Annotated in this window: 53 protein-coding genes; 31 read left to right on the top strand and 22 right to left on the bottom strand. The window is 70.1% G+C overall.

The window, feature by feature from the left end:
- The first annotated feature begins 500 nt into the window (after positions 1-500).
- The 3 genes from FV242_RS10805 (at position 501) to FV242_RS10795 (ending at position 5,047) form a co-directional block, all read left to right on the top strand.
- Positions 501-2,072, top strand: coding sequence for a porin (locus FV242_RS10805; RefSeq protein ID WP_246692666.1), 1,572 nt, complete (start codon positions 501-503; stop codon positions 2,070-2,072).
- 272 nt (positions 2,073-2,344) lie between these two features.
- A complete protein-coding gene (locus FV242_RS10800; RefSeq protein ID WP_147938917.1) occupies positions 2,345-3,715 on the top strand; it encodes a 2-hydroxycarboxylate transporter family protein in 1,371 nt (456 codons plus the stop codon).
- Positions 3,716-3,739: 24 nt separating this feature from the next.
- Complete coding sequence (locus FV242_RS10795; RefSeq protein ID WP_147910102.1) at positions 3,740-5,047, top strand: MFS transporter; 1,308 nt, start codon at positions 3,740-3,742, stop codon at positions 5,045-5,047.
- 10 nt (positions 5,048-5,057) lie between these two features.
- On the opposite strand, the gene FV242_RS10790 is transcribed toward FV242_RS10795, so the two are convergent.
- Positions 5,058-5,711, bottom strand: coding sequence for a GntR family transcriptional regulator (locus tag FV242_RS10790; protein ID WP_147910101.1), 654 nt, complete (start codon positions 5,709-5,711; stop codon positions 5,058-5,060).
- Between the two features lie 118 nt (positions 5,712-5,829).
- Between FV242_RS10790 and tcuA the strand changes: the two genes are divergently transcribed.
- The 3 genes from tcuA (at position 5,830) to FV242_RS10775 (ending at position 11,433) form a co-directional block, all read left to right on the top strand.
- The gene (tcuA, locus tag FV242_RS10785) at positions 5,830-7,326 is read left to right on the top strand and encodes an FAD-dependent tricarballylate dehydrogenase TcuA (RefSeq protein ID WP_147938916.1); all 1,497 of its coding nucleotides are present in this window, start codon (positions 5,830-5,832) and stop codon (positions 7,324-7,326) included.
- Between the two features lie 262 nt (positions 7,327-7,588).
- Positions 7,589-10,840: a double-strand break repair protein AddB gene (addB, locus tag FV242_RS10780; RefSeq protein ID WP_147938915.1), complete on the top strand. Its 3,252-nt coding sequence runs from the start codon at positions 7,589-7,591 to the stop codon at positions 10,838-10,840.
- Positions 10,841-11,046: 206 nt separating this feature from the next.
- Positions 11,047-11,433 carry a VOC family protein gene (locus FV242_RS10775; protein ID WP_306440296.1) on the top strand — a complete coding sequence of 129 codons (387 nt, stop codon included), beginning with the start codon at positions 11,047-11,049 and terminating at the stop codon, positions 11,431-11,433.
- A gap of 234 nt (positions 11,434-11,667) precedes the next feature.
- On the opposite strand, the gene FV242_RS10770 is transcribed toward FV242_RS10775, so the two are convergent.
- The 4 genes from FV242_RS10770 to FV242_RS10755 all read right to left on the bottom strand — a co-directional run bounded on the left by FV242_RS10770 (position 11,668) and on the right by FV242_RS10755 (position 15,806).
- Positions 11,668-12,897 (bottom strand): acyl-CoA dehydrogenase, encoded by a 1,230-nt coding sequence (locus FV242_RS10770; RefSeq protein WP_147909706.1) that lies wholly within the window; start codon positions 12,895-12,897, stop codon positions 11,668-11,670.
- Between the two features lie 109 nt (positions 12,898-13,006).
- The gene (locus FV242_RS10765) at positions 13,007-13,936 is read right to left on the bottom strand and encodes an AEC family transporter (RefSeq protein WP_147938913.1); all 930 of its coding nucleotides are present in this window, start codon (positions 13,934-13,936) and stop codon (positions 13,007-13,009) included.
- 96 nt (positions 13,937-14,032) lie between these two features.
- Positions 14,033-14,524 carry a hypothetical protein gene (locus FV242_RS10760; protein ID WP_147909708.1) on the bottom strand — a complete coding sequence of 164 codons (492 nt, stop codon included), beginning with the start codon at positions 14,522-14,524 and terminating at the stop codon, positions 14,033-14,035.
- Positions 14,525-14,603: 79 nt separating this feature from the next.
- Complete coding sequence (locus FV242_RS10755; RefSeq protein WP_147938912.1) at positions 14,604-15,806, bottom strand: PLP-dependent aspartate aminotransferase family protein; 1,203 nt, start codon at positions 15,804-15,806, stop codon at positions 14,604-14,606.
- A gap of 137 nt (positions 15,807-15,943) precedes the next feature.
- On the opposite strand from FV242_RS10755, the gene FV242_RS10750 reads away from it, so the two are divergent.
- A complete protein-coding gene (locus FV242_RS10750) occupies positions 15,944-16,462 on the top strand; it encodes a TspO/MBR family protein (RefSeq protein WP_147938911.1) in 519 nt (172 codons plus the stop codon).
- A gap of 6 nt (positions 16,463-16,468) precedes the next feature.
- Here FV242_RS10750 and FV242_RS10745 read toward each other — a convergent pair whose 3' ends face one another.
- The 4 genes from FV242_RS10745 to FV242_RS10730 all read right to left on the bottom strand — a co-directional run bounded on the left by FV242_RS10745 (position 16,469) and on the right by FV242_RS10730 (position 22,181).
- Complete coding sequence (locus tag FV242_RS10745; RefSeq protein ID WP_147938910.1) at positions 16,469-17,002, bottom strand: phosphate-starvation-inducible PsiE family protein; 534 nt, start codon at positions 17,000-17,002, stop codon at positions 16,469-16,471.
- 119 nt (positions 17,003-17,121) lie between these two features.
- Positions 17,122-17,679 carry a DUF4337 domain-containing protein gene (locus tag FV242_RS10740; RefSeq protein ID WP_147909712.1) on the bottom strand — a complete coding sequence of 186 codons (558 nt, stop codon included), beginning with the start codon at positions 17,677-17,679 and terminating at the stop codon, positions 17,122-17,124.
- An 85-nt stretch (positions 17,680-17,764) separates the two neighbouring features.
- Positions 17,765-20,905: an efflux RND transporter permease subunit gene (locus tag FV242_RS10735; RefSeq protein WP_147938909.1), complete on the bottom strand. Its 3,141-nt coding sequence runs from the start codon at positions 20,903-20,905 to the stop codon at positions 17,765-17,767.
- 10 nt (positions 20,906-20,915) lie between these two features.
- The gene (locus tag FV242_RS10730; protein WP_147938908.1) at positions 20,916-22,181 is read right to left on the bottom strand and encodes an efflux RND transporter periplasmic adaptor subunit; all 1,266 of its coding nucleotides are present in this window, start codon (positions 22,179-22,181) and stop codon (positions 20,916-20,918) included.
- A 256-nt stretch (positions 22,182-22,437) separates the two neighbouring features.
- On the opposite strand from FV242_RS10730, the gene FV242_RS10725 reads away from it, so the two are divergent.
- Positions 22,438-22,620: a hypothetical protein gene (locus FV242_RS10725; RefSeq protein ID WP_147909714.1), complete on the top strand. Its 183-nt coding sequence runs from the start codon at positions 22,438-22,440 to the stop codon at positions 22,618-22,620.
- A gap of 214 nt (positions 22,621-22,834) precedes the next feature.
- Here the strand turns inward: FV242_RS10725 and FV242_RS10720 are convergent, their stop codons facing one another.
- From FV242_RS10720 to FV242_RS10705, 3 genes are all read right to left on the bottom strand, one after another.
- Positions 22,835-23,938, bottom strand: a complete 1,104-nt coding sequence (locus FV242_RS10720) for a glycosyltransferase (RefSeq protein ID WP_147938907.1) — start codon at positions 23,936-23,938, stop codon at positions 22,835-22,837.
- Positions 23,935-25,029 (bottom strand): glycosyltransferase family 2 protein, encoded by a 1,095-nt coding sequence (locus FV242_RS10715; protein WP_147938906.1) that lies wholly within the window; start codon positions 25,027-25,029, stop codon positions 23,935-23,937. Before FV242_RS10715 ends, FV242_RS10720 begins: the two co-directional genes overlap by 4 nt.
- A 457-nt stretch (positions 25,030-25,486) precedes the next feature.
- Positions 25,487-26,581, bottom strand: coding sequence for a glycosyltransferase family 4 protein (locus tag FV242_RS10705; protein ID WP_147909717.1), 1,095 nt, complete (start codon positions 26,579-26,581; stop codon positions 25,487-25,489).
- Positions 26,582-26,766: 185 nt separating this feature from the next.
- On the opposite strand from FV242_RS10705, the gene FV242_RS10700 reads away from it, so the two are divergent.
- The 6 genes from FV242_RS10700 to FV242_RS10675 all read left to right on the top strand — a co-directional run bounded on the left by FV242_RS10700 (position 26,767) and on the right by FV242_RS10675 (position 31,879).
- Entirely contained in the window at positions 26,767-27,465 is a 699-nt protein-coding gene (locus FV242_RS10700) for a cytochrome b/b6 domain-containing protein (protein WP_147938905.1), read from the top strand.
- Positions 27,462-28,202 carry a molybdopterin-dependent oxidoreductase gene (locus tag FV242_RS10695; protein WP_147938904.1) on the top strand — a complete coding sequence of 247 codons (741 nt, stop codon included), beginning with the start codon at positions 27,462-27,464 and terminating at the stop codon, positions 28,200-28,202. Before FV242_RS10700 ends, FV242_RS10695 begins: the two co-directional genes overlap by 4 nt.
- Before the next feature lie 37 nt (positions 28,203-28,239).
- Positions 28,240-29,229 carry an SPFH domain-containing protein gene (locus FV242_RS10690; protein ID WP_147938903.1) on the top strand — a complete coding sequence of 330 codons (990 nt, stop codon included), beginning with the start codon at positions 28,240-28,242 and terminating at the stop codon, positions 29,227-29,229.
- Positions 29,226-29,672 carry an NfeD family protein gene (locus FV242_RS10685; RefSeq protein WP_147909721.1) on the top strand — a complete coding sequence of 149 codons (447 nt, stop codon included), beginning with the start codon at positions 29,226-29,228 and terminating at the stop codon, positions 29,670-29,672. Before FV242_RS10690 ends, FV242_RS10685 begins: the two co-directional genes overlap by 4 nt.
- Before the next feature lie 460 nt (positions 29,673-30,132).
- Positions 30,133-30,996 carry a flagellar motor stator protein MotA gene (gene motA / locus FV242_RS10680; RefSeq protein ID WP_147909722.1) on the top strand — a complete coding sequence of 288 codons (864 nt, stop codon included), beginning with the start codon at positions 30,133-30,135 and terminating at the stop codon, positions 30,994-30,996.
- Positions 30,997-31,018: 22 nt separating this feature from the next.
- Entirely contained in the window at positions 31,019-31,879 is an 861-nt protein-coding gene (locus tag FV242_RS10675; protein WP_147909723.1) for a flagellar motor protein MotB, read from the top strand.
- 121 nt (positions 31,880-32,000) lie between these two features.
- Here the strand turns inward: FV242_RS10675 and FV242_RS10670 are convergent, their stop codons facing one another.
- Positions 32,001-34,877: a phosphoenolpyruvate carboxylase gene (locus tag FV242_RS10670; protein WP_147938902.1), complete on the bottom strand. Its 2,877-nt coding sequence runs from the start codon at positions 34,875-34,877 to the stop codon at positions 32,001-32,003.
- Positions 34,878-35,025: 148 nt separating this feature from the next.
- Here FV242_RS10670 and FV242_RS10665 point away from each other — a divergent pair, with 148 nt between their 5' ends.
- From FV242_RS10665 to FV242_RS10655, 3 genes are all read left to right on the top strand, one after another.
- The gene (locus tag FV242_RS10665) at positions 35,026-35,361 is read left to right on the top strand and encodes a four-helix bundle copper-binding protein (protein WP_147938901.1); all 336 of its coding nucleotides are present in this window, start codon (positions 35,026-35,028) and stop codon (positions 35,359-35,361) included.
- 119 nt (positions 35,362-35,480) lie between these two features.
- Complete coding sequence (locus FV242_RS10660) at positions 35,481-35,813, top strand: hypothetical protein (protein WP_147909726.1); 333 nt, start codon at positions 35,481-35,483, stop codon at positions 35,811-35,813.
- The gene (locus FV242_RS10655) at positions 35,810-36,493 is read left to right on the top strand and encodes a hypothetical protein (protein WP_147938900.1); all 684 of its coding nucleotides are present in this window, start codon (positions 35,810-35,812) and stop codon (positions 36,491-36,493) included. The genes FV242_RS10660 and FV242_RS10655 overlap by 4 nt, the downstream gene beginning before the upstream one ends.
- A 4-nt stretch (positions 36,494-36,497) precedes the next feature.
- Here FV242_RS10655 and FV242_RS10650 read toward each other — a convergent pair whose 3' ends face one another.
- The gene (locus tag FV242_RS10650) at positions 36,498-36,857 is read right to left on the bottom strand and encodes a helix-hairpin-helix domain-containing protein (protein ID WP_147910023.1); all 360 of its coding nucleotides are present in this window, start codon (positions 36,855-36,857) and stop codon (positions 36,498-36,500) included.
- A 226-nt stretch (positions 36,858-37,083) separates the two neighbouring features.
- Here FV242_RS10650 and rpmF point away from each other — a divergent pair, with 226 nt between their 5' ends.
- The gene (gene rpmF / locus FV242_RS10645; protein WP_147910024.1) at positions 37,084-37,272 is read left to right on the top strand and encodes a 50S ribosomal protein L32; all 189 of its coding nucleotides are present in this window, start codon (positions 37,084-37,086) and stop codon (positions 37,270-37,272) included.
- A gap of 673 nt (positions 37,273-37,945) precedes the next feature.
- Here rpmF and phaR read toward each other — a convergent pair.
- Positions 37,946-38,560, bottom strand: a complete 615-nt coding sequence (gene phaR, locus FV242_RS10635) for a polyhydroxyalkanoate synthesis repressor PhaR (RefSeq protein ID WP_147938899.1) — start codon at positions 38,558-38,560, stop codon at positions 37,946-37,948.
- Between the two features lie 329 nt (positions 38,561-38,889).
- On the opposite strand from phaR, the gene FV242_RS10630 reads away from it, so the two are divergent.
- The 4 genes from FV242_RS10630 (at position 38,890) to FV242_RS10615 (ending at position 42,276) form a co-directional block, all read left to right on the top strand.
- Positions 38,890-40,074 (top strand): acetyl-CoA C-acetyltransferase, encoded by a 1,185-nt coding sequence (locus FV242_RS10630; RefSeq protein WP_147854948.1) that lies wholly within the window; start codon positions 38,890-38,892, stop codon positions 40,072-40,074.
- A 116-nt stretch (positions 40,075-40,190) separates the two neighbouring features.
- On the top strand, positions 40,191-40,919 hold the full coding sequence (gene phbB / locus FV242_RS10625; protein WP_147938898.1) for an acetoacetyl-CoA reductase: 729 nt from the start codon (positions 40,191-40,193) through the stop codon (positions 40,917-40,919).
- Between the two features lie 592 nt (positions 40,920-41,511).
- Positions 41,512-41,961, top strand: coding sequence for a hypothetical protein (locus tag FV242_RS10620; RefSeq protein WP_147910028.1), 450 nt, complete (start codon positions 41,512-41,514; stop codon positions 41,959-41,961).
- 21 nt (positions 41,962-41,982) lie between these two features.
- Positions 41,983-42,276, top strand: coding sequence for a hypothetical protein (locus FV242_RS10615; RefSeq protein ID WP_246692665.1), 294 nt, complete (start codon positions 41,983-41,985; stop codon positions 42,274-42,276).
- A 306-nt stretch (positions 42,277-42,582) separates the two neighbouring features.
- On the opposite strand, the gene FV242_RS10610 is transcribed toward FV242_RS10615, so the two are convergent.
- Positions 42,583-43,809: a glycerophosphodiester phosphodiesterase family protein gene (locus tag FV242_RS10610; protein ID WP_147938897.1), complete on the bottom strand. Its 1,227-nt coding sequence runs from the start codon at positions 43,807-43,809 to the stop codon at positions 42,583-42,585.
- A 98-nt stretch (positions 43,810-43,907) separates the two neighbouring features.
- On the opposite strand from FV242_RS10610, the gene FV242_RS10605 reads away from it, so the two are divergent.
- The 5 genes from FV242_RS10605 to FV242_RS10585 all read left to right on the top strand — a co-directional run bounded on the left by FV242_RS10605 (position 43,908) and on the right by FV242_RS10585 (position 47,581).
- Positions 43,908-44,822, top strand: a complete 915-nt coding sequence (locus tag FV242_RS10605; RefSeq protein WP_187278393.1) for a DMT family transporter — start codon at positions 43,908-43,910, stop codon at positions 44,820-44,822.
- Positions 44,823-44,948: 126 nt separating this feature from the next.
- Positions 44,949-45,272: an XdhC family protein gene (locus FV242_RS10600; protein WP_147938896.1), complete on the top strand. Its 324-nt coding sequence runs from the start codon at positions 44,949-44,951 to the stop codon at positions 45,270-45,272.
- On the top strand, positions 45,272-45,973 hold the full coding sequence (locus tag FV242_RS10595) for an XdhC family protein (protein WP_147938895.1): 702 nt from the start codon (positions 45,272-45,274) through the stop codon (positions 45,971-45,973). Before FV242_RS10600 ends, FV242_RS10595 begins: the two co-directional genes overlap by 1 nt.
- Complete coding sequence (locus FV242_RS10590) at positions 45,970-46,995, top strand: molybdopterin-binding protein (RefSeq protein WP_147938894.1); 1,026 nt, start codon at positions 45,970-45,972, stop codon at positions 46,993-46,995. Before FV242_RS10595 ends, FV242_RS10590 begins: the two co-directional genes overlap by 4 nt.
- Positions 46,982-47,581, top strand: a complete 600-nt coding sequence (locus FV242_RS10585) for an NTP transferase domain-containing protein (RefSeq protein ID WP_147938893.1) — start codon at positions 46,982-46,984, stop codon at positions 47,579-47,581. Before FV242_RS10590 ends, FV242_RS10585 begins: the two co-directional genes overlap by 14 nt.
- A gap of 3 nt (positions 47,582-47,584) precedes the next feature.
- Here the strand turns inward: FV242_RS10585 and FV242_RS10580 are convergent, their stop codons facing one another.
- Entirely contained in the window at positions 47,585-47,758 is a 174-nt protein-coding gene (locus FV242_RS10580; RefSeq protein ID WP_187193536.1) for a DUF2256 domain-containing protein, read from the bottom strand.
- 105 nt (positions 47,759-47,863) lie between these two features.
- Here FV242_RS10580 and FV242_RS34480 point away from each other — a divergent pair, with 105 nt between their 5' ends.
- Complete coding sequence (locus tag FV242_RS34480) at positions 47,864-48,022, top strand: hypothetical protein (RefSeq protein ID WP_187278133.1); 159 nt, start codon at positions 47,864-47,866, stop codon at positions 48,020-48,022.
- Here FV242_RS34480 and FV242_RS10575 read toward each other — a convergent pair.
- Positions 48,003-49,190, bottom strand: coding sequence for an OpgC family protein (locus FV242_RS10575; RefSeq protein ID WP_246692664.1), 1,188 nt, complete (start codon positions 49,188-49,190; stop codon positions 48,003-48,005). The two genes, FV242_RS34480 and FV242_RS10575, sit on opposite strands and share 20 nt — an antisense overlap.
- Before the next feature lie 280 nt (positions 49,191-49,470).
- On the opposite strand from FV242_RS10575, the gene FV242_RS10570 reads away from it, so the two are divergent.
- Together FV242_RS10570 and FV242_RS10565 are read left to right on the top strand one after the other, a co-directional pair.
- Positions 49,471-50,103: a trans-aconitate 2-methyltransferase gene (locus FV242_RS10570; RefSeq protein ID WP_187278392.1), complete on the top strand. Its 633-nt coding sequence runs from the start codon at positions 49,471-49,473 to the stop codon at positions 50,101-50,103.
- 192 nt (positions 50,104-50,295) lie between these two features.
- Positions 50,296-51,243, top strand: coding sequence for an NAD(P)-dependent oxidoreductase (locus FV242_RS10565; RefSeq protein WP_147938891.1), 948 nt, complete (start codon positions 50,296-50,298; stop codon positions 51,241-51,243).
- Positions 51,244-51,851: 608 nt separating this feature from the next.
- On the opposite strand, the gene ettA is transcribed toward FV242_RS10565, so the two are convergent.
- From ettA to FV242_RS10545, 4 genes are all read right to left on the bottom strand, one after another.
- The gene (gene ettA, locus FV242_RS10560) at positions 51,852-53,504 is read right to left on the bottom strand and encodes an energy-dependent translational throttle protein EttA (RefSeq protein WP_147938890.1); all 1,653 of its coding nucleotides are present in this window, start codon (positions 53,502-53,504) and stop codon (positions 51,852-51,854) included.
- 175 nt (positions 53,505-53,679) lie between these two features.
- Positions 53,680-53,973 (bottom strand): hypothetical protein, encoded by a 294-nt coding sequence (locus FV242_RS10555; RefSeq protein WP_147910036.1) that lies wholly within the window; start codon positions 53,971-53,973, stop codon positions 53,680-53,682.
- Positions 53,974-53,981: 8 nt separating this feature from the next.
- Complete coding sequence (locus FV242_RS10550; RefSeq protein ID WP_147938889.1) at positions 53,982-54,872, bottom strand: DNA/RNA non-specific endonuclease; 891 nt, start codon at positions 54,870-54,872, stop codon at positions 53,982-53,984.
- Positions 54,863-55,099 carry a hypothetical protein gene (locus tag FV242_RS10545; protein ID WP_147853937.1) on the bottom strand — a complete coding sequence of 79 codons (237 nt, stop codon included), beginning with the start codon at positions 55,097-55,099 and terminating at the stop codon, positions 54,863-54,865. Before FV242_RS10545 ends, FV242_RS10550 begins: the two co-directional genes overlap by 10 nt.
- Before the next feature lie 250 nt (positions 55,100-55,349).
- Between FV242_RS10545 and FV242_RS10540 the strand changes: the two genes are divergently transcribed.
- Positions 55,350-55,590, top strand: a 241-nt coding sequence (locus tag FV242_RS10540; RefSeq protein ID WP_281407055.1) for a 1-deoxy-D-xylulose-5-phosphate synthase N-terminal domain-containing protein, incomplete at its 3' end; no start/stop codon positions are given.

The following is a 55,590-nucleotide window of genomic DNA, read 5'->3' as shown; positions in this document are numbered from 1 at the left end:
ATGAGGACCGGCGCGCCGGTCCTCGGTCAGGATGGCGGCTCGATCGCCGCCGATCACGACGCGGTTGGCGCAAGCGCGCCACCTGTGTGGGCCGGTGCACCGCCCCTTCGGCAAGACGGCCGCATCGCCAAGCCATTCGTCATGATCAATGATCGATCGCATCTTGCTCGACCAAATGAATTGACAGCACAGCCAGTTGGTTTGACTGCCAATATCTTCCAATCAATATTGATATCATAGTATATTGAAAAGTTGTTCGCATTGAGTTGCAGATAAGCAACAAGATCATAAATGCTATGACGACGCATTGAATCGCTGTTGATTGATAAAGATCGGGATCCCAGTCTCGTCCGAGACAGAAGTGATGCGCGAAAAACCGTGCGTCACTCTTCCACAAATAAAAAAATCTCAGAAAAATCTGCGTTCTGCAGAAAACGGGAAGCGTTGCCGTCTTCGGCTTCAAACTTCTGGGGGTCTTGATGACTTTATTGAACCATTTCTTGCTCGGATCCGCGACCGCGTTCGTCGCAGTCGGTTCCGCCCACGCTGCCGACCTTCCGATCAAGAAGGCGGCGCCGATCGAGTACGTTCGCGTCTGCTCCGCCTTCGGGGCCGGCTTCTTCTACATCCCCGGCACCGACACCTGCCTGCGCATCTCGGGCCGCGCCCGGTTCGAGGGTGCGTACCAGACCTCGTCCAGCCGCCAGCCGGGCGCTGTCGGCGAGACGTCGGGCTATCGCGGGTTGGCGCGCTTCAACCTGGATGCCCGCACCCAGACGGCCTACGGCGCCCTGCGCGCCTTCGTGCGCCTGGATGCCGCCTCCCGTACGGGCGTCATCCATTCCGGCACCATGCTGCGCATCGGCCAGGCCTACGGCGCCACCGGTGTCGACGAGCGGGGCCAGGCGCAGCAATACGTGAACGTCGACAAGGCGTTCATCCAGTTCGCCGGCCTCACCGCCGGTCGCGCGTCGTCGTTCTACGACTTCTACGCCCACGATTTCGAGATGTACGGCGCGACGTCCGGCTCCGACAATTCCTCGACCAACCTGCTCGCCTACACGGCCACCTTGAGCAACGGCGTCACGGCGACCCTGTCGGTGGAAGACCCGGTCTTCACCCGCTCTCCGGTCTTCTCACCGACTGCGACCGCGGTCGCCCCCGTCTTCGTCGGCTACACCGGCGGCCGGCCGTCGCGCTACGGCAACGTCGACGCCGTCCAGCGCTCGCGGCTGCCCGACTTCGTCGGCGCCCTGCGGGTCGATCAGGCCTGGGGCTCCGCCCAGATCTCGGCCGCCACGCACGAGATCAACGTCGGCAACCTCAGCACCAACCCGGCCGCGGGAGCGGGCGGCGTTCTCACCGGGATCCGGCATGCCAATTCGGTCCAGGGTTGGGGCGTGCAGGGCGGCGTGAAGATCAACCTGCCGGCGATCGCCCCGGGGGATACCCTCTACCTGCAGGGGGCCTACGCCAACGGCGCACAGAGCTATGCCGGCTATTGCATGGTCGCCGGCTGCTACGCGCAGTCCAACACCGGCTTCGATACGCAGAAGTTCGAGCAGTACTTCGCCGACGCGTCGGTCAACCCGTTCACCGGCCAGCTCCAGACTTCGACCAGCTTCTCGGCGGTGGCGTCGTACCTGCACTACTGGTCGCCGGAATGGCGCTCGGCCCTCTTCGGCTCCTACGGCGAGCAGGATTTCTCGGCCAGTGCCCGCCTGGCCCAGGGCGCCCTGTTCAGCCTGGTGAACCCGAGCGGCAACAGCTTCGGGACCAATGGCGTCGGCGTCCCCGGCACCCGGTTCTACCAGCTGAGCCAAGCCCTGCGGGACACTTACCAGTACGTGGTCGGCGGCAGCCTGATCTGGTCGCCGGTGCTCGATCTCGATATCGGTGTCGAGGCCTTCTACACCCAGATGGGTGTCAGGAACGGCCGCGTGATCGACCTCGACAAGGGCCCGGGTGCCTACGCGAACGTCGCCGCCATCAACGCCGGCACGTTCGTGCCGCGCACCGCGACGCAGGATTCGATGACGCACGTCCGCTTCCGCGTGCAGCGCGACTTCTGATCCGATCAGCCGGCGCCGGGCATCCAACCCCGGCGCCGTTCACGATCGTCTGTCCATGCGACGACTGAAGGTGCCGGCTTAATCCCTGACTCCAATACAGGCAGCGCGCTTTGTCCCGCGGTTCGCGTTGCCGCCCTGTGCGGGCGCTGATACGCCGGATCCGACTTTATCTCCGCCGACCGGGCGGCCCAGGTCGCGACCGTCGGGGCGATCGGGGCCGCACGGCGAAGGCCGGAAGGGCCCGCGCGTGGTCGGAAGTCCGGAGGAAGCCGATGACCAGTAGCGCCTCGACGAGTCCCGTGCCGACGCCGCTCAACGAGCGCCGCGCAGCACGGTTCTGGCCCGAGGGCTGGTGGCGCCTGGTCGACATGAAGATCGGCATCATTCCACTGCCGCTCTACGTCATCGTGGCGATCCTGCTGGTGGTCCTGGTCCAGGAGGGCGAGGTCAAGCCGGACGGGCCGACCATGATCGCCGTCCTGGTGATGGGCGGCTTCACCTGCGCCGAGATCGGCAAGCGCATCCCCATCCTGCGCAACATCGGCGCGGGCGCGATCTTCGCGACCTTCATCCCGTCGGCGCTCGTCTACTACAAGCTGGTGCCGCCCCAGATGGAGAAGGCGATCTTCGATTTCACGAAGTTCACCAACTTCCTCTACATCTACATCGCCACGATCATCGTCGGCTCGATCCTGGGCATGGATCGCGACGTCCTGATCAAGGGCTTCCTCAAGATCTTCGCACCCCTCGCGGTGGGCTCGGTGGCGGCCGCCATCGTCGGCACCCTGGTCGGCACCGCGCTCGGGCTCGGCCCCTACAAGACCTTCTTCTTCATCGTCGTGCCGATCATGGCCGGCGGCGTCGGCGAGGGCGCGATCCCGCTCTCCATCGGCTACGCGGCGATCCTGGGCCAGCAGCAGGGCGTCGTGTTCGCCCAGGTGCTGCCGCCGGTGATGCTCGGCTCGCTCACCGCGATCATCTTCGCCGGCACCCTCAATTATGTCGGCAAGCGCTATCCCCACCTCACCGGGGAGGGCCGGCTCCAGCCGGGCGCGGAGGGCATGGAATCGAGCGACGCCCAGGCCCGCTCCGAGGCGGCCCGCGGCCAGATCGACGCCGCCACGATCGGCGCGGCCGGGCTCACGGCCATCACCCTCTACCTGCTCGGGGTCGTAGCCCACCACCTCGTCGGCCTGCCGGCGCCGGTGGCAATGCTGTTCCTGGCGGTGTTCGCCAAGCTCGGCAGCGCCGTGTCGCCCCATCTCCAGGCTGGCGGCTTCGTGGTGTACAAGTTCGTGCAGGTCTCGATGACCTACCCGCTGCTCTTCGCCATCGGGGTGGCGCTGACCCCGTGGAACGAGCTGATGGCGGCGTTCACCCTGGTGAACCTGATCACCATCGTGTCGACGGTGTCCACGCTGATGGTCACCGGCTTCTTCGTCGGCCGGGCGCTCGGGATGTACCCGATCGAGACCGCGATCGTGAACGCCTGCCACAGCGGCCAGGGCGGCACCGGCGACGTGGCGATCCTCACGGCGGCCAACCGCATGGCGCTGATGCCGTTCGCCCAGATCGCCACCCGGATCGGCGGCGCCCTGACCGTCACCGGGACGATCATCGCGCTGAAATGGATCGGCGCGTGAAACGAGATCGGGGAGCGTTGCGTCATGGCCGGTGATCCGGGCGCCGTCGGGGCGAGCCTGCAATCCAGGATCGGGGCGATCCTCCGCTCGACGAGCGGCAACTTCCTGGAGATGTTCGATTTCTTCCTGTTCGGGTTCTACGCCAGCTCCATCGCGCGGGCGTTCTTCCCCTCGGGCAACGAGACCACCGAGCTGCTCCTGACCTTCGGGACCTTCTGGCTCGGCGCGCTGATGCGGCCCCTCGGGGCGATCGTGCTCGGCGCCTATATCGACCGGATCGGGCGCCGGAAGGGCCTGATCGTCACCCTGGCGATCATGGCGAGCGGCACGGTGCTGATCGCCTTCTGCCCGAGCTACGGCACCATCGGCATCGCCGCGCCCCTGATCGTGCTGGCCGGCCGCCTGCTGCAGGGCTTCTCGGCCGGCGTCGAGATCGGCGGCGTCTCGATCTACCTGTTCGAGATCGCCACGCCCGGGCGGAAGGGCTTCTACACGTCGTTCCAGTCGGCGAGCCAGCAGGTGGCGATCATGTTCGCGGCCGTGATCGGCTACGGGCTGAACGCCTACCTGACCAAGCAGCAGATCGGCGATTTCGGCTGGCGCATCCCGTTCTTCATCGGCTGCCTGATCGTGCCGTTCATCTTCTTCATCCGGCGCTCCCTGCAGGAGACCCAGGAATTCGCCCAGCGGACCCACCATCCGAGCACGCGCGAGATCCTCACCACGGTCGCCGCCAACTGGCGGATCGTGCTGCTCGGCATGATGCTCTCCACCATGACCACGGTGACCTTCTACATGATCACCGTGTACACGCCGACCTTCGGCAAGACCGTCCTCAAGCTCACCGAGACCGACAGCCTCACCGTCACCCTGTGCGTGGCGATCACCAATTTCATCTGGCTGCCGGTGGGCGGCGCGCTGTCGGACGCGATCGGGCGTAAGCCCGTGCTGCTCACCATCTCGGTCCTGTCGCTGCTGACCACCTATCCGGCGCTGCACTGGCTGGTGGCCGATCCGACCTTCGCCAAGATGCTCGGCGTCGAATTGTGGTTCTCGTTCTTCTTCGGCGTCTACAACGGCGCGATGATCGTCTCGCTGTCCGAGGTCGTGCCGGCGCATGTGCGGGCCAGCGGCTTCTCCCTGGCCTACAGCCTCGCCACGGCCCTGTTCGGCACCGCCACCCCGATGGTCTCGACCTACCTGATCGAGCAGACCGGCGATCGGGCGGCCCCGAGCTATTGGCTGATGGCGGCGGCCGCCTGCGGGATCGTCGCCACGCTCAGCCTGTTCCGGGGCGGCAAGCGGGAAGCCAGGATCCCCGCCCACGCCTGACGCGGTGGGATCAGGTCGCCTGCCAGATCCGGATCCGCGTCTTGAAGGCGGCGCGGATATGGGCCCGCGCCGCCGCCTCGGCGCCGTCGCCGTCATGGGCGCGGATCGCCGCGACGATCGCGGCGTGCTCGTCGAGCGATTCGAGCGCGCGTTCCGGGGCGGCGAGCGTCGTCGCGCCCGGCAGCAGCACCAGCGACAGGCGCATCGTCTCCAGGGTGTGCTGCAGGAAGCGGTTGCGCGCGGCGGCGTGGATCTGTCGATGGAACAGCCGGTTGGTGCGCGCCAGCGCCGCCCCGTCGCCGGCCAGCGCCCGGTCCCGGGCAATCATCTCTTCCAGAAGCTCGGTCTCGACCGCGCTGGCATGGATCGCGGCGAGCCGGGCCGCGGTTCCCTCCAGCACCTCGCGCATGTCGTAGAGTTCGCTGACCTGCCCGTAATCGAGCTGCGCCACGCTGGCACCGCGGTGCGGCTCGTGGGCGACGAGGCCCTGCGCTTCCAGCCGGCCCAACGCCTCGCGCACCGGCGTGCGGCTGATCGCGAAACGCTCCGCCAGCTCGGCCTCGCGCAGGCGGCTGCCGGGGGCGAGCTCGCCCTCCTCGATCGCCTGCAGCAGCCGCTCGTAGGCGGCGGCGCCGTTGGAGCGCTCAGACTCGCTCGCCTTCATGGCCGGACTCTCCTCCGCCGTGGCCATAGCGTGAAACGATGGCCGCAGGAACGCTTGCTCCGCATTGCATGCAAGCGTATACAATAATTGAAGCGCGGTTCGGATGACGGAGGCGGCGATGCAGGATCGGCAGGCGGGACCCTTTGATATCGTGGTGGTTGGCTCCGGCAACGCCGCCATGAGCGCGGGCCTCGCCGCCCTGGAGCGCGGCGCCTCGGTGCTGATGATCGAGAAGGCGGAGCCGGATCTGGCCGGCGGCAACACCGCCTACACCGCCGGCGCCATGCGGTTCGTCTACCAGGGCAACGACGACCTGATCCCGCTGCTCGCCGACCCGGACGACCAGCGCCTGCCGCGGACCGATTTCGGCGCCTACACGGCGCAGACCTTCGAGACCGACCTCCTCGGCTTCAACGACGGCAGGCCGCTGTCGCGCGAGCAGCGCATCCTGATCGACGAGAGCGGCGCGGCCCTGCGCTGGCTCTCGACGCAAGGCGTGAAGTTCGAGCCGATCTACGCCCGGCAATCCTTCGAGAAGGACGGCCGCTTCGTGTTCTGGGGCGGCCTGACGCTCGCGACCCACGACGAGGGGTTCGGTCTCGCCCGTGCGGAGCTTGAGGCCTTCACGAAGGCCGGCGGCGAGATCCGCTACGGTTGCCCGGCCACCGGGCTGATCGTCGAGGCGGGCCGCGTCGTCGGCGTGGAGACGCCGCAGGGCGCGTTCCGGGCGGGGGCGGTGATCCTGGCCTGCGGCGGCTTCGAATCGAACCCCGCGCTGCGGACCCGGTTCATCGGCGCGGGCTGGGACAAGGCCCGGGTGCGCGGCACGCCGCACAACCGCGGCGACGGGCTGGAGATGGCGCTCGCGCTCGGCGCCAAGCCGCACGGCTTCTACGGCGGCTGCCACGCCACCCCGATGGACCTACACACGCCCGATTACGGCAACCTCGACCTGCCGCACGGCGAGCGCAAGCACTACCGCAAGATCTGCTACTTCCTGGGCCTCATGCTGAATGCCGCCGGGCAGCGGTTCGTCGACGAGGGCAAGAACTTCCGCAACTACACCTACGCCCAGTTCGGCCGCTCGATCATGGAGCAGCCCGGGCACGTCGCCTGGCAGATCTTCGACGCCAAGGTCGATCACCTGCTCTACAGCGAGTACCGGTTCCACGACGCCCACTTCGTCGAGGCCGACACGCTCGACGGGCTGCTCGACAAGCTCGACGGCATCGACCGGGCTGCGGCCCGGCGCACCATCGCGGACTTCAACGCCGCCGTGGACGACGCCGTGCCGTTCGACCCCACCGTGAAGGACGGCCGCGGCACCAAGGATCTGCCCCTGCCGAAGTCGAACTGGGCGCAGGCGATCGAGACCGGGCCGTTCAAGGCCTACCCGGTCACGGGCGGCATCACCTTCACGTATGGCGGCGTCGAGGTCGGGGAGGGTGGCGGCGTCCGGCGCGAGGACGGCAGCGAGATCCCCGGTCTCTACGCCTGCGGCGAGATGGTCGGCGGCGTGTTCTTCAACGGCTATCCCGGCGGCTCGGGCCTGACCTCCGGCGTGGTCTTCGGGCGGCGGGCCGGCTACGGCGCCGCGGCGGCCGTGCGGGATTAGAAGGTATCGTGGTTTCTCGGACCCCTTCTTCAATCGCGGATCCCAAGGTCGCAGGATGAACCACCTTGCCATTCCAGGGCGCCGCAGGCGGCCCCGGGATGACAAGGAGGGTGATGGAACGACCCGGGAATTCTGACGCGTCTGAAAGACATCGTATTCCGGGGTGACTTCGCGCCATCGGCGGGCGGGATACGGGACGGCGCGCGTTCGCCATCGTCGCAAGCACCTGTCCCCATCGAACGCGCGCGCGTAAAAGGCGCTCATGTCAGACAGGCAGGCCGTCTTCACCATCACCCGGGGCGTTCCGTTCCTGCCGGCGCTGGCCGAGGCGCTGCTGTCCGGCCGGCTGGTCGGGCCCGTGGCGGACGATCCGCTGGCGCTCGCATCAGTCACCATCTACCTGCCGACCCGCCGGGCCGCGCGGGCGCTGGGCGCGATCCTGGCCGAGCGGCTCGGCCGGCGGGCCCACGAGCGAGGCGCGCCCGGCTACGCGGCCCTGCTGCCCCGGATGATCCCCCTGGGCGAGGCCGACGAGGCGGAACTCGACCTCGCCTCCGAGCCGCTGCTCGAGGACAACGATCCCCTCAGCACGCCGATGCCGCCGCTGGAGCGTCGGTTGATCCTCGCCCGCCTGGTCCAGGCCTGGGCGAAATCCGTGGACCGGACCCTGCTGCCGCTGGACGCCGAGGTTCCGTTCCTGGTGCCGTCCTCCCCTGCCGACGCGGTCGGGCTCGCCGGCGATCTCGAACGGTTGATGGATGCGCTCACCGTCGAGGGGCTGCCCTGGTCGGAGATCGGCGCCGCCGTGGAGGCCGAGTATTCGCGCTATTTCGGCCTGACGCTGGATTTCGTGAAGATCGCCGCCGAGAACTGGCCGAAGCTCCTGGCCGAGCGCGGCCTGTCCGATCCCGTCGCCCGCGCCCGCGGCCTCGTCCTCGCCGAGGGACAGCGCCTCGCGCGGACCGCGCCGACGGATCCCGTGGTCGTCGCCGGATCGCTGGGCTCCGTGCCCGCCACCGCCCGGCTGATCGCGGCGGTGGCGAAGCTGCCCCGGGGCGCCGTGGTCCTGCCCGGGCTCGATCTCGACCTCGACGCCGCCGGCTGGTCCGGCATCGACACCGGCGAGGGGTTTTCCCGGGTGATCGCCCACGGGCACCCCCAGGCGGTGCTGCACCGGCTGCTCGGGCCGGACAACCTCGCCCTTCCGCGCGCGGACGTCGTCGCGCTGGGGGCTCCGGATCCCGGGCAGGCGGCCCGGGCAGCGCTGCTGTCGCAGGCCCTGCGCCCGGCCGACACCACCGACGCCTGGGCCGACCTCGACCCGGAACAGCGCGACGCGATCGCCCAGAACGGCCTCGCGGGGCTTGCGCTCACGGAGGCCGCCGACGAGCGGGAGGAGGCGCTGGTCGCCGCGCTGGCCCTGCGTGAGACGCTTCAGGTCCCGGGCGCCACCGCGGCCCTGGTCACGCCCGATCGCGGTCTCGCCGGACGGGTCGCGGTGGAACTCCTGCGCTGGGGCATCGTCGCCGAGGATTCGGCCGGGCTGGCGCTGGCCGGGAGCCCGGCGGGCCGGCTCGCCCGGTTGACCGCGGAACTGGCCGCCGACCTCGCCCGCAACCAGGCCGACGCGATCCCGGCCCGGCTGATCGCGCTGCTGTCGCACCCGATGGTCCGCCTCGGCCTGCCCCGGTCCGACGTGGTGCGCGGCGCCGCCGCCCTGGAGATCGGGCTGCTGCGCGGTCCCGTCCCGGCCCCGGGCTTTCCGGGGTTGCGCAATGCCCTCGCCGCCGAGCGGGTTGGGCCTCCGGAGCGCCGCCCGAGGGCCAAGCGCCGCCTGAAGGACATCGACTGGGATCTCGCCGCCGACCTGCTCGCCCGGCTGGAGCAGGTCTTCGCCGCGTTCCCCGGTCCGGGCGGCGCCGTCGACTGCGATCTCGTCGCCACCGCGGCCCTGCACCGCGCCGCCTGCGACTGGCTGATCGCCGGCCCGGAGGACGGGGCGCAAGAGGCACCGCGAGAGGCACAGCAAGACGCCTCAGGGGACGTCCCGCAAGACGCCTCGCGAGATGCCGCTGAACAGGCTGCGGACGGCTCCCTGTCCTGCCTCGATGCCCTGTTCGACGACCTGGAGATGGCCGAGCCCGGCCTGATGCCGGGGCGGTTCGACGATTACGCGACCTTCTTCACATCGCTCGCCCGGGAGCGCCTGGTCGGCTGCTCGGGCGAGGCGCCGCATCCGCGCCTTCGCATCCTCGGCCTGCTGGAGGCGCGGCTGCTGTCGGTGGACCGGGTGGTGCTCGGCGGGCTCGACGAGGGCGTCTGGCCGGTGCGGACCCTGACCGACGCGTTCCTCAACCGGCCGATGCGCGAGCGGGTCGGTCTCAACCCGCCCGAGCGGCGGATCGGCCAGATGGCGCACGACTTCGTGCAGGCGCTGGGCTGCCGCGACGCGGTGATCACCCGGGCGCTCAAGCGCGAGGGCTCGCCGACCGTGCCGTCGCGCCTGATCCAGCGCCTGCGTGCGCTGGCCGGCGACGCGCGCTGGGAGGCGGTGCTGGAGGCCGGCCGGCGCTTCACCGCCCTCGCGGCCCGCCTCGACGCGGCCCCACCCGAGAAGCGGCTGAAGCGCCCGGCTCCGAAGCCCGACCCGGCCCTGTTCCCGCGCTCGCTCAGCGTCACCGAGATCGAGACGCTGGTGCGCGACCCCTATAGCATCTTCGCCCGCCACGTGCTCGGGCTCGACCCCCTGGAGCCGCTGGCCGCGGTGCCGAGCGTGGCGACCCGCGGCTCCCTCGTGCACGACATCTTCTCGGAGTTCGCCAGCGCCCATCCACAGGGCCTGCCCGGGCAGCCGGAGGAGCGCCTGCTCGCCATCGCGGCCAACGCGTTCGGCGAGATCGCCGACACCTATCCGGAACTCTACGCCGAGTGGTGGCCGCGCTACGAGCGCATGGCCGCCGCCTACCTCGCCTGGGAGGCGCAGCGGCGGCCGGCCCTGCGCCGCATCCACCCGGAGGTATCCGGGCGCTGGGTGATCCCCATGGGCCGCGAGAGCTTCACCCTGCGGGCCCGGGCCGACCGGATCGAGCTGCGCCCGGACGGCACCGCCTGCATCGTCGACTACAAGACCGGCACGCCGCCCTCGGCCAAGATGATCTTTACCGGGTTCTCGCCGCAGCTCACCCTGGAGGCGGCGATGCTGATGCACGGCGCCTTCGACGGAGTGCCGCCGGTCAAGGCCACGCCGGACCTGCTCTACGTCCACGCCTCGGGCGGCCGGAAGCCGTTCGTCCCGATTCCTGTGAAGCCGCCCCGCGGCGAGGAGCGCAGCGTCGACGCGATCGTGGCCGAGCACGCCACCCGCCTGAAGGGCCTGGTCGCCCGGTTCATGACCGGCGAGGCGGCCTACACGGCCCGGCCCTACCCGCAATATGCCAGCCAGTACGGGGCGTACGACCACCTGGCCCGGGTGCTGGAATGGTCGCTTGGTGGGGAGGAGGGTGGGGAGGGCTGACGCGATCCGCGCTTGCTCGACCAGGGGCGGTGCGCGGTAAGGTCGTGCCCGGGCGCGACTGGCGAAGGCTTGGAAGCCGCGTTCCTCGAGACGAGGGCCGGATGGCTGGACCGAAACCCCTGGCGGACCCCGTTGCCAGAGCACGATCATCGGGCTCTGGCGCTGCGCCGCACGGTGGTTTCGCGGCGCTCGTTCCCGAACTGGGGGTGACCGATCTCGAGAGGAGCCTGCACTTCTGGCGTGACTTGCTCGGTTTCGCGATTGCCTACGATCGGCCGGCCGCGCGCTTCGCTTACCTGACGCGAGGTTCGGTGCAGATCATGCTGTATCAGATCAACGGGTCTTGGGAGACGGCGGAACTGGAATACCCGTTCGGCCGGGGCATCAACTTTCAGACCAAGATCGAACCGCTGGATCCGGTTCTGGCGGCGCTCGCGGCGGTAAGCTGGCCGTTGTTCGAGGGGCCGCGCGAGGCTTGGTACCGAGTCGGGGAGGCCGAGCACGGCCAGCGGGAGTGTCTCGTGCAGGATCCCGACGGTTACCTCGTCCGCCTCGTCGAGAGCCTGGGAATCCGGGCCGCCGTCGGAGATTGACGGTGGGTCTTGTCGCACCCTCGACAGAGCCTGGCGCAGTCTGGAGGATGCGCCGGGTTCCTCTCCCGCACGGCAGACGGGACCGGCGGCTCGTGCCGGAGACTCAGGCCCGTCCGGATCCGCGAAGGCGTCGGGCGCACGGGGAATCGGAGCGTGATCGAACGTCTCACAGCCCTTCTGAATGAGGCGGCGGGAGATGGGGATGGCCAGAGGGAGGCCATCCTGTCCCAAAAATCAGAAGAACGCCTGCAGTCCCGTCTGGGCGCGGCCCAAAATCAACGCGTGGACGTCGTGGGTGCCCTCGTAGGTGTTCACCGTCTCGAGGTTCTGGGCGTGGCGCATCACGTGGTACTCGCCCATGATGCCGTTGCCGCCGTGCATGTCGCGGGCGGTGCGGGCGATATCGAGGGCCTTGCCGCAATTGTTGCGCTTGATCAGCGAGATCATCTCGGGGGCCATCCGGCCCTCGTCCATCAGCCGCCCGACCCGCAGCGAGGCCTGCAGCCCGAGGGTGATCTCGGTCTGCATGTCGGCGAGCTTCTTCTGGACCAGTTGGGTCTGGGCGAGGGGACGCCCGAACTGCTTGCGCTCCAGGGTGTAGTTGCGCGCCCGGTGCCAGCAATCCTCCGCGGCGCCCATCGCCCCCCAGGAGATGCCGTAGCGCGCCCGGTTGAGGCAGCCGAACGGGCCCTTGAGCCCGGAGACGTTGGGGAGCAGCGCGTCCTCGCCGACCTCGACGCCCTCCATGACGATCTCGCCGGTGGTGGAGGCGCGCAGGGACAGCTTGCCCTTGAGGGTCGGGGCGGAGAGGCCCTTCATGCCCTTCTCGAGCAGGAAGCCGCGGATCGCGCCCTCATGCGCGTCGGACTTCGCCCAGACCACGAACACGTCCGCGAAGGGCGCGTTCGAGATCCACATCTTGGCGCCCGAGATCCGGTAGCCGCCGTCGATCTTCTCCGCCTTGGTCTTCATGCCCGCGGGATCGGAGCCGGCATCGGGCTCGGTCAGGCCGAAGCAGCCGATCCATTCGCCCGAGGCGAGCTTGGGCAGGAATTTCTGGCGCTGCGCCTCCGAGCCGTAGGCGTGGATCGGGTACATCACCAGCGAGGATTGCACGCTCATCATCGAACGGTAGCCGGAATCCACCGCTTCGACCGCCCGCGCCACCAGCCCGTAGGCGACGTAGGAGGCGCCGGCGCAGCCGTATTCCTCCGGGAGGGTCACGCCGAGCAGGCCGAGCTCGCCCATCTTCCGGAACAGCCCGGGATCGGTCTTCTCCTCGGCGTAGGCCTCGACGATGCCGGGCAGGAGCTGCTCCTGCGCGAAGCTCTGAGCCACGTCGCGGATCGCCCGCTCGTCCTCGGTGAGCTGGTCGTCCAGCAGGAACGGGTCCTCCCAGACGAAGCGGGACGAGGCCGGGGCCGACGGTGAGGCGCTGCCCGGGGGGCGCATCGGAGCGTTCATGTGAATTCCTCGCCTACAGGGTGTGGCGGGCTTCGGCCCCGCGCTTGGCGTCAACCTAGACCCAGACGGCCTGCGGTCCAACGCATCCGGTGACGCTGGGCTCCGAGCGTCACGCCCTGCCGAGCAGCATCAGCCACAGGAGCGTCGTCAGCGGCGCCATCAGGGTCGAGACCAGCACGGAGGCCGCGACCATCCCGGTCTCGGTCCGGTAGCGGGCGGCCAGCAGGTAGGCGTTGATCCCCACCGGCATGGCGGCGAACAGGGTGGCGACGCCCGCGTAAGCCGTCGGCATCTTGAAGACGTGGAAGGCGAGCACCCACACGGCCAGCGGGTGCAGCAGGTTCTTCAGGCACGCGATCACCAGCGCACCCTTGAGGTCGAACAGCACCCGGTAGCGCTTGAGCCCCGCGCCGAGCGCCACCAGCGCGCAGGTCGAGGCGGTGCCCGCGAAGGCGTCGATCAGGGCCTTGGGGATCCCGGCCGGGGTGATTCCGAGGCCCTTCATGGCCATGCCGATCAGGAGCGCCACGAAGATCGGGTTCTTGAGCAGGACCAGGCCGAGGCCGCGGATCCGCGCCAGGACCGGCAGGCCGGAATCGGACTCGATCAGGAAGGTGGCGCAGCCCATCATCAGCGGCAGGTGGACGGCGAGCAGCATGAACAGCGGGAAGGCGCCGTCCTCGCCGTAGGCCTGGAGGATCATCGGCACGCCGACGAACACGGTGTTCGACTGGCTGGCCGCGAAGCCGTGCAGGATCTCGCCGCGCCTTTCGATCCCGGCGCGCCGCCGGGCGATCAGCGTGCCGACGAACCAGGACACGCCCGCCCCGCCGAAATAGGCGGCCCAGTAGGTCCAGGCGATCTCGCCGGTCATCCCCGGCCGGGTCAGCGTGGCGATGATCAGGGCCGGCACCGCCACCGCGAACACGTATTCCGACAGGCCGTCGCTCACCTTGTCGGAGAGCAGGCCTGTCAGCGCCGCGCCCCAGCCGATCAGGACGATCCCGAAGATCGGGGCGATGATGGCGAGGGCGTTCACGGATCGGGTCGGGGCTGCGCGCGGGGGGAACTCGCGCATAGCATGACGAGGCTGGCTTTTGTGCCCCCGGGTGCGCGCCGGGGGCGTGTATAGGGCCTACTTGTTCTCCAGGACCTCGATCGGGTTGGTGCGCTGGCTGGCGGGCGGCTCCTTGGTCAGCTTGGCCCCGCCCTCCCGCTGCCCCTTGACGTCCCTGGGCGCGCCGGGGCCGCCGGTGGCCGTGCCGCCCTGGCCGGACTGGGTCGGAACCGAGCCGGAGGCCAGCTCCAGGCAGGTCACCATCTCGACGTAGGACGGGTAGCCCCCGGCCTTGAACTGGTTCTCGCACTGGCGCTTGGCGGCAGGGCTGTAGCTTCCCCAGTGATCCTGGGCCTGGCGCTTGGCCTCCCGCTCGGACCGGAGGCAGCCATCGTAGTTGGCCTGGTCGCTGATCGAGGTGTTGGCGACCTGCGCCGACTTGCAGGTCGATTCCACGTCGAGATTCGGCACCGTGTCGGCCCGGGCGGATCCGGATGCGAGGGACAGGGCGAGGAGCGCGAGCGCTCCGGGGATGCAGGCGCGGGATTTGGCGGTCCGGGGGGGCATCATGGACGTGAGACTCGCGGTCGAGAGCAGTATGCGGCGGCACAACGCGCAGGACCGGCCTTCGGCACCACGCACCCGCCGATCAATCGCCGTGCGCGCCGCGCAGGGCCTGGTCGAGGTCGCCGAACAGGTCCTGCGTATCCTCGATCCCGGTAGACAGGCGCAGGAGGTCCGGCGGGCAGGGGCTCCCAGGTCCCTCCACCGAGGCGCGGTGCTCGATCAGGCTCTCGACGCCGCCGAGCGAGGTCGCGCGCTTCCACAGCCGCACCCGTGCCGCGGTCGCGATCGCGCCGGCCTCGCCGCCCGCCACCCGGATCGACAGCATGAAGCCGAAGCCGTCCTGCATCTGCCGGCGCGCCACCGCGTGCCCGGGATCGTCGGGCAGGCCCGGATACAGGACGTGGCTCACATGCGGATGCAGGCGCAGGCGCTCGGCGAGCCGCAGGGCGCCGGCCGATTGCGCCGCGGCCCGGAGGTGCAGGGTCCGGAGCGAGCGCATCAGCAGGTAGGCCTCGAAGGGCCCGAGGATCCCGCCGCTGCCGGCGCGGATGCCCCGGATCCGCTCCCAGAACGCGTCCGCCTGCGCGCCGGCGAGCACGCCCGCCACCACGTCGGAATGCCCGTTCAGGATCTTGGTGCCGGAATGCATCACGATGTCGGCGCCCAGGTCGAGCGGGCGGGTGTGGACCGGCGAGGCGGCGGTGGAATCGACCGCGAGCCGCGCTCCGGCGGCGTGGGCGATCTCGGCGGCGGCCGCGATGTCGGTCACCGTCCAGAGCGGGTTGCCGGGGGTCTCGATCCAGACGAGCTTGGTCCGGCCGGGCTCGATCGCGGCGCGCAGGGCCTCCAGGTCGTCGGTGTCTACGAAGGTCAGGGTCAGGCCGCGGCGGGGCGCCTCCTCGCGCAGCCAGCGCTTGAGCGCCCAGTACATGACGGTGCCGGCGACGACGTGATCCCCTGGTTCCAGAGCGCCGAACACGGCGGTCGCCGCCGCCATGCCGGAGCCGAACAGCAGGGCGCCGGCCCGCGCATTCTCCAGCATCGCCAGGACGGCCTCGGCCTCACGCACGGTGGCGTTGTCGGGCCGAGCGTAGCAGTAGCCCGAGCTGTAGCCGTTGTCGGGATCGCGGATGAACGTGGTGGAGAGGTGCAGCGGCATCACCACCGCGCGGGTCTCTTGCTCGATCCGGCCCATGGCCTGCGCGGCGAGGCTGCGGCGGGAGAAGCCCGCCGGCGTGCCGGTGCCGGTATCCGTATCCCCTTGCGGCGCGTTAGGCTCTGACATCTGGTGATTCCGGCGGATGGAACGGGGCGCGTGCCACGGCGCATGCGTCCCTGCAACCTGTGCAATCTGGATTATGCCGCATCCCGGGAGCCGGCAGGCGCGTGGCGGGATGCGGCTTCCACGGAGAACGAACGACGATGCGGGCCGCGACACAAGTTCCCGAGGCTTCGGCCCTGCCGCGCTGGCTGCGGCTGGCCGCCGCGATCGTGCCGGTGGTGATCACCGCCGCGATCGGCTCGGTGGCGACCCAGGCGGAGATCCCGGGCTGGTACGCGAGCCTGAACAAGCCGTCCTTCAACCCACCGAACTGGCTTTTCCCCGTGGCCTGGACGGCGCTCTACACGATGATCGCCGTCGCGCTGTGGCGGCTGCTCGGTGCGATGCCCCGCACCGGGCCGAGCCGCGAGGGTTGGTGGCTCGCGCTCGCCGCCTTCCTGGTCCAGCTCGTGCTGAACGCCGCCTGGACACCGGTGTTCTTCACCGCCCACGCGATCGGCTCGGGGCTGATCGTGGTGGCGATGCTGCTGGTGATGGTGCTGTGGACGATCCGGCTGACCTGGCGGTTCGACCGGGCGGCAGCCTGGCTGCTCGTGCCCTACGCCGCCTGGGTCGCCTTCGCGACGCTGCTCAACGCCGCGATCCTGCGGTTGAATTGACGGGGCTCAAGCCCCGGCATGCTCCTCCGATTCCTCCCCCGCCGGCCTGCCGTCGTCGCGGGCGCGGTGGAGCATGAAGATCGCCAGCACCATCGTGAGGATCAGCCCGGCCAGCACGCCGAGCTCGATCATCGAGGCGTTGAACAGTGCCTGCTTCTCCGGGGACCAGTCCTTGGCGTGCGTGATCTCCGAGGATTGCAGGGTGATCACCAGCACCCGTCGGATCGAGGCGATCAGGCCGACGATCAGGAACGGCTCGCAGGTCAGCTTGCCGGACCGCATGGAGACCCGCACGGTGTGCAGGATCTCGATCAGCATCAGCAGGAACAGCAGCCGGTCGATGACCTCCAGGATCTGCGTGGCGCCTCCGAGGGAGCGCAGCGCCTCCCAGGTCAACCCGGTGGCCTCGATCAGCGCGACCAGGGCGGTGACCGCCAGGAGCAGGCCGAGCGCCGCGTAGATCGCGTGCTCGGTGTGGAGGAAGATCCCGCTGGCGATCCGCGTCAGGCGCCCTTGCTGTTCGTCGTCCCTGTCGGCCATCGCGCAACGTCCCCCAGGTGAAACCGTGACGGCTGTCGCGGCCCCGGGGCCGCGCGCACGTCGTTCACCGAGTCAGAGCATCAATCCGCGAGCCGGTCACCCCCGTCCGGGACGGTGCTTTAGTGGAAGAACGGCAGCGCGTGCGGCGCCAGGTAGCCGAAGCCGAGCAGCGCCGCCCCGGCCAGTCCCAGAAAACCGCCCGCGAAGACCAGGATGGCGATGCCGGTGATCACCTCGGCCGAGGCGAGCACGATGCCGATCTGGAAGGCCGCGGAGGCCAGTTCATAATGGTGGTAGCGCAGCAGCGACAGGTCGCGCCGCTCCTCGGAGGCGCGGGCCTTCGCGGTCAGCTCCTTGCGGCCCTCGCCGGTGGCGGGCTCCGATTCCCAGCGCGCCAGGGTCTTGGCCCATTCGGCGCGCTTGGCCGCGATGGCGTCCTGGTTCGGGCCGGGCGGCACCAGCGCGATCGCCTCGTCGGCGGTCTTCAGCACCGTTGAGCGGATCGTGCGCGCCTGGAAGTAGGCCCATTGGTTGGCCGCTTCGACATTCGAGCCGATCGAATCCGTCTGCGCCGCCTTGCCCAGGGTCTCGCTGAAGGCGAGGAACAAAGCCAGGATCGAGATCAGCAGCGCAACGCGCTTGTTCGAACCCTCGATCGACCCGTGACCACCCGACATCGCTTCCCGTTTCCCCGTTGATTCGTCGGGCGCGACTCACACCCATCCGGGCCCCGCGCGCAATGCCGCGGCGCCCGCCCGCTGCCTATTCGGCCGCGATCCGCGGCGGCAGCGCCCGGCCGTCATTGGCCGGATGCCGCGCCTCGTCGTAGCCCGGCTTGTCCTGCGGGTCGTCCCGCTCGCCGACGAAGCGGCCGAACAGCCGCCCGAGCAGGCGCGAGAGGTCGTCCATCAGCACGAAGATCGCCGGCACGAACACCAGGGACAGCACGGTCGAGACGATCAGGCCGCCGATCACCGCCACCGCCATCGGGGCGCGGAACTCGCCGCCGATGCCGAACGCCATCGCGGAGGGCACCATGCCGGCGGCCATCGCGATGGTGGTCATCACGATCGGCCGGGCGCGCTTGCGGCCGGCATCGACGATCGCGGTGGTGCGGTCGACCCCGGCATGGATCTGCTCGACCGCGAAATCGACCAGCATGATCGCGTTCTTGGTCACCACGCCCATGAGCATCAGGATGCCGATCACCACCGGCATCGAGATCGGCATGTGGCAGATCAGCAGCGCCAGGATCGCGCCGCCGATGGAGAGCGGCAGCGAGAACAGGATGGTGAGCGGCTGCAGGAAGTTGCCGAACAGCAGGATCAGCACGCCGAACACCATCATCAGGCCGGCGCCCATGGCCAGCGCGAAGCCCTCGAACACCTCGCCCATCACCTCGGCGTCGCCGGTCTGGCTGATCGTGACCCCGGGCGGCAGGTTCTTGGCGGTGGGCAGGTTCATCACCTGCTTGATCAGCTCGGCCAGCGCGTCGGTGCCCTGCATGTCGCCCTCGATGGCCACGCGCACGGAGCGGTCGTAGCGGTCGATCCCGGTGGGGCCCTGGCCGAGGCTGATATCGGCCACCGTCGCCAGCGGGACGGCGGCGCCGCCCTTCACCGGAACCTTCAGGGTCTCGAGCTCGGACAGCCGGCCGCGCAGGCTCTCCGGCAGCTGCACCCGGATCGGCACCTGCCTGTCGGTGGCGTTGAACTTGGCGAGGTTCATGCCGATGTCGCCGATCGTCCCGACCCGGACGGTCTCCGCGATGGTGTCGGTGGAGACGCCGAGATCGGCCGCGACGCCGGCCTTCGGGCGGATGCGGATCTCGGTCCGGTCCAGCGGGGCCGTCGACATCACGTTGACGAGGTGCGGGATCTGGGCCGCCTCGCGCTGGAGCTTGGCCGCGACATCGGCCACCACGGCCTTGTCGGGCCCGGCGATGATCAGCGCCATGTCCCGCTGGCCGCTCTCGCGCAGGGCCCAGAACCGGATGTCGGGCTCCTCGCGCAGGATCGCGGCGATCTCCGCGTCGACCTGCTTCTGCGTGCGGTGACGGGTGTTCTTCGGCGTGAGGTTGATGATCAGCGTCGCGAGCCGGACCTCCTTCTTGCCGGGCAATTGCCGGCCGCCGTCCACGAACACGCTCTTGACCTCGGGCAGCGCCCGGATCTTCTGCTCGATCGCGTCGCTGAGCTTCACCGTGTCGGGCAGCCGGGCGCCCGGGGGCAGTTCCAGCACGAACAGCGTGCGCGCCTGGTCCTCCGCGGGCAGGAAGCCCGCCGGGAGCAGGCCCGTGGAGGCGATCGAGCCGGCAAAGCATGCGATGCCGAGGATCAGCGTGATGAACTTGTGCTGCACCGACCAGGCCACCAGCCGGGTGTAGCCACGCATCACGATCCCGTCCGTCGTGTGGTCGGGGCCGTGGTCGCGCAGGAAGTAGGCGGCGAGCAGCGGCGTGATCAGCCGCGCCACCAGCAGCGACATGAACACGGCGGCCGCGATGGTCAGGCCGAACTGCTTGAAATACTGGCCCGCGATGCCGCCCATGAACGAGACCGGCGAGAAGATCGCGATGATCGTCGCCGTGATCGCGATGACCGCCAGCCCGATCTCGTCGGCGGCCTCGAGCGAGGCGCGGTAGGGCGATTTCCCCATCCGCATGTGCCGGACGATGTTCTCGATCTCCACGATCGCGTCGTCCACCAGGATGCCGGTGACCAGCGTGATCGCCAGCAGGCTCACGGCGTTGAGCGAGAAGCCGAGCGTGCTCATCACCCAGAAGGTCGGCAGCACCGAGAGCGGCAGCGCCACCGCGGCGATCAGCGTGGCGCGCCAGTCGCGCAGGAACAGCAGCACCACGATGACCGCGAGCGCTGCACCCTCGATCAGGCCCATCATGGCCGAGTGGTAGTTGCCGATGGTGTTGACGACGCTGGTGTCGATCAGGTCGAACCGCACGTCCGGGTTGCCCGCGTGGAGCGCCGCGATCTTCTTGGCGACCCCGACCGAGACGTCGGCGTCGCTGGCGCCGCTGGCCCGGGAGACCGCGAAGGCCACCACCGGCTCGCCGTTGAAGCGCGCGAAGGTGCGCGGCTCCTCGGCGGTGTCCGACAGGGTCGCCAGCTCGTCGAGCCGGACCTTGCGGTTGCCCGGCACCACGATCGAGGTCTTGGCCAGGGTGTCGAGGCTCGCCGAGGCCGCGAGCGCGCGGATCGACTGCTCCTGCCCGCCGACCTCGCCGCGCCCGCCCGCCATGTCGGCGGAGGTCAGGCGCAGCTGCCGGTTCACGTCCGCCGCGGTGATGCCGAGCGCCAGCAGCCGGTCGGGCTTCAGGGTGACGCGGATCTCCCGGGCGACGCCGCCCAGGCGCTCGACCCCGCCGACGCCCTTCACGCTCTGCAGGCCCCGGGCGACCACGTCGTCCACGAACCACGACAGGTCCTCGGGCGTCATCGCGGGCGCGGAGGCGCCGTAGATCATGATCGGAAGGCCGGCGATCTCGACCCGGGAGACGATCGGCTCGTCGATGGTCCGCGGCAGGTTCTGGCGGATCTTGCTGAGCGCGTCCTTGACGTCGTTGGTCGCGCGATCCTGGTTCACCTCCAGGCGGAACTCGATCGTCGTGGTCGAGATGCCCTCGGTGATGGTCGACAGGATATGCTTGACGCCTTTCACCCCGGCGACGGAATCCTCGACCCACTTGGTGACCTGGGTCTGAAGCTCGGCCGGCGCTGCGCCGGACTGGGTGATCGTCACCGAGACGATCGGGATGTCGATGTTCGGGAACCGGGTGATCGGCAGGGCGCGGAAGCTGACCAGCCCTAAGATCATCAGGACCAGGAACAGCACCACCGAGGGCAGCGGCTTCCGGATCGCCCAGGCGGAGACGTTGAGGCGCATGTCTCTGGTCCTACCGCGGGGCCGCGTCGGCCATCGGGGCGCTCATGGGTGTGTTCGCGGGCGCGCTCATGGGTGTGCTCGCGGACGTGCTCCCTGACGTGTTCTTGGACGCGGAGACCGCTCGCACCCGGTCGCCGTCGCGCAGGAAGCTGCCGGCCCGAGCCACGACGCTCTCGCCGGCCGCGACGCCCGACCGGATCTCGGTGAAGCCCTCGGACGTCAGGCCGGAGGTGACGGCGCGCGCCTCGACCCGCCCGTCCTTGGCGACCAGCACGCTGGCGCTGCCGTCCGCCGCGTAGAGCAGGCTGGAGACCGGGACCGCGAGACCCTCCCGGCGCGCCACCTCCACGTTGCCGCGGGCGAAGGCGCCGATGCGCAGGGCCGGATCGTCGGAGAGGCGGATGCGGACCTTGCCGAGCCGCGTCGCCCGGTCGACCTCCGGGTAGACCCGGCGGACCTTGCCGCGCAGCTGGCGGCCGTCGTCGAGATCGAGGCTCGCCGGATCGCCGACCTTGATGCGGGCGAGCGAGGTCTCGGGCACCTCGCCCTCCAGCTCGATCTCGCCGCGGGCGATGAGGCGGAACAGCGGCTCCCCGGCCGCCGTGACCGAAGCGCCGACCCGGGCGGTGCGGCGGTTGACGATGCCGGCCTCGGGGGCGCGGATGTCGGTGCGGGCGCGGCGCAGGGTGATTTCGGATCCGGCCGCCCGCGCGGTGGCGAGGTCGGCCTGGGCCGATTGCAGGCCACCCTTGGCGGCGGCCAGGCGGCCCACGGCCCCCTGCGCGGCCGAGACGCGCTGCTCCAGCACGGCCGCGGTGGCATTGCCGGTCTTGGCCAGCGACTGGGCGCGCTCCAGCGCCTGCTTGGCCTCGACGTTGGCGGCCTCGGCCTGGACGATCTGGCTCTGGGCCTGGACGATGGCCGCCTCGGCCCGGGCGACCGCGGCGACGTTCGAAGCCTCCTGGGTGACGATCATCTCCTGGGACAGCCGCGCGAGCACCTGGCCCTTGGTGACGCGATCCCCTTCCTCGACCAGCAATTCGGTGATGCGCAGGCCCTCGACCTCCGGGGCGACCAGGATCTCGTCCCGGGGGACCAGCGTTCCGGTGACGACGGCGCGCTCCACGATCTCGCGGCGCTGGGCCGGGACGACCGTGACCGCGGGGGCGATGGCGGAGGCGTCGGGGACCGCGGCCGTCTCGACCGCGCGGGCCGGCAATGCTGCCAGGATCAGGAGCCCGCACAGGACGCTGAGGCGGTACGTGCGCCCGGACATGATCGGCAAAACGGAAGCCTCGCTGGCGGGGTTGTACGGGTGTTGCCCCTCCGTCGCTGCGCAGATCGGCGTTTTCATGGCGCGGGCACTCTCTATCGAGCCAGCATAGCGGCTTCGTACAAGTCCGTCCCCGGAGCCCGGAGCCGCAGGTGGGGTGCAGATGAAAACAGCGGTGTTTGACCGCCTCCGACCTGCAACCGTCGCCGGACTGGGCCGTTATTCGTGAAATGGTCTTGGTGAGACCGGGGAGGATTCGATGAGCATCTTTCAGATCAAGCAGACGAAGAGCGGCGCCGTCGTCTGGACCGGTGCGGCCGATGACGCGCAGACGGCACTCGACGCCATGGCCCGCGAGGCCGGATACCGCGACTTCTCGGCCCTTCCGGAGACGATCCGCGACACCGGACTCGAGGCCGCGAAGCTGGACCTGATTTCTTAAGACAGTCTTTACCATCGTGAAGCGAGCGACCGGCGCGCGTCCTCAGTGACGGGCGCCTTTTTTTATGTCCGCTCGGCGCGCATCCTTCCCGGTTGTGACAGGCGCTGGCCCCGCGCCCTCCGATCACCCCGTCATTCGGAGGGCGCAGCGGAGCCCGGCATTCAGAACCGCAGGTCGCCCAGGCTCTCGCGCCGTCGGCCGCTCTGGTTTCCGGTCAGCCGCGCCCGGTCTGCCGGATCAGCGCCTCGATCGTGGCCGCGCAATCCTGGATCGCGCTCGGCCGGTACAGGCCGCCGATGATCGATGGGTCGAGGGCGAGGCCGGCGCGGATGAGGCCGGGCCACGCCTCGGCGGACGGCCAGCCACGGTGGACGATGGCGGCGCCGAGCATCTGCAGCGCCTCGGCCTTCTCGGTCTGCTCGCCGTAGGCGCGCTCCTCCGGCAGGCAGAGGAAGCGCTTGGCCTGTCCGGCGGCCAGCGCCACCAGCCCGTCGCCGCCGCCCCCGATCAGCAGGGCCGCCTGGGCGACCCGGGCCTCGACGTCGCCGACCCAGCCGTGCAGGTGCAGGTTGCTCGGGAGGTCGCCGGATCCCGTGACGGGGCCGAGAACGTGCCAGGGCCGGTCGGGGACGGCACGGGCCGCCGCGGCGAGGTCCGCCAGGTCGCCCCCCGCGCCGCCGCGGCCGAACACCACCAAGATGTCGTCGCCCGCCTCCGCGGCCGCCTGCGCGGGCGCTGCCAGGAACCCGGCATAGTGCGTCTTGGCGCGGACCCAGTCCGGCACGCCGGCCCCGTCCAGGGCCTCGGGGAAGGGGGCGAGCAGGCGCGTGGCGCTGCGGAAGGCTTCCAGGTGCGGCGGGTCGGTTCGGGTGCCGGCGAGGCGCACCACCAGGGTCGGCACCGACAGAAGGCGCGCCAGCAGGGCGACCTCGACCGAGACGTCGACCACGATCAGGGCCGGGTCGGTCCTGGCGGCCCAGTCTGCGATGCGGGCCATCCGGGTCCGCACGCCGGGATGGTTCAGGGGTGCGTAGTGGAACGCTTCCGGCCGCCCGGCCTCGCCGTCCCGCCCGTCGAAGTCCGAGCCACTCAAATCCGAGTCGCCCAATTCCGAGCCGCCGATATCCGGGCGGCCAAGCGGGCGGTCGTCGGGCAGGTCGAGCACGTCGAGGCCCGGTCTCGCGATCGCGCCCGCGTCGAACGCGGCGAGGGTACCGATCAGCGTGCAGGGCCGCGGCAGGGCGGCCGCGACCGCGCGGGCGCGCTGGAGATGCCCGGCCCCCTGATGATGGACATACCAGCCGATCCCGCTCGTCACGCGGCGTCCCGCAGCGACAGGGCGAGGGCGTCGAGGTCGGCGAGGGCCCGGTCGAGGGGGCATTCCCGGGCCGGTGGCGAACGCGATCCGAGGATGGGGTCGGCCCGCTCCACGAAGGCGATGTCGTTGGGACAATCGCCCAGGGCGGCCAGCTCCGCAGCGCCGAGCCCGAGCCGCGCGCAGGCCTCCGCCCGGGCCGGTCCGGCGAGGTGGAACGCCCGCCGCAGGGCGGCCCGGCGCAGGACCAGGGCCCGCCAATGGGCAGCCTCGGGCAGCAGATACGGCTCTCCGTCGAGGACGCGGGCGCGGCGCGCCATCTCGGTGGCCATGCCGCCCGAGACCCGGCCGGTGTGGCGGGACGAGACCATCACGCGCACGTCCGGGCAGTGGCGCAGCCGGGCGCCGCGCGCCCGCAGCAGCCCGACGAGGGCGTTATCCTCCCCGCAGGGCAGGGGCGGCAGGCCGCCGACCGCCCGATACAGCGCCACCGGGACGGCGAGGCTGGCACCGGTATGGTCGCCGTGGCGCGGCGCCGGGTCGTGCGGCGGCGGATCGAGGAGGTCTTCCAGGCGCCGGACGCCCGCCCAGTAGCGCTCGATCCGGGCGTGCAACTCGGCAAGCCGCGGGTCGGCGGCGCCGTCGTCGTCGATCACCAGGCGGCCGCCGACCACGTCCGAGCCGCGCAGGGCCGCCACGTTCGCCGCCACCCAGTCGGCCGGCAGGCGCGCGTCGGCGTCGGTGGTGAGCAGGATCCCGTCCGGGCCGGTCTCGGCGTCGAGCCAGTCGGCCCCGGCATCCAGCGCCATGCGCCGGGCGGTGCCGACATGGGCTTGCGAGCCTTGCAGCGCCACGTCGATCACCCGCAGCGTCAGCCCCGCGAGCGCGCCGGATCCTTCCAGGGCCCGGATCGCCGCCACCGTGCCGTCGGTGCAGTTGTTGGCGAGAACCACCACCCGCAGCGGCGCGCGGTCGGAAAAGCCCTCTTGCCGGGCCAGGGAGGCGAGCAGGCGCGGCAGCCGCTCCGCCTCGTTGCGGGCGGGAATGCACACGACGCAGGGCCTGGCGATCGGGGTGGCGGTTGCGCGGGTCATGATAGCTAGTCTTCCCAACCTCATCCGCGCGCTAGACGCAGTGTTTCTGCCGTCCCCGGCACGCGTATGGGCGTCACGGGTCTGTGACGCCGGCCGAGGCGCGGGTCGGCTCTCCCGTCCGGGCTCTGATGCTGACCCATCTGGTCTTGGATCGCCTCCGGCTGGACAGGAGATCCACGCCAGACCTGATCCCCGCCCTTCCTCCCCCCTTTGCGGGGGAGGGTGGCCCCTGCGTCAGCAGGGGTCGGGAGAGGGGAGCGACGCTTCCGAAAAGGTCGCGGACGCCTGATCCATCCTGCATCGTCGCGCTGCCCCTCTCCCGACCCGGCCTGACGGCCGGCCCACCCTCCCCCACAGAGGGGGGAGGGAGAGCGCGGCGGGCGATGGCGCCTACATCCGGAAGACGGCGTGTGAACATCCCGGCCCGCTCTGCCAGGCAGGCCCCCGCCGGTCTCGGTTACGCCCGCCCGCCGGCCACCCGCAGCGTCGGCTGCGCCCGCTCGGCGCAGCGCGCCATCACGGCATCGTAGCTCTCGAGATAGCGCTCGGTCATGGCGGCGGCGTCGTAGAGGGCCTCGGCCCGGTCGCGGCAGGCCCGGCGCGACAGGCCGGCCGCATCGCGGATCGCCACGGCGAGGTCCTGTGAATCGTCCGGCCGGGCGAGGCAGCCGCACTGGGCGTCGAGGATGTCGGGCATCGCGCCCCGGCGGAAGGCGGCCACCGGCGTGCCGCAGGCGAGCGCCTCGGCGACCACGAGGCCGAACGGCTCCTCCCAGCGCGGCGACACGATCGCCACCCGGGCGCGGCCGAGATGGTGCGCGAGGTCCCGGTGCGAGAGGTGCCCGAGATGGGTCAGGTCCGGCCCGAGCCGCGGGGCGATCTCGGCCGCCCAGTAGCCGGGATTGAGCTTGGGGCCCGCGAAGGTCAGCGGCAGCCCGGCCGCCCGGGCGGCGTCGATGGCCAGGTGCAGCCCCTTCTCGGGCACGATCCGGCCGGACCAGAACGCGAAGGGAGGAGCGTCGGGAGTCTCGGAATACGCGAAGGTCGAGAGGTCGACGCCGTTGTCGACCACCTGCGCGCCGGGCACGAGCGATTGCCATTCCTGGGCGAGCGAGGGCGACACGGCCAGGAAGGCCATGTCGGGGTCGGCCTGCACCACCCCGGCGACCAGGGCGTCGAAGGGCGGCGTGTGCAGCACCGTGACCCAGGGCAGCCCGAGCCGGGCGCTCATCTGCAGGGGCAGGGCGTGCAGCGCGTTGTTGTGCACGATATCGAACCCGCCGGCCGCGACCAGCTCCATCATCCGCCGGTAGGCGTCGTACTCGGCCTCGTCGATCGCCTCCTCGCGGTCCGGATCCGCCAGGGCGTCGCCGGTCGGGTCGCACAGCATCACCGGATCGAGCGCCGGGTCCGAGCCGCGGCTGGCGAACAGCGTCACGTCGTGTCCGTGCCGCTTCAGCGCGACGGTGAGAAGATGCGTGTGCATCTCCAGTCCGCCGGCGTAGGGCTGGCCAATCGGGTACTTCAGATGTGCCAGGACAGCGATCTTCACGCGCGCACCGAATCCGGTTGTGTGGGGATCTTTGCCGGCCGCAGCGGAGCGAGAGGAAAATCGTCCGCAACCAGCCTGGCGGGTATCATGCCCATCGTTTCTTCATCAAGCGTTGCGTCATCGGCGCCGGGAGCGACGACGGACGCGGCGCGTTCCCACATCCATAAGGGCTGCGTTCTGAACCGATGATGATCGAGACGACGGGTCGACCATTCAGCCGGGTGCGCCACCCCGCCTGGGTCCGCCTGACCCACTGGACCGGCGCCGCCGCGACCTTGGCGCTGATGGTCAGCGGCACCGCGATCCTTTTGGCCCTGCCGAAGCTGTTCTGGGGCGAGACCGGGGCCAACGACGCGCCGGCCTGGATCACCCTGCCGCTGCCGGTGAACCTCGAGCAGACCGGCTGGGCGCGCAACCTGCACTTCCTGGCCGCCTGGATCTTCGTCCTCAACGGGGCCGCCTACCTGGCCCTGGCGCTGCTGCGCGGGCACCTGCGCCGGCGCCTGCTGCCGGAGCCGGCCGAGATCCGGCCGCGGGCGCTCGCGGGCGAGATCCGGTCGCACCTGCGCCTGCGCGCCGGGGCGCCGCAGACCGGCCGCTACAACGCGCTCCAGAAGCTCGCCTACCTCGCCGTCCTGCTGGTGCTGGCGCCGCTGATGCTGCTCACCGGCCTGACCATGTCCCCGGGCGTCACCGCGGCCTGGCCCGAGCTGTTCGCGCTGTTCGGCGGCCGGCAGTCGGCGCGGACGATCCACTTCCTGGCGGCCTTCGCGATGGTCGCGTTCCTGGCCATCCACATCTGGCAGGTGCTGGCGAACCGGCCGCTGGACCTCATGCGCGGCATGATCGCCGGGCGTGCCGGCAACGCGGAGGAGAACCCATGAGCGCGCTGACCCGTCGCCGCCTGATCGTCGGGACCGCCGGGATCGGCGCGGCCGGCCTCGTCGGCGGCTGCGAGCCCGGCACTCCGAAGCTGCGCCCGAACCCCTACGGCCTGAGCGACTGGCTGACCTTCGCCGGGCAGCGCCTGCTGCTGGCGCACCAGCCGCTCGCCCGGGAGTTCGGCCCCGAGGCGATCTCGGCGGTGTTCCCGACCATCAACACCACCGACCCGGACGACCCGGCCTATCGCCGCTCGAAGGCGCAGGGCTTCTCGGACTGGCGCCTGCCGGTCACGGGCCTCGTCGCGCGGCCGGGCGCGTTCTCCCTGGCCGAGCTGAAGGCGATGCCGGCGCGCACGCAAATCACGCTGCATTCCTGCGAGCAGGGCTGGTCGGCGATCGGCCAGTGGACCGGCGTCCCGCTCGCGCAGGTGCTCGCCGCCGCCGGGATGCGCCCCGAGGCGCGCTACGTGGTGATGCGCAGCGTCGACGGCTGGTGGGACAGCTACGACCTGTTCGACGCCCTGCACCCGCAGACGATCCTGGCCTACGGCATGAACGGCGCCGACCTGCCGGTGGCCCACGGGGCCCCGGTTCGCCTCCGGGTCGAGCGCCAGCTCGGCTACAAGTCCTTGAAATACCTCACCAGCATCGAGGCTGTGGACCGCGTCGACGGCATCGGCCACGGGCGCGGCAGCATGGTCGCGGGCCTCGGGTTCAGCTGGTACGCTGGCATCTGAGCCGCCCGTCGACGCCGTGCGGCCGGGGAGGGGCTTCATGGATCTCACGATCGGTCTGAGCACGTTCGCGCTCGGCGCGGCGGCGCTGGCGGTGGTCACGCTGGCGGCCGGCGTGAAGATGATCCCGCAGGGCCACGTCTTCACGGTCGAGCGGTTCGGCCGCTACAGCCGCACCCTGGAATCCGGCCTCGGCCTGATCATCCCGTTCGTCGAGCGCGTCGGCCGGCGGGTGAACGTGATGGAGCAGGTGGTCGACGTCCCGAGCCAGCAGGCCTTCACCCGCGACAATGCCGGCGTCACGATCGACGCGGTGGTGTTCTACCAGGTGCTCGACGCGGCCCGGGCCTCCTACGAGGTCTCGAACCTCGACCTCGCCATGACCACCCTGACCATGACCAACATCCGCACCGTGGTCGGCTCGATGGATCTCGACCAGTTGCTCGCCCACCGGGACGAGATCAACGAGCGCCTGCTGCGGGTGCTGGACGCAGCGGCCGCGCCCTGGGGCGTCAAGATCAACCGCATCGAGATCAAGGACATCGTGCCGCCGGCCGACCTCGCCGGCGCCATGGCCCGGCAGATGAAGGCCGAGCGCGAGAAGCGCGCCTCGATCCTGGAGGCGGAGGGGCAGCGCGCCGCCGAGATCCTGCGGGCCGAGGGGCGCAAGCAATCGGCGATCCTGGAGGCGGAAGGCCGCCGCGAGGCCGCGTTCCGCGACGCCGAGGCGCGCGAGCGCTCCGCCGAGGCCGAGGCGGCGGCGACCGGGATGCTCAGCCGGGCGATCGCCGAGGGCGACATCGCGGCGGCGAACTTTCTGGTGGCGGAGAAATACGTGGACGCGGTGCGGGCGCTGGCCACCGCGCCGAACCAGCGCGTGGTCGTGGTGCCGATCGAGGCGGCGGCGCTCGCGGGCACGCTGGGCGGCATCGGCGAGCTCACCCGCGCGGTCTTCGGCGAGGCTACTACTTCGCCCCGGCGCGCCGGCTCGCCGCCCAACGTGTCGGCCCCGCGGGCCGGAACCCCATGACCGACGGCTTCGGGATCCTGGCAGCCCTCGGGCCGGCCTGGAGCTGGGTGATCGGCGGCCTCGTCCTGGCGGGCGCCGAGATCGTGGCGCCGGGGGTATTCCTGATCTGGTTCGGCCTCGCCGCCGTGGCGACCGGCCTCGCCACGGCGCTGATCCCGATGCCTTGGCAGGGCCAGACCCTGCTGTTCGCGGCCACGGCCGTCCTCCTGGTCGGCCTCGCCACGCGCCTGCACCGCCGCACGGGCCCCGGCGACGCCCTCAACCGCGCCGACCGCGGCCTGATCGGCCGCGAGGGCGTGCTCGCCGAGCCGATCCTCCAGGGCGCCGGCCGCATCCGCTTCGACGACACGCTGTGGCGGATCGAGGGACCGGATCTACCGGCGGGCGCACGGGTACGGGTGGCCGGGCTGACCGGGACGGTGCTGCGGGTCGAGGCGGCTTGAGGGACGGATAGGACGGTACCCCGCGTTTGCGGGTGGCGGAAGCGAACGCCGTCCCGCGCTCCGGGCGCATCGCATCGCTATCGCGGCCGCCCGACGCATGGCGCAGGTCCCGGGAGAGCACCCGGACGATTGGTGCGGCCAGGACGTTCCGGCTCCGGACGGCGCCGCGCACGTCCCGCCTCGGCTTGCGGGCACGCGTTGCGGAGCGTGGGCCGGCTCCAGGGACGGAGCGGCAGGGTCGGCCGCCATGCCTGACCACGCGTGAAAGCCGACGTGATCGCGCTGCGACACGGCCGCGCCGGTCAGATCAGGTCAAACCCGCTCCACCGAACGCGCACACCAAACATCCGCCAGTCCTTCGGTCGCGGCTCTAAACGCGCTGTTAACCTTAATCAGTGATTGGCCAATGATTAATGGCGTCGCGTGGCTTGTACCTGTCGCCACGCAAGGATGGCAAACTATGCGGCTGATCGTCGGCACATTGATCGTCTTTGCCTGCGTCTTCGGCAGCTACGCGGCGATGGGTGGCCACCTGCTCGTCCTGTGGCAGCCGTTCGAATTCGTCATCATTCTCGGTGCCGCGATCGGCGCCTTCGTCATCGGCAATACCGGGCCGGTGCTCAAGGCCGTGCCCGCCATGCTGGGTACGCTCGTGAAGGGGCCGAAATACACGCAGAAGAGCTATGTTGAGCTGCTGGGGATGCAGTACTCGTTGTTCAAGCTTGCGAAGTCGAAGGGCGCGATGGCGCTCGAGCCGCACATCGAGGATCCGGGCGAGTCGACGCTGTTCAACGCCTTCCCGACCTTTGCCGCGAACCATCACGCTGTCGAGTTCGTCTGCGACTACATGCGGATGGTGACGCTGGGCGCCAACAACGTCTACGAGATCGACGCGCTGATGGATGAGGAACTGCAGACGCACCACCAGGAGCAGGAGCGTGTCGTCTCGGCCATGCAGGCGCTCGCCGACGGGACCCCGGCGCTCGGCATCGTCGCCGCCGTGCTGGGCGTCATCAAGACGATGGGGGCGATCAAGGAGCCGCCGGAGGTGCTGGGCCATCTGATCGGCGGGGCGCTGGTCGGCACCTTCTTCGGCGTCTTCGTCGCCTATGGCTTCTTCGGGCCCATGGCGCAGTCGCTCAAGAGCCTCTTCGAGGCGGAGTCCAAATACTACCTGTCCCTCAAGGCGGGTCTGCTCGCCCATATCGGCGGCCAGCCCCCGGTGATGGCGGTGGAATTCGCCCGCAAGTCTCTGATGAGCGACGTCCGCCCGACCTTCAACGAAGTGGAAGCGGCAACCGCCGCTCTGCCCGCTCAGATCTGACCCAACCGCCAGCAGGGACCCGATGACCACGATCATCATCAAGAAGGTCAAGAAGGCCGGTCATGCGCACCATGGCGGGGCCTGGAAGATCGCCTATGCGGACTTCGTGACCGCCATGATGGCGTTCTTCCTGCTGATGTGGCTGATCAGCATGACGACCCAGGAGCAGAAGAACGGGTTGGCGGAATACTTCGCGCCTTCGGCGTCGAGCCCCGCGACCAGTGGCGCGGGCGGAATGCTGTACGGCACCGCCCTCGACACGTCCGGCAACAAGGCGTCCACGCCCCGCGACGCAGCGAGGGGCTCGGTCGAGCGGGAGGATACGACGCGCGCGACCACTCCGGGCCGCGCCAGCGATCTCGATGCCAGCCGCCAGGCCGCCAGCGTGCAGGCCGATTACAGCGCCATCGCCAGCCTCCGGCAGGCGCTCCAGACGTTGCCCGACATCGCCGAGCTGTCGAAGAACATCGTGATCGAGCCGACCAAGGAGGGCGTGAACGTGTCCCTCGTGGACCAGGACGGCCGCTCCATGTTCCGCGAGGGCTCCGTCGAGCCCCACGAGCGCACCCGTCGCGTCCTGGAGACGCTCGCGCCCGCCCTGCGTCAGCTGCCCAACCGCCTGTCCGTCACCGGCCACACGTCCGCCACGCGCCCGGGCTCGGCGCGGGTCATCGAGCCCTGGAATCTCACCGCCGGGCGTGCGCTCGCCGTGCGCGAGATCCTGGCGGGGTCCGGAGTTCCCAACGACAACTTCACCTCCGTGGTGGGACGCGCCGACACCGAGCCGGTTTACCCCGACAATCCCTACCTCGCGCCGAACCGGCGGGTGACGATCACCCTGCTCCACGCGAACCCGCCGGTGCCCGCGAATCTGTTCCGCTGACGACGCGGCGCCTGGCCGCCCGGGGCCGTTCCGGATCGCGTTGCGATCGGGGACGGCTCCCAATGCTTGATGCGATGCGCGCGCTTCCGCCGAACAGGCATGAAGTTCGGCGGCGAGCGCTCTACCCGAACGCCCCGACCTCGTGCTGGATCATCCCCGAAATCTCCCGCACCTGGTCGAACAGGCGGCGGATCGGCTGGAACAGGTTGGCGTGCTCGGCCTCGTAGGTGCCGACATCCCGGGGGCCGGCGGGCTCGCCGAAGTTGAGGCCGAGCGTCGGGTCCGGGGTGATCGGGAAGATCGCGTCGAGCAGCGTCAGGCAACCGTCGATGTCGAGGCGCAGGACGCGTTCCAGCAGCTGTTCGCGGGAGATGCCAGCCTGCGGGCGGAAGCCCGGGATGTGCACCGCCAGGAACCAGATCCGGTGGATCAGCGCCAGCCGCAGGGCGTGCAGCAGGGTCAGGCGGGCCGACATGCCGGGCAGGTCCGGGGCGGCGGTGGTGAGCGCCAGCCAGTCGCGGGTCAGGCGGCCGAACAGGCCGCGCAGGGACGATGCGAGGTCAAGGCGCTCCAGGGCGCCGGCGATCACCACCAGCTCCTCCCGGCGGAAATCCTTCTGGGTGCGCCGGGCCCGCTCCAGCCAGACCGCCGGGTCGAGGGTGTCGATATAGGCGCGCAGCACGTCGAGGTCGCCCAAGGCGGCGGCGTGCTGGACCAGCCGGAATGCCCGCGAGAAGCGCACCGAATCCCGCCGCATGTCGCGGAACAGGTCGGGGCCGCGCTGGGCGGCCCGGCCGATCCCGTGGAGGGAATTGGCCAGAAAACCGAGCTGGTGCAGGATCGCGTTGTTGGGGATCGCCCGCATCTGGGTCGGATGGGTGATGCGCGCGGGCCCGCCGTTGTCGGTCTGGCGTGCCACCGGGCGTGAGCCCGTGCGGTCGATCAGGCTCGGGCCGAAGGTGCCGAGCAGGGCGGCGTAGCCCGGATCGTCGACCAGGGCCTCCATGTCCTGCCGGGCGGCGGTGAAGAATTCGAGGGCGAAGTCCGGCTCCGAGTAGATCGGGTCGTCCTTGGCGTCGCCCCCCGCCGCGGTGTCGTTCAGCGCGTAATCCGAGAAGCTGTCGTCCTCGGCGATGTCGAGGGCGTAGACGTGCTCGGCGATGCGGGCGACGCTCGCCTGAGCCAGCGCCTCGGTGCCGTAGAGCAGGTAGCCGTCGGTGCCCTGGAAGCTCGATTCGAGCCGCACCTTGAGGCCGGCCTTGCGGGCGCGGTCGCGGGCGTCCTCGGGGGCGAGATAGGCCAGGCGGTCGCGCAGGGAGGTCGGGTGGGCGCCCCGGCCGATCGATTCGCCGTGGGTGTCGAAGATCGTGAGTTCGACATCGGCCAGCCCGTTCTGGACCAGCATCTCGGTGATGCGCAGGCGCAGCCGCTCGATCCAGAAGGTGGCGGCGAGCTGACCGACATAGCGGCCGGAATCCGAGTAGCCGAACTGCACCGTCAGCCGGCCGATCCGCTTGAGGTACTGCCGCCAGTGCGGGTTGCGCAGGGCGTCGTCGAGCACCCGGATGCCCTGCTCCAGGGCGCTCGCGGTCTCGAACAGGGGCGTGATCTCGAGCTTGTCGGCAATGTCGTAATGGCGGGCCAGCCACAGGGCGGCCAGCAGGGTGTAGCCGGTCTCGGTCTCGGCGATCAGGAAGCGCACCGGGTGGGTGCCGTCCACGTGCTTGAGGATCTGGGCGATCGTCATCATCAGCCGGGCGGCCGAGGCCCGCTCGGCGGCCAGCGCGCCGAAATCCACCGCCACAGGGCGGACGTCGTTGAGCAGGCTGTGGATGGTCGCCAGATGCGAGCGGCGCTGGGCCGAATCGGTCGGCTCGCCCTCCAGATCGATCACCCGGCGCACGGCGTTGTAGATCTGGCTGGCGTTCAGCCGGAAATGCGGCAGGGCGTTCGAGAGGCCGTGGGTGGCCACGCCCGAGCGCAGGATCGCGATCGCCCGCTTGTCGGCGGCGTCGGCGCCCTCGAGTGCGGCGGTGAGCCCGGCGACCAGGGCGCCGGCATCGGTCTGGGCGCGCTCGCGCTCGATGATCAACGCGAGGGCGAACCGGTGCACCGCTTCGAGCGACGGCTTGTCGCCGAGCCGGGGGGCGACCGCGAGCTGGCGGTTGACCGCGGCGAGCGCCTCCGCGGCCAACGCCCGGACCTCCCGGCAGGCGGCGGTGTCGGGCAGGTCGCGCATCACCCGGTCGAACTGCATGCGCTTGGAGATCAGCCGGTAGCGCAGGGTGTCCCACCAGCCGATGTCGGTGCGCCCGTCGGTGTCGCAGCCGACCCAGCTGGCGATGGCGAAGGGGCGGGGGGTCAGATCGGTCCAGCTTTCGGGCCAGCGGGTGCGGGCGGCGTCCAGCAGGGCACCGTTGAACGCGTCCAGGGCGAGCCGTCCGTTATTGGCCGCCGCGCAGGCCTGCTCGAACTCGACGTCGAGGGTGATCGGCGCGTCCGGCCGGGTGGAGAGCGCGGCGGCGCGGGCGATCAGGTCGGCGCGGGCGGCCGCGTCGGGCAGGCTGGCGGCCTGTGCCAGCAGCGTCGCCACGGCGCGCGGCATGCCGAAGGTCGGATGCGCCGTGAACACCACCGCGAAGGCGATGCGGTGGATGAAGGCCGCGAAGGTCGAGACGCCGTCCGGTCCGCCGGGGGCGGCGGCGACCAGACGCGCGGGGATCGCAGCATCCGCGTCGGCCGGCCCGGCCTCGAGCCCGACATAGCCCCGCAGCCGCTCCGCCCGGGCCGCCAGGGCCGGGGCGCGCAGCCGCTCGAACAGGCCGTCGAGGTCGTCGGCCGCGATCTCGTTGCGGTCGAACCGGCGGGTGATCGCGAGCGTCACGGCCAGGACGGGGTTGCGGAACGGGTCCTCCCGGGCCTGCTCCCGGGCGCTCTCGATCAGGCCCAGGAGATGCCTCTCCAGCTCCCCCGGCTCGCGACTCGACTCGTGCTGCATGGATCGGTCCCGACTCCGGCTCGCTCGCGTCTACCCGGCCCAGCGCCACACGCAAGGAGCGTTCCGTCAGGCCGTCCGCCCCGGCGTGTGGGCGAACCGCCGCGGACCGGGCGCATTAGCCCCGGGGGGGCAGCGTGAGGAACCGTGCATGGCCCACACCGCGAACGCCGACATGCAGGCCTGCATTGAGGCTTGCCTGCGATGCTATCAGACCTGCCTCGGCATGATGACGAACCGGTGCGTCGAGGCCGGCGGCCCCCATGTCGAGCCGGAGCATGTCCGGCTGATGCTCTCCTGCGCCGAGACCTGCCGGGCCTGCGCGCACCTCATGGTGATCGGCAGCGCGGTGCACCGCCACCAGTGCCGGGCCTGCGCCGAGATCTGCGCGGCCTGCGCGGCCTCCTGCGAGGCGGTGGGCGACATGGACGATTGCGTGCGGGCGTGCCGGACCTGCGCGGAGACCTGCCGGCGCATGGCCGCCTGAGGGTCCTCCGGCGGGGCGGGAACGCCCCGTCGCGCCCTGGTCCGATCCCGCATGCGGTCGTTGTTCCGCCGAGTACGGGGTGACGACGGGCCTTCGGGCGGGTTAGAGGTTCCCGCCTGATGGAGCGCCTGCTGATCATCCTGGCTATAGTGGCCTTCGTCGTCGCGGGACTTGCGGTCGCCGCCATGACGGCCCGGGGCCGGCGCGAACCCCTGCGCATGGGCTCCGAACTCGACGTCGAGGACGAGGAGCTGGTGATCGGCTCGGTCGGCCCGCGCATCAGCCCGATCGACCGCGCGGCGCAGGATCTCGACCCGCGCGTTCCGGACTCCCACCTGCTCGACCCACGCGTACTCGATTTGGAAGCGATCGAATTGCAACCGATCAGAGCCCTCGATAGGACCGGCCGGATCGAGCCGCCGCGGCGCGATCAGCCGGAGGCGGACCGATGAGGCTGTATCCTGGGGCGGCCGGTCTGCTGCTCGCCTTCCTGCCGGCCGGACTGTCGGCGCCCCATGCCGCGCCGGGCCCGACGCCGCCGCAGGCGACGACCCCCGCCCAGGCTCCGGCACCCGCCCAGGCTCCGGCACCCGCGCCGAAGCCGCCCGCTCCGGCCGAGCCGGCGCCGGCACCCGATCCCACCGCCGCCGCTCCGCCGGTCGAGCAGCCCTGCGGGGCCCGAGCGGCGCGCTACGAGGGCGGCAAGGGGTTCAAGATGGTCGTGACCCGGGCCGGGCAGGTGCGGACCACGAACCCGCTCCGGCCGCTGACCCCGGAGGTGAACGAGGTCCTGCAGGTCGTGATCGCCGGCAAGGTCGCCACCGCGTACGGGCCCGATTTCGCCACGCTGCGGCGCGGCACGGCGCCGGCCACCATCGAGGCGATGCTCGGCGGGCCGATCCGCTGGCAGCCGTCCCTGCCGATCCTGGCGGACCCGATCACCATCGTGGCCGAGGAGGGCTCGACCCTGGCGCAGCTCGCGTTCCGTGCCTGCGAGGATCCCCCCGCCGTCAAGGCCGCGCCGAAGCCCCAGGCCAGGAAGAAGGCCCCCGTCCGGCGCGCGGCGCCGAAGGAGGCCACCCAGAAGGCGCCCCCGGGCTTCTCCATGCCCCAGGGCGCGATCGCCGAGTGAGCGATTACTTCTGCTTGGCGATGACCTTGTCCTTGATCCCGTCGTAGACGCTCTGCGGGATGATCTTCTTGGAGACGAGGTCGTCCTTGCCGCGATAGGGCCGGCCCTTGATGATCGCGGCGGAGCGGGCGGCGCCGATGCCCGGGAGGGCGTCGAGGTCGGCGGCGCTGGCGCTGTTGAGGTCGAGCAGCGCGCCCTTGGCGGCGTTCGGCGGCCCGGCGACCGGCGCGCTCGGCGCGGTCGGCCTGGCGGGGGCGGTCGGCGTCGCGGGGCTCGATGTCTGCGGAGCCTGCGCGAGGGCTGGCGCCGCCATCAGGCTCGAGAGCAGGGCGAGGACGGCAAACGTCGTTTTGGAGGAAGCCATGGCGGATCTCCCGAGGGGTACGACCCGCAGCGCGGCGCCGTCCGCCAGATCTGGGCCCGGCGACTTGAACCCGGGCTTAACGGTTGTGTCGCCGCACCCCTAGCCACGGGCCGGCGCCGACGCTATAAGCGCGCCCTCATCCGTATCCCGCGGTGTGCGAGGCGATCCTCGATCGAGGAGCCGCTCGCGCGCCGCTTTGCCCGCGGCATCACGAAGGACTTCTGCCATGGCCGTTCCGAAGCGAAAGACCTCCCCCTCCCGTCGCGGCATGCGCCGCTCGGCCGACGCCCTCAAGGCGCCGACCTACGTCGAGGACAAGGACTCGGGCGAGCTGCGCCGTCCGCACCACATCGACCTGAAGACCGGCATGTACCGCGGCCGCCAGGTGCTGAAGGTGAAGTCCGTCGAGGCGTAAGCGTCTCGACCGGTCCGATCCTTCATCGGTCCGACCAACAGCCTCGTATCCGGGATGCGCTCGCGAAGCGGGCGCCTCACCGTACGGGGCGGGGGCTGGAATGGGCGTCAGGCTCACCGCCCGCGCCCGGTCCCTGCGCGCGCAGGGCAGCGACCTCGGCCAGCGGGTGTCCTTCGAACGTGGCGCAGCGTCGGGTCGCCTCGCTGCGCTCGCGATGACGGCGCGGGCGAGAACAGAAACTTACGCGAGCCGCCGAGCGGTCTCTGCGTAACGGGCCGCGGCCGCCTTCGTGCGTTCCAGCCGCGACGGCCGGAGGGTCGGGTCGCTGGCGATCAGTAGCTGAGCCACGAATCCCGAACAGGCACTGCCGCTACCGAATCGGTCCGGCATCAGGATCGTGGCGCGCGCCTCGCGCCGTCCCCCATCGACCACCACCAGTGCCCGAGCCGGCGAGACGGCGTCCGTCGTCGCCCCGGCCGCAGCACCCGCGGATTGCGCGGGCCTGCTCGTCCAGTTTGCACCGGCCCGGCCTACTGTCCCGATCCGCGCCATCGCAACATCCCCTGCACGTCACCGTGCGCATGTTGCAAACGTGGGGCCGGCGTTAATGGTCCGTCAACTTGTCAAAAACGCTTAGGACCGGCCGGAGTGATTGGTTTTGGCACGGCCAAGATTACTTCTTGGCCAGGTCCTCGAGGCGCTGCTGCATCTCCAGCATCTGCCGCTTGAGGTCGTCGAGCTCGCCGCCGGCATAGGCCCCCTGGGCCCCCTGGGCACCTTGCGCGGCCCCCTGCGGCGCCTGGGGCTGAGCCCCGCCGGCGGGCGGCGTGAAACCGGTGAACATCTTCATGGCGTCGCCGAAGAAGTTCATGTTGGTGCGCACCGACTGCTCGATCGCGTTCTGGAACGCGGCAGGGCCGAAGCTGTGGGCGAATTTCTCGCGCAGGCCGTCTTGGTCCTTGGCGAAGTTCGCCATCGAGAATTCCAGGAAGCTCGGCACCATCGTGCGCATGCTGTCGCCGTAGAAGCGGATCAGCTGGCGCAGGAACGCCACCGGCAGCAGGTTCTCGGCGCCGGCCTTGTTCTCCTGCTCGAAGATGATCTGCGTCAGCACCGACCGGGTGATGTCGTCGCCCGCGCGCGCATCGTAGACGACGAAGTCCTCGCCGTTCTGGACCATCGTGGAGAGGTCCTCCAGCGTCACGTAGGTCGAGGTGCCGGTGTGATACAGGCGCCGGTTCGCGTATTTCTTGATGACGGTCTGGGTGGCCTTGACGGTATCCGCCATCGGGAACGGCCTTTCTGAACTCAGGACTCAGGGCGTCGCAGGCACGCGCGACGCGTCCCGGCGGGGATCGTCTTCGCGCCCGCAGCACGAACCTTAAAGCCTTCCACAGGCGCAGAAAACAGCAAACTGCACCTCTTCAACGCAGAATAATGCCGGGTGCGGGCCTTCGCACAGGCCATTTCAGTCTCGCAGGCGCGTCATCGGGGCGTTTTGACCCTCGAAGCTCGATCCTTGACTTCGCCGACCTCAAGCCCTTCATCGCGGGACCGGCTTTTAGAGCGCGCCCGAACTGAGGAAGGCGCGCCGGCTTGTAAGAGGAGAACGTTCACATGGCAGGCAGCGAAGAGATCGTCATCGTCGGGGCCGCGCGCACCGCGGTCGGCTCGTTCGGCGGCGCCTTCGGGGCCGTCCCGGCCCACGAGCTCGGCGCAACCGCGATCAAGGCCGCCCTGGAGCGCGCCAAGGTCTCCCCCGACGACGTGGACGAGGTGATCTTCGGCCAGGTGCTCACGGCCGGCGCCGGCCAGAACCCCGCACGGCAGGCCGCGATCAAGGCCGGCATCCCCGAGAAGGCCACCGCCTGGGGCCTCAACCAGGTCTGCGGCTCGGGCCTGCGCACCGTCGCCATCGGCATGCAGCAGATCGCCAACGGCGACGCCACCGTGATCGTGGCCGGTGGCCAGGAATCGATGTCGCTCTCGCCCCACGCCCAGTACCTGCGCGGCGGCCAGAAGATGGGCGACCTCAAGCTCATCGACACGATGATCAAGGACGGGCTCTGGGACGCCTTCAACGGCTACCACATGGGCCAGACCGCCGAGAACGTCGCCCAGGCGTTCCAGCTCACCCGCGAGCAGCAGGACCAGTTCGCGACCCGCTCGCAGAACAAGGCCGAGGCCGCCCGCAAGGAGGGCCGGTTCAAGGACGAGATCGTCCCGGTGACGATCCCCGGCAAGAAGGGCGACACGATCGTCGACACCGACGAGTACATCCGTGACGGCGCCACCGTGGAAGCGATGGCCAAGCTCAAGCCCGCCTTCGCCAAGGAGGGCACGGTGACGGCCGCCAACGCGTCCGGCCTGAACGACGGCGCCGCCGCGCTGGTGCTGATGTCGGCCTCCGAGGCGGAGCGGCGCGGGCTGACGCCGCTCGCCAAGATCAAGTCCTGGGCGACCGCGGGCGTCGATCCCAAGGTGATGGGCACCGGCCCGATCCCGGCCTCCCGCAAGGCCCTGGAGAAGGCCGGCTGGAAGCCCTCCGACCTCGACCTGATCGAGGCCAACGAGGCCTTTGCGGCTCAGGCGCTCGCGGTGAACAAGGACATGGGCTGGGACGATTCGAAGGTGAACGTCAACGGCGGCGCCATCGCCATCGGTCACCCGATCGGCGCCTCCGGTGCCCGCGTCCTCGTCACCCTGCTGCACGAGATGAAGCGGCGCGACGCCAAGAAGGGCCTCGCCACCCTGTGCATCGGCGGCGGCATGGGCGTCGCCATGTGCCTCGAGCGGCCGTGACCGGCTCGTTACGACCGGCTGTCCACCAATATAGACTTGAGTCCTAACTCAGAAAAAATCGCGTGCGGACGCCATCCGCACGCGGCATCACGTGATGCGAACAGGAGGAAACAACAATGTCTCAAGGACGCGTCGCGCTCGTGACGGGCGGTACCCGCGGTATCGGTGCCGCGATCTCGAAGGGCCTGCAGGCCAAGGGCTACAAGGTCGCTGCCAATTACGCCGGCAACGATGAGGCGGCCCAGGCCTTCAAGGCCGAGACCGGCATCCCGGTCTTCAAGTTCGACGTCGGCGACTACGAGAGCTGCCAGGCCGGCATCGCGGCGGTCGAGGTCGAGCTCGGCCCGGTCGAGGTTCTGGTCAACAATGCCGGCATCACCCGCGACGGCGCTTTCCACAAGATGGATTTCGCCAAGTGGCAGGCGGTCATCAAGACCAACCTGGACTCGGTGTTCACCTGCACCCGGCCGGTGATCGAGGGCATGCGCAGCCGCGGCTTCGGCCGGATCATCATCATCTCGTCGATCAACGGCCAGAAGGGCCAGGCCGGCCAGACCAACTACTCGGCCGCCAAGGCCGGCGTGATCGGCTTCGCCAAGGCGCTCGCCCAGGAAAGCGCCTCCAAGGGCATCACCGTCAACGTGATCGCGCCGGGCTACATCGCCACCGACATGGTGATGGCGGTGCCGGAGGAGATCCGCAACAAGATCATCGCGACGATCCCGACCGGCCGCCTCGGCAAGTCGGAAGAGATCGCCCATGCGGTGGAATACCTGGCGAGCGACGAGGCCGGCTTCATCAACGGCTCGACGCTCACCGTGAACGGCGGCCAGCACTTCGTCTGATTTCTTTTCGATACGACGGGCGTGTCCGGCTCTGCCGGGCCGCCACATCGATCTCCGACGCCGCGCCGCCCTGCCGGGCCGCGCGGCGTTTCTTTGTGTTCGTGCTTTCGGTCAGATCTCATCTTCGATCGGCGACACACGGCCGGCAGGATAAGCCGCCTTGTCATTCCGGGGCGCCGCAGGCGAGCCCGGAACTCAGAGCCGCTGCCGCTGCAAGGTCATCATGGACCTGAGTTTCTGGATTCCGGGCTCCGCTTCGCGGTCCCGGAATGACCGGGTGGCTGCTCGTAAGACGCTCGGACTTCAGAGCGATCACAGCACGTATTTTCCGCACAAACACCGGTTTGACCTGAGCCTCGCAGGATCTTTGTCAAACGCGCGCCGGTGGGCGAAACGAAATCCACGCGATCCTCACGGATTTCTTTTCACACCGTAGATCCCATCAGACTGCGCGTGGATCTGTGCATTGCGGGGTCGGACGCGCGGAATCGCACAGGTGCTCCGGAACACGAACAATTCGAGCTGTCCCGGATAGGTGTCGTTTCGGCCCGGCGTGGTTGTTCGCGCCAGCAAGAACGAAGGCCCCGATACGATGAACACCCCGTTCACCAAGCGCGATGCCGGTGAAACTCTTGCCGCCGACCGGACGGTCGATGCACGCGGCGTCGCGATGCTGGCCAAGCTCGGTCTCGCCGCGGCCTGCGCCCTCGGCCTCGCCGCCTGCGTCACCCCGCAGGAACGGCACGCGATGGATCAGGGCCAGTGCTACGACTTCGGCTTCGAGCCCGGCACCGATGCGTTTGCCCAGTGCACGATGGACCTACACCAGCAGCGCGCGCTGACCCAGGCCAACCGGGACCTGTACTGGCAGTCCCAGTTCGCCGCGCAGACCCGCCGGCGGGAGGCGCAGCAGGATCTCTACAAGCAGATCAGCCTGCAGCGCAGCGGCGACCCGCGCTTTCCCGTCTGCGGCGCCGCCTCGGACGGCGGCATGGACCGCCGGACCATGACCTGGTTCGGCCCGAACTGCCGCGCCCGCTGATCCCGATCCGGAGAGACTCCCATGTCCGATGTCACCACCTCGCCCGATGTCACCACCTTGCCCGATGTCACCACCCTGCCCGACGTCACCACCCGCGGCCCGCAGAAGCCGGGCCGGATCATCTTCATCGCCACCGCCCTGGTCGGCACCGCGACCGGATTCATCACCGGCGACATCGTGCTGTTCATCCTGGCTCTTTTCGGCTGCGCGTCCGTGCTCAGCGTGAGCTACGCGCTGGTCGCCCGCCGCCTCGGTTGGCAGCCGGTGAAGTTCGGCGAGCTGTTCGACATGGTTTTGCTGCTGGCACACCCCTGACCGGCTTCCCTTCGCGGGCTACGCGAAGGGAAGCCGGAACGGCCGGCTCACTTCTCCGAAGTCTGGCCGGTCACGCCCCCCTTAGCTTCGCTGAATCGACGCTCCCGAGACCGCCATGACGCTCGCCCTGATCCTCGCCAGCCTCCTCCTGGTCAACGTTCTGATGGCCGGCCTGTTCTCCCTGGTCGCCCTCTGGGCCGCTTGAGCGGCGGTGCTCGCCGCCGAAGCGGATACCGGTCCGGCGTCAGCAAGCGCGTCGAACCAAGGGCTTAGCCCCGTTCCCGACGGACCCGCGCTCCGGACCGGTCAAGGCGCGCCGACGCAATTGGCGTAGAACGTCGTGGTCGCCGGCCAGTCCGAGAACACCCCGAGCACGCCGACCTGCCCGTGCAGCACGTCCAGCAACCGCAGGATGTCGCCATCGCCGGTCACCACCGGTTTTACCGACTGGTAGTAGTAGCCGCCGCCCTCCTTGAGCGGGCCCGACCGCTCCAGCGACCAGGCGATCAGGCCGAGACCGGCCTTCTTGGCCTCCCTCGCATAGGTCGAGGGCTCGATGGCGCCCTCAGGCCCGGGACGCACCAGCATCCACAGGGGCGGCGCCAGGATTTTCACGCCCTTGGCGGAGAGTTCGGCCATGCCGGGCTTCCAGGTCTCAGGCTTCTCCGGGTCGAAGCCCTTGGTGGTCTCGTCCCGGTCGTCGAGGAAGATCGCCTGGCGGCCGAAATCCGGATCCTTTTCCAGCCAATACAGGATGTCCCGCAGCTGGAAGCTCTGCGGATAGACATCGGAGGCCGGTATTCCGGCTTGCTTGTACTCGTCGATCAGCTGCTGGGCGTATTGGTCCTGGGTATAGTTGCCCTCGAACGGCATCGCGACCTGGGGCGCCTTCAGCTCCGGCGTGAACTTGCGCCCCATCCCCTTCACCAGGGCGATGTACTCCTTGTGGGACATCAGCGTGCCGGTGGTGGCGTAGAGGTCGGTGCGCCAGCGCGGCGTGGCATTCATGTAGCCGGCCAGCGTTGTCGCCTCCGGGTCGGCCGCGTCCATCTTGCCGTTGAGCGACTTGAACTCGTCGAGGGTCAGGTCGCTGGTGCAGCACTTGGCCGAGGCCTTGCGGCCCGTGGCCGCGTCGGCCGGTTCGAAACCCTTCGTGCACTTCGCCGCAAGGTTCGGCCGGGCCAGGATGTCCGTGGTCGTGTGCAGGTCGCACTGGCTGTGCCGACAGACCAGCTGGCGGTCCTTGGTGAAGGCGACGTCGCACTCGATGATCCCGGCCCCCATCCGGTAGGCCGCAAGCAGCCCCTCGCGGGTATGCTCCGGAAACATCAGGGGCGCCCCCCGGTGCGAGATCGAGAAGGTTCGCGGCGTGTAGGGCCGGTCGACGCCGCAACCGGCCAGGTGATCCTTGAGCGGCCCGGGCTTCAGTTGGTCGACGAGGTAGAATGGACGCGGCCCGAGCTGCACCCCCTCGCCGGCGTATGCCGACCCACCCGCCAGCAGCAGCCCGAGGACGGCTAGGATCGTGCGCATCGACAGTTCTCCCGGTTCCTGCTGCCCGTAAGACCGGACGGTGACAGAGCCGTGACCCCGTCTCGCCGACTCACGATTTCGCATGGTAGCTGCGATCCATGAGCCGAACAGCGTCATCCGCGACCCGCGACATATCGCGCTCCACCGCCACCCTCGCGGGCTTCGGGGCGATCCTGCTGTGGTCGCTGCTCGCCTTGTTTACCGCGGCCTCCGGGAGGGTGCCGCCGTTCCAGCTCGCCGCCATGACCTTCTGGATCGGCGGCCTGTGCGGCTGCGCCGCCTGGATCCGTCGTCCCGCCAGGGCCCGCGCTCTGCTCCAGCCCTGGCCGGTCTGGCTGCTCGGAGTCGGGGGGCTGTTCGGCTATCACGCCCTCTATTTCAGCGCCCTGCGCTTGGCGCCGCCGGCCGAGGCCGGGCTCATCAACTACCTCTGGCCGCTGCTGATTGTCCTGTTCTCCGCCCGGCTGCCGGGCTCGGGCGGCTTGCGCGCCGGACATCTCGCCGGGGCGGTGCTCGGTCTGGCCGGCGTCGCCGCCCTGTTCCTCGGACGGGGCAACCTCGATTTCGCCGCGGGCGCGCTGCCCGGCTACGCCGCCTCCCTCGCGGCGGCCTTCGTGTGGGCCGGCTACTCGGTGCTGTCGGCCCGGGTCGGCCAGGTGCCGACCGACGCGGTCGCGGGCTTCTGCCTCGTCACGGCGGCGCTGAGCCTGGCCTGTCATCTCGCCTTCGAGACCACGGTCTGGCCGGCGGACGCGACGCAATGGGGGGCGGTGCTGCTTCTCGGGATCGGGCCGGTGGGGGCCGCCTTCTATCTCTGGGACATCGGCTGCAAGCGGGGCGACGTCCGCCTGCTCGGCGTTACGGCCTACGCGGCGCCGGTGCTGTCGACACTGATCCTCGTGGCGACCAGTTACGCCAGCCCGGGCCCGGCCCTGGCGCTGGCCTGCCTGCTGATCGTAGCCGGCGCGCTGACGGCGGTGCGGGCATCCCGGGCTGCCCCGAGGGCGGTCTGATCTCCACGCTTGGTGGCCGCTGATGGAGCCGTCACGATCCTGGGCGGCGCGGCGCCTTGCACGGCGCCGCCCGGGCCATACCTGTTGGTGGCGGGGGGCACCCGCCGGCCGAAGGTCTCGAGGGCCATGCTCAGCACCGATACAGACATCCTCGCCGCCGCCGCATCCTGGCGGCGGGACGGGCGCGCCGTGGCGCTCGCCACCGTGATCGAGACCTGGGGCTCGGCGCCGCGACCCGTCGGGAGCCACCTCGTGGTCGATGGAGACGGCAGTTTCCTTGGCTCCGTCTCGGGCGGCTGCGTCGAGGGATCCGTAATTACCGAGGCGATCGAGGTGATCGAGGCCGGAACGCCGCGCATCCTCGAATTCGGCGTCGCTGACGAGACCGCATGGCGGGCCGGGCTGTCCTGCGGTGGCCGAATCCGGGTGTTCGTCGAGCGGGTCGACTGATGCGCACCGAGATTCTGGACAGCCTCAACGCCGAGTGCGCCGCGCGCCGGGCCGCGATCCTGGTCACCGATCTGGCCGACGGGACGCAGCGCCTCGTTCGCGAGGACGAAATAGCCGCTGATCCGTCGGCGGAGGGTCTGCGCCGGCATATGGCCTCGGGCAAGAGCGGCTTGGTCGAAATCGACGGCCGGCAGGTTTTCTTGACCGTGCAGGTGCCTCCGGTTCGTCTCGTGGTGATCGGCGCCGTCCACATCTCGCAAGCGATGGCGCCCATGGCGGCCGGCCTCGACCTCGCCCTCACCGTGATCGACCCGCGTACCGCCTTCGCGAGCGCGGAGCGCTTTCCGGGTGTCGACCTCGTGGCCGAGTGGCCCGATGCCGCCCTTGGGGGCCGCGTGGCACCCCTCGATCGCTACTGCGCGCTCGCTGCGCTGACCCACGATCCCAAGATCGACGATCCGGCTCTGAAGGCGGCCCTGTCCGCCGGGTGCTTCTATGTCGGGGCGCTGGGCTCGCGGAAGACTCATGCAGCCCGCGCCGCAAGGCTCGCGGAGGCCGGTTTCTCATCCGAGCAGATCGGCCAGATTCGGGCGCCGATCGGGCTCGCCATTGGGGCGGTGAGCCCAGCCGAGATTGCGCTGGCGGTGCTGGCCGAGGTCGTCGCGACGCTCCGCCAGGTCCCGCGTCCGGAGGCCGCGTGAGGTTCGGTCCCGTGCCGGTCGCCGAGGCTGCCGGCTTGATCAGCGCCCATACCGTGCGGCGCGACGGCGTCACCCTGCGCAAGGGCGCGGTGATCCCCGAGGAGGCGGCTGCCAGCTTGGCCCGGGCGGGCCTCTCGGAGATCGTCGCTGCCGCCCTCGAACCTGATGACGTCGGCGAGGACGCGGCCGCAGCCCGGCTCGCCGCGCATCTGCGCGGGCCGAACCTGCGCGCGGAGGCCCCCTTCACCGGCCGTTGCAACCTGTTCGCCGAAACCGCTGGGGTCCTGACCCTGGCGCCGGCCTGGATCGACGCGGTCAACGCCGTCGACGAGGCGGTGACGGTGGCGACCTTGCCGCCGTTCAAGCCGGTGGTCGAGGGCGAGATGGTCGCCACCGTGAAGATCATTCCGTACGCCGTGCCGGGTGCGGTCCTCGCGCGGGCCTGCGCGGCCGAGACCGGCGGAGCGCTGGCGGTGGCACCCTACCGCCGCCGGCGTGTGGGCGTGGTCTCGACCCGCCTGCCGAGCCTCAAGGAGACCACCATCGATCGGACGCTCCGCGTCCTGGCCGAGCGCCTCGCACCGGCCGGCGCCGCGATCGTCTTCGAGAATCGCGTGGCGCACACGGCCGGGGCCGTGGCGGGGGCGCTGATCGAGGCGATCGACGGCGCGGGCGCGGATCTGGTGGTCGTGTTCGGAGCCTCGGCCATCGCCGACCGTCGCGACGTGATCCCGGCCGGTATCGCGGCGGCGGGGGGGGGGGTGGAGCATCTGGGCATGCCGGTCGATCCTGGGAACCTGCTCCTGGTCGGCAGCCGGGCTGGCGTGCCGGTAGTCGGGGCGCCGGGCTGTGCTCGCTCGCCCAAGGAGAACGGCTTCGACTGGATTTTGCACCGGCTACTGGCGGACCTGCCCGTGACGCGGGCCGACATCGTCGCCCTGGGGGTTGGTGGCCTGCTGATGGAGATCGTCTCGCGGCCGCAGCCTCGGGCCGGCGGCGAGGCGGCGAATGCCGATGTCTGAGATCGGCACCGTCCTGCTGGCGGCGGGCCTTGGAACCCGGTTCGGCACGGAGCCCAAGATGCTGGCGCTGCTCGACGGCCGCCCGCTGGTCCGCCACGCGGCCGAGGCCGCCCTGGCGGCCGGTCCGCGCCCGGTGGTGGTGGTACTCGGCGCCCATGCCGACGCCGTGCGGAGGGCGCTCTCCGGGCTCGATGTGGTGCTGGTCGAGAACCCGGATTTCCACGCCGGGCTGGCGACGTCGCTGCGTGCGGGCGTGGCGGCGCTCCCGCGCAACTGCGAAGCAGCCGTCATCGTGCTCGGCGATATGCCGCGGATCTTCGCGGATCACATCGACCGATTGGCCGCAGCCTTCGAAGAGTCTTCGCGTTCTGTGGCGGCCGTCGTCCCTGTTCTGGACAGCCTTCGCGGAAACCCGGTGCTGCTCAATCTGCGCCGTCTGACCGCCGACATCGGCCAGCTCACCGGCGACCGTGGCGCCGGACCGCTGCTCCGGGACCGCTCCGACATCCTGGAGATCCCGGGCGATGCGGGGACCGCGCTCGATATCGACACCCCGGCCGCGCTGCGGGCCGCCGAGGACGCCTGACGCTCAGCGCCCGGTCGCGCTCGGGGCGCGTCCGGCCTTGGCGTCGCTCCGGCAGCGGTCGGAGCAGTAGCGCACCTCGTCCCAGACCCGTTCCCACTTCTTGCGCCAGGCGAAGGGGCGGCCGCATTGGGCGCACACCTTCTCCGGGAGGTCGCCCTTGCGGCGCATCCGCGGCATCGTTCCGACCCCTGTTACCGTGCATGATCCGGGGCGGAACAGGGCTGGGCCCGGTCCGTTCCGTCTTCACGACATCGAACACGTTGAACGAGGTGGGAGCGCGCCATGCTGAAAGTCACCTATATCGACTTCCACGATCGCTCGACGGATCGGCCCCTGAGCGGCTGGTACATCACCGATGCCAACGGCGCGATGATCGGCGACGCCCACCGCTACGATGACCAAGCCAGCGGGTTGCGCGCGCTCAGCGCCTTGAGCGTGTGATGCGACGCGGGCTTGCCCGGGTGTCCAGCACCTTGGCGAGCCCGAGCATCACCGCGAGTCCGGTGAGGTTGACCGCCAACTGGAGTGGCCACGCGGTGTCGAAGGTGCGGTAGAGGATCCGCCCGATCAGGGCCGCCAGGCAGCCGGCGGCGAAGATCTCCAGGGAATGTCGGCCGCAGGCATCGATCAGCCGCAGCCGGTGCCAACCGGAGAGGCGCCGGACGGCCGGGGCGCTGAAGATCAGGTAGGTCAGCGCGAGGATGTGCAGCAGGCGCAGCGGCGCGACATGGCCCTTGTCCGGCGGGCCGATCGGCAGCACCCGGAGATCCGGCAGGCCCCAGTCCGTCCAGGAGCCGCCCTGCAGCAGCCCGAACGCCAGGTAGGCGAAGGCGAGGGCGGCCGCCCAGTTGCGCCAGGGGAGCAAGCCGTTCCCGGCCCGGACCGCCATCGCCAGGACGGCTCCGATCACGAACAGGAACTGCCAGGCGAACGGGTTGAAGTACCAGCCGTCGTCCACCGCGGCGGCGTTTGGCAGGTTCAGGTGGGAATCGACGTTGGCGGCCAGCCATAGCGTCCCCGAGAGCGCCAGCACCCCCCAGACCCCGCGTTGCAACCCGAAATAGATGGCCGGGAACAGGGCCAGCAGCAGGATGTAGAGCGGCAGGATGTCAAGGTAGTTCGGCAGCGCGTTGAGGACGAGGCCGCGCAGGAGGCCGGGCAGCAGCCCCATCTGCAGCAGCGGCGCGACGCCGAAGCGTGGCGTCAGCCCGGTGAGATCCATCCAGATGCGGACGATGATCAGCGTGGCGAGCAGCAGTCCGGCCTGGAACAGGTAGATCCGCAGGCAGCGCCGGGCGATGCGTGCCAGGGTCGGCCACGTCCCGGCCCGGCCGAACAGGCCGCCATAGGCCACCATCGACGCGTAGCCCGCCAGCAGCACGAAGATCTCGGCCGCATCCGAGAAGCCGAAATTGTGCAGGGTATAGAGCGCCGGCGCGTTGCGCGGGATGTGGTCGATGAAGATCGTCAGGAGCGCGAAGCCGCGCAGCACGTCGACCCGGGCGTCCCGGACGGGCTTCTTCGGAGCTGGCCCGGGCACCAGCGCCGGGTCCGACGCGGGTGCCATGCCGCTGATGGGCGCTCGCTCAAGGTCGTCGAGGCTCTTCACGCAGCCATCACCGGGACGCTCTTTCGCCAGGGTCGGCGCGGGACGTGCACCGCAATGCAATATAACTGACCCAAACACCAATGCCGCGACGGATCGCGCCGATCACGCGCCTTTGTTCCGGACCGTGCGAGTGACGAAGGGCATGCCGTCCCCCCGGTCGCGCCGTCCCGCGCCTTGCTTTTGATAAGTTCGAGATCGAATCCGACCGATCCCATGTCAGGCCCTGTCGCTGCGTCGCAGGTGAGGGTGAATGGGCCGGACAGAACCTCGGAGGTCGGCCGTGACATCGTGTTCGAACCGCACAACGCTTTCGTCCTACGCGGCCAAGTTTCGCCAATACGGTGAGCGGTCTACGCAGACGCTCGCTGGGGCGTCGAAGACCTGGATCGATCAGATCCTGATCGGTCTGGAGCCGGACGCGGCCATTTTTGAAATGGGTACGGCGCATGGTCGAGATGCAGCCTATATCGCCGCCCGGGGCTACGCCGTGTTGTGTAGCGATGCGGTGCCAGAGTTCGTTGCCGAACTTCTCGCCAAGGGGGTCCCCGCGATCGTGTTCGATCTGCTGACCGATCCCTTCGAGCGCCAGTACGATCTGATTCTCGCGAACGCCGTCCTGCTTCACTTCACCGACGCGCAGTTCGATCACGCCCTGCTCAAGACGGTCGGGGCGTTGTCGGCCGGAGGTCGGTTCGCGTTCACGCTGAAGGCGGGACAGGGATCCGAATGGTCGAACGCGAAGATCGATGCCCCTCGGTACTTCCGGTATTGGAGCCGGGATGAACTCATCGAGCGCTTCGATGCGCATGGCTTGCGTGATTTCACCATCGACGCCGTGACCACCGACCGAGCCCACGCCGAGTGGATATACGTCACCGTGCGTCGGCCCGCGGCCGGGACGGGTGGAGCCTGACGGAAACGTCCCGCCGATCCGCAACCGGTCCGGGGGTTGGTTTGCGCGATGCCGGCTGGATCTCGACAGCATCGAGCCTAGGCCCTGGTCCGCGCCAGATCTCATTGCGTCGTCGCCCGCGCACATCGCCGACGATCGCTGTTATAGAGGCGCCGGATCGATCCCGGTGGGTGCCGGGGAAGGGCAGGGTTCATGCGCGTCCTCGTCACCGGAGCCGGCGATTTCCTCGGCCGCCGCCTGCTCGAGGCGTTGCGGCAGGGGCTTCCCCCCGGCAGCCACATCCTGGGCATCGACCGTCGCCCGCTTCCGCCCCTCGACGGCGTCGCCGGCCTGGATGTCGACCCGTTCGATGCCGACAGGCTCGCGGCGGCGGTGGCGGCGTTCGAGCCGACCTTCGTGTTCCACCTGGCCGCCCTGGCGTCGGTCGCCCGGTCGAGCGAGACGCCGGCCTATGCCTGGCGGGCGGACCTGCTGGGCAGCCTCAATCTCGCCGAAGCCGTGGCGCGGACCCGGGCGACCCTGATCTTCCTGAGCTCGACGGTGGTGTACGGGGAGGCGTTCCGCGACCGGCCCCGGCCGGACGAATCCGTGACGCCCCGGCCCGACACGATCTCGGGCCGTACCAAGAGCGCCTGCGAGTACATTCTGCGCGACGTGCTGGCCAATGCCGGCGTGCGGCACCTCGTGCTGCGGCCCTCGAACTACATCGGCCCCGGCCAGAGCGAGACCTTCGTGGCCGCCTCCTTCGCGGGACAGATCGCGCGGATCGAGCGCGGCCTCGCCCCCCCGATCCTGGAGGCCGGGGACCTCGCCGCGGCGCGCGACTTCCTCGACGTGTCGGACGTGACCTCGGCCTGCCTGCGCGCCCTGGACCGGGCCGACGACCTGCCCGACGGCGGCACCTTCAACGTCGGCACCGGGATCGTCACGCCGGTCTCGGCGATCCTCGACCTGTTCCGCGACCTGACCGAGGCGGCGTTCACCGTGCAGGTCGCGCCCGACCGGACCCGGCCGACGTGCGCCCGCAGCCAGGGCTGCGATCCCTCGGCCTTCACGGCGGCCACGGGCTGGCAGCCCGCGATCCCCCTGGCACAGAGCCTTCAGGCGATGCTGGATGCGGCGCGGGCGCGCCTGGGATGAGTGGGCCTCTCAGCGTGAGAGGGCGAGCCGCCTGATCCGGCGCACGCGGAAGACGACGCGACGCTTCTCGAGAGGGTCGCCAGATCAAACTTCTCCCGCACGGGCTACAGGGTTCACGCATCGGTCATCGAAAGGCGCGACGCGCGCTCATCCCATTCGGCGACGGGTTGCGCAGGTGGGACTCATCATCTTCTCAACGGGCGGACAGCTCGGTCTTGGACGTCAAGCGGCGACTGGATCGATGCGGCCAAGCGCCGTCATCCCGGGGCCGCGAAGCGGAGCCCGGGAACCAGAGACGCCGACGTGTCAAGCTCTTGCGCCGAAAGCGGTTTTGGGTTCCGGGCTCGCATGCGGCGCTCCGGAATGACCGCCTCGGTCGTCGCGTAGGGGGGATCAACCTTCGGAAGATGGATCGTCCAGCCCGTGTAACCCGTAGTCCCGGGGGGGAGGAGAAACACAGCATTCCCCTCATCCGCGAACCGGCACCGATCTTCCAAGACGCGCCGCAGCGCCGGTCGCGAGCGAAGAACCGGGTCGCGGCCCTGCCTATCGGGACGAGGGCCTGGGACCGGCCCAAATGGTCCCGGCTCGAAGGCCGGGACCGAATCTTATCGCGAAAACTTCTTGTACTTGATCTTCTTCGGCATCAGCGAATCAGCCCCGAGCCGGCGCATCTTGTCCGCTTCGTAGTCGGAGAAGTTGCCCTCGAACCATTCCACATGGCTGTCGCCCTCGAAGGCCAAGATGTGCGTCGCGATGCGGTTCAGGAACCAGCGATCGTGGCTGATGATCACGGCGCAGCCTGCGTAATCCTCCAGCGCGTCCTCAAGGGCGCGCAGGGTCTCCATGTCGAGGTCGTTGGTCGGCTCGTCGAGCAACAGCACGTTGGCGCCGCCCTTCAGGGTCCGGGCGAGGTGGACGCGGTTGCGCTCTCCGCCCGACAGGGTGCCGACCTTCTTTTGCTGGTCGCCGCCCTTGAACGCGAAGGCCGCGCAATAGGCGCGGGAATTGATCTCGCGCTTGTTGAAATAGATGATGTCGTTGCCACCCGAAACTTCCTGCCAGACTGTGGCGCTCGGATCGAGGGCGTCGCGCGACTGATCGACGTAGCCGAGCTTCACCGTCTCGCCGACCGCGATCTTGCCGCCGTCCGGCGTCTCCTGGCCGGTGATCATCTTGAACAGGGTGGTCTTGCCGGCGCCGTTCGGCCCGATCACCCCGACGATGCCGCCGGGCGGCAGCTTGAACGACAGGTCTTCGATCAGCAGGCGGTCGCCGAACGCCTTGTTGAGGTGCTCGAACTCGATGACGTTGTTGCCCAGCCGCTCGTCGATCGGGATGACGATCTGCGCGGCGGCGTCGACCTTGTTGTTCTGCTTGGCGACCAGCTCCTCGTAGCGGGTGATGCGGGCCTTCGACTTCGACTGCCGGGCTTTGGGCGAGGCGGCGATCCACTCCTGCTCGCGCGTGATCGAGCGCTGGCGGGCCATGTCCTCGCGGCCCTCCTGCTGGAGGCGCTTCTGCTTCTGCACCAGCCAGGCCGAGTAGTTGCCCTCGTACGGGTAGCCCCGGCCGCGATCGAGCTCGAGGATCCAGCTGGTGACGTTGTCGAGGAAGTAGCGATCGTGGGTCACGATCAGGATCGCGCCCGGATAAGTCTTCAGATGGCCTTCGAGCCAGTTCACGGTCTCGGCGTCGAGGTGGTTGGTCGGCTCGTCGAGCAGGAGCAGCTCCGGCTCCCACAGCAGCAGCTTGCACAGGGCCACGCGACGGCGCTCGCCGCCCGACAGGGTCGCGACCGGCTGCTCGTCGCTCGGGCAACCCAGGGCCTCCATGGCCTGATCGACCTTGGAATCCAGCTCCCAGAGGTTGGCCGCCTCGATCTTGTCCTGGAGCGCCGTCATCTCGTCGGCGGTCTCCTCGGAATAGTTCATGGCGAGTTCGTTGTAGCGGTCGAGCAGCGCCTGCTTCTCGGCCACGCCCTCCATGATGTTCTGGCGGACCGACTTGTTCGGGTCGAGCTGCGGCTCCTGCGGCAGGTAGCCGACCCGGGCGCCCTGGGCGACAAAGCCCTCGCCGGTCCACTCCGTGTCGATGCCGGCCATGATCTTGAGCAGGGTCGACTTGCCCGAGCCGTTGATGCCGAGCACGCCGATCTTGGCGTCCGGGTAGAACGACAGGTTGACGTCCTCCAGGACTTTCTTGCCGCCCAGGTAGGACTTCGTGAGTCCCCGCATGTGGTAGATGAATTCGCGAGCCATCGCGGATCGTCCTCGGCGCGTTGTTCGGGGCTGCGCGGTGCGTGCCAGCGGCACGGGTCAGGTCCGGGGCCTTGGACCCGTCCTGTACGCGCGTTCCCCACGATATAAGAATGTCGCCGACCGAGTATCAGGCCCGCCGGGTACCGGCAAGGACGCCGGGCGGGCCGACCGCGGCTCAGGCGAAGGGATTGGCCACGGATTTGGGCGCCGCGTCCGGCGCCTCAGCCACCACGTCCGGCAGGTCGCCGGCCTCCAAGGCCTTCACGATGGCGTCGAGAGTGGCCTGGAGCAGGCGCGCCTGCGCCAGGCCGGCCTTGTCCCTGGTGAGGTCGAGGGCGCCGTGAAGGGCGATTCGGTCGGTCCCGTTCTCGAAGCTCAGGGCGCCGATGGTGCGGACCGACGCGTCGTCGGCGAAGGGCTCGAAGGCACCCGCCTTGGGTTTCCGGCGGCTCGGCTTGTCCTCTGGCATGGTCCCTCTCAGAAGATCGATCGCAGCAGGTCGCGCAGGACCTTGCGCGCGGCGCGGTGAAGCTCGTGGCCGAGCCAGTCCTGCCAGCCCTGCTCGGGCCGGGGGCGGTGCCCCTCCGAGCGCGCCCCGGCACGGGGGTCCGGCAGGGTCATCGCGCTGGCTCGGGCGGCGGGCGGCAGGGCCGGGAACACGTCGATCCCGGCCTCGCGGGTGAGGTCGTCGATCGAGACGGCGCGCCAGTCCCGGGCGGCGTCGTTGCGGGCGAGATAGGCCGCGGCCTCGCCGCTGGCCGGGTCGTAGAGCGCCTTGAACAGCTGGGTGGGCACCAGCACCCCGCCCTTGATCTGCTGGACCGCGGCCCCGGAGAAGATCACCCCGGTGACGACGAAAAGCGCCCCGCGCCGGCTCGCCAGCCGGCGGGTGCCCTCCTCGATGTCGGCCCAGAGCCCGCGGTTGAGCGTCCGGTCCTGTGGCACGATGTTGGCCAGGCTGAACGATTCGGCCTGGGCGGTCACGGTGGGCATGTCGCCCGCCGGGGCGAGGTGTCCGCGGTCGAAGCCGCTGCGGACGTAATCCTCCAGGGATGCGCGCTCGGCATCCGGCAACCGCGCCTCCTCGTGGAACGCGTCGTCGCGGGCGACCGTGCGGGCGTCGGCGACGCTGGCCCGGGTGAGGTGCTCGGCGGAATAGAGCGGCGTGCGCGTCACCCCCGAATGCAGGACCGCGAATGCTTCGAAGCAGAGTGGCACCGTGCGGGCGGCGAGCTTTGCGTTCGTCAGGACCGGCGCGAGCCCGCCGGCGAACAGGGCCGGGCAGGTCTCCTGGGATCGGGCCGGCGCCGACAGGGCGAGGACGGCCAGCGCGGCGGCACACCCCCCCCGGGGCAGCGCTACCAGCATACCCGCACCCGCCGGGGACCCTCCGGGGTCGGACGGTCGCGCCACGCGCAGGGGCGGCCGAGGCTCCCCGTGAAGGGCCGGGCGTCGCGGTCCGGACCGCCGGGCTGGACCCGCGGCGGGCAGGCGCCCAGGAAGTTGCACGGGAAATCGAGGTTGCCGTCCGGCGGTCGAGGACTGGCGTAAGCTTGGCCGGCAAAAGCTTGGCCGGCGGGGGTAATCGCCAGCATGAGCAGAATGATGCACAGACGAGCCGGGCTCAAGAGCGGACCTCATGTGGCGGTAAGGGCACGTGACTGGAAAAAACGCCGGTCGGACATTGATCGCGCCGCCGATCGTTCGTACGTGGCACTATCATGACAGCGACGGTCGGGTCGGTTCTAGCATGAACGCGTGCCCACCGGGTGCTGGCGTCGTGACGGCGAGACCCCTTTTTCGGAAGCCCGCGTGACGGGGCCGTTACCACACTCGAACGAGCGGATGCTTCCCTTGGCGATATCCTCTGACCACGCGGCGTTGCTCGACCGTATCCCGGAGCCTGCGGCGCTCCGGCAGCTTCCCGAATCCGAGTTGCAGGCGGTGGCGGACGCGGTGCGGGCCGAGATGATCGACGCGGTGTCGATCACCGGCGGCCATCTCGGCTCCGGGCTGGGCGTGGTCGAGCTCACGGTCGCCCTGCACCACGTGTTCGACACGCCCGACGACCGCATCGTCTGGGACG

Origin of the sequence: Methylobacterium sp. WL64 (genome assembly GCF_008039945.1) — a bacterium.
In the GTDB taxonomy this organism is placed as follows: domain Bacteria; phylum Pseudomonadota; class Alphaproteobacteria; order Rhizobiales; family Beijerinckiaceae; genus Methylobacterium.
The sequence above is the reverse complement of the archived record's forward strand: the minus strand, read 5'-3'. Positions and strand labels throughout refer to the sequence as shown.

Bases quoted from the DNA above. Each gene is read 5' to 3' on its own strand.
- FV242_RS10760 (WP_147909708.1), bottom strand. From the start codon at position 14,524: ATGATGCCCCCCCGGACCGCCAAATCCCGCGCCTGCATCCCCGGAGCG.
- FV242_RS10725 (WP_147909714.1), top strand. From the start codon at position 22,438: ATGAGCATCTTTCAGATCAAGCAGACGAAGAGCGGCGCCGTCGTCTGG.
- FV242_RS10580 (WP_187193536.1), bottom strand. From the start codon at position 47,758: ATGCCGCGGATGCGCCGCAAGGGCGACCTCCCGGAGAAGGTGTGCGCC.
- rpmF (WP_147910024.1), top strand. From the start codon at position 37,084: ATGGCCGTTCCGAAGCGAAAGACCTCCCCCTCCCGTCGCGGCATGCGC.
- FV242_RS10615 (WP_246692665.1), top strand. From the start codon at position 41,983: ATGTCCGATGTCACCACCTCGCCCGATGTCACCACCTTGCCCGATGTC.
- FV242_RS10555 (WP_147910036.1), bottom strand. From the start codon at position 53,973: ATGCCAGAGGACAAGCCGAGCCGCCGGAAACCCAAGGCGGGTGCCTTC.
- FV242_RS10735 (WP_147938909.1), bottom strand. From the start codon at position 20,905: ATGCGCCTCAACGTCTCCGCCTGGGCGATCCGGAAGCCGCTGCCCTCG.
- FV242_RS10770 (WP_147909706.1), bottom strand. From the start codon at position 12,897: ATGAACGCTCCGATGCGCCCCCCGGGCAGCGCCTCACCGTCGGCCCCG.
- FV242_RS10790 (WP_147910101.1), bottom strand. From the start codon at position 5,711: ATGAAGGCGAGCGAGTCTGAGCGCTCCAACGGCGCCGCCGCCTACGAG.
- FV242_RS10660 (WP_147909726.1), top strand. From the start codon at position 35,481: ATGGAGCGCCTGCTGATCATCCTGGCTATAGTGGCCTTCGTCGTCGCG.
- FV242_RS10800 (WP_147938917.1), top strand. From the start codon at position 2,345: ATGACCAGTAGCGCCTCGACGAGTCCCGTGCCGACGCCGCTCAACGAG.
- FV242_RS10745 (WP_147938910.1), bottom strand. From the start codon at position 17,002: ATGGCCGACAGGGACGACGAACAGCAAGGGCGCCTGACGCGGATCGCC.
- addB (WP_147938915.1), top strand. From the start codon at position 7,589: ATGTCAGACAGGCAGGCCGTCTTCACCATCACCCGGGGCGTTCCGTTC.
- FV242_RS10565 (WP_147938891.1), top strand. From the start codon at position 50,296: ATGCGCGTCCTCGTCACCGGAGCCGGCGATTTCCTCGGCCGCCGCCTG.
- FV242_RS10740 (WP_147909712.1), bottom strand. From the start codon at position 17,679: ATGTCGGGTGGTCACGGGTCGATCGAGGGTTCGAACAAGCGCGTTGCG.
- FV242_RS10695 (WP_147938904.1), top strand. From the start codon at position 27,462: ATGAGCGCGCTGACCCGTCGCCGCCTGATCGTCGGGACCGCCGGGATC.
- FV242_RS10665 (WP_147938901.1), top strand. From the start codon at position 35,026: ATGGCCCACACCGCGAACGCCGACATGCAGGCCTGCATTGAGGCTTGC.
- FV242_RS10690 (WP_147938903.1), top strand. From the start codon at position 28,240: ATGGATCTCACGATCGGTCTGAGCACGTTCGCGCTCGGCGCGGCGGCG.
- phbB (WP_147938898.1), top strand. From the start codon at position 40,191: ATGTCTCAAGGACGCGTCGCGCTCGTGACGGGCGGTACCCGCGGTATC.
- FV242_RS10715 (WP_147938906.1), bottom strand. From the start codon at position 25,029: ATGACCCGCGCAACCGCCACCCCGATCGCCAGGCCCTGCGTCGTGTGC.
- FV242_RS10620 (WP_147910028.1), top strand. From the start codon at position 41,512: ATGAACACCCCGTTCACCAAGCGCGATGCCGGTGAAACTCTTGCCGCC.
- motA (WP_147909722.1), top strand. From the start codon at position 30,133: ATGCGGCTGATCGTCGGCACATTGATCGTCTTTGCCTGCGTCTTCGGC.
- FV242_RS10755 (WP_147938912.1), bottom strand. From the start codon at position 15,806: ATGTCAGAGCCTAACGCGCCGCAAGGGGATACGGATACCGGCACCGGC.
- FV242_RS10675 (WP_147909723.1), top strand. From the start codon at position 31,019: ATGACCACGATCATCATCAAGAAGGTCAAGAAGGCCGGTCATGCGCAC.
- FV242_RS10630 (WP_147854948.1), top strand. From the start codon at position 38,890: ATGGCAGGCAGCGAAGAGATCGTCATCGTCGGGGCCGCGCGCACCGCG.
- FV242_RS10545 (WP_147853937.1), bottom strand. From the start codon at position 55,099: ATGCTGGCGATTACCCCCGCCGGCCAAGCTTTTGCCGGCCAAGCTTAC.
- phaR (WP_147938899.1), bottom strand. From the start codon at position 38,560: ATGGCGGATACCGTCAAGGCCACCCAGACCGTCATCAAGAAATACGCG.
- FV242_RS10750 (WP_147938911.1), top strand. From the start codon at position 15,944: ATGCGGGCCGCGACACAAGTTCCCGAGGCTTCGGCCCTGCCGCGCTGG.
- FV242_RS10670 (WP_147938902.1), bottom strand. From the start codon at position 34,877: ATGCAGCACGAGTCGAGTCGCGAGCCGGGGGAGCTGGAGAGGCATCTC.
- FV242_RS10595 (WP_147938895.1), top strand. From the start codon at position 45,272: ATGCGCACCGAGATTCTGGACAGCCTCAACGCCGAGTGCGCCGCGCGC.
- FV242_RS10585 (WP_147938893.1), top strand. From the start codon at position 46,982: ATGCCGATGTCTGAGATCGGCACCGTCCTGCTGGCGGCGGGCCTTGGA.
- FV242_RS10600 (WP_147938896.1), top strand. From the start codon at position 44,949: ATGCTCAGCACCGATACAGACATCCTCGCCGCCGCCGCATCCTGGCGG.
- FV242_RS10655 (WP_147938900.1), top strand. From the start codon at position 35,810: ATGAGGCTGTATCCTGGGGCGGCCGGTCTGCTGCTCGCCTTCCTGCCG.
- FV242_RS10700 (WP_147938905.1), top strand. From the start codon at position 26,767: ATGATGATCGAGACGACGGGTCGACCATTCAGCCGGGTGCGCCACCCC.
- tcuA (WP_147938916.1), top strand. From the start codon at position 5,830: ATGCAGGATCGGCAGGCGGGACCCTTTGATATCGTGGTGGTTGGCTCC.
- FV242_RS10605 (WP_187278393.1), top strand. From the start codon at position 43,908: ATGAGCCGAACAGCGTCATCCGCGACCCGCGACATATCGCGCTCCACC.
- FV242_RS10685 (WP_147909721.1), top strand. From the start codon at position 29,226: ATGACCGACGGCTTCGGGATCCTGGCAGCCCTCGGGCCGGCCTGGAGC.
- FV242_RS10650 (WP_147910023.1), bottom strand. From the start codon at position 36,857: ATGGCTTCCTCCAAAACGACGTTTGCCGTCCTCGCCCTGCTCTCGAGC.
- FV242_RS10795 (WP_147910102.1), top strand. From the start codon at position 3,740: ATGGCCGGTGATCCGGGCGCCGTCGGGGCGAGCCTGCAATCCAGGATC.
- FV242_RS10730 (WP_147938908.1), bottom strand. From the start codon at position 22,181: ATGTCCGGGCGCACGTACCGCCTCAGCGTCCTGTGCGGGCTCCTGATC.
- FV242_RS34480 (WP_187278133.1), top strand. From the start codon at position 47,864: ATGCTGAAAGTCACCTATATCGACTTCCACGATCGCTCGACGGATCGG.
- ettA (WP_147938890.1), bottom strand. From the start codon at position 53,504: ATGGCTCGCGAATTCATCTACCACATGCGGGGACTCACGAAGTCCTAC.
- FV242_RS10610 (WP_147938897.1), bottom strand. From the start codon at position 43,809: ATGCGCACGATCCTAGCCGTCCTCGGGCTGCTGCTGGCGGGTGGGTCG.
- FV242_RS10550 (WP_147938889.1), bottom strand. From the start codon at position 54,872: ATGCTGGTAGCGCTGCCCCGGGGGGGGTGTGCCGCCGCGCTGGCCGTC.